Origin of the sequence: Bradyrhizobium sp. WYCCWR 12699, assembly GCF_032144035.1 — a bacterium.
In the GTDB taxonomy this organism is placed as follows: domain Bacteria; phylum Pseudomonadota; class Alphaproteobacteria; order Rhizobiales; family Xanthobacteraceae; genus Bradyrhizobium.
This window is the reverse complement of sequence record NZ_JAVTJN010000039.1, coordinates 1-56,976: the sequence shown is the minus strand read 5'-3', so window position 1 is coordinate 56,976 and position 56,976 is coordinate 1. Positions and strand designations below refer to the sequence as shown.

Below are 56,976 nucleotides of genomic sequence, written 5' to 3'. Positions count from 1 at the left end.
TCTGCTGTCGGAATTCGTCTCGGCGTTCTTCCTCGCCATGCGCTATTTCTTCCAGCCGAAGCCGACACTGAACTATCCGTTCGAGAAAGGCCCGATCTCGCCGCGCTTCCGCGGCGAGCATGCGCTGCGCCGCTATCCGAACGGCGAAGAGCGCTGCATCGCCTGCAAGCTGTGCGAGGCGATCTGCCCGGCGCAGGCCATCACCATCGAGGCCGGCCCGCGCCGCAACGACGGTACCCGCCGCACCGTGCGCTACGACATCGACATGGTGAAGTGCATCTATTGCGGCCTCTGCCAGGAGGCCTGTCCTGTGGACGCCATCGTCGAAGGCCCGAACTTCGAGTTCGCGACCGAGACCCGCGAGGAACTGTTCTATGACAAGGCCAAGCTGCTCGCCAACGGCGACCGCTGGGAACGCGAGATCGCGAAAGCGATCGAGCTCGACGCGCCGTACCGGTGAGGTGAGGGCATGATCCTTCCCGCGCTGTTCTTCTATCTCTTCGCCGGCGTCTGCGTCGCCTCGGCGGTGATGGTGATTGTCTCGCGCAATCCCGTGCACTCCGTGCTGTACCTGATCCTGGCCTTCGTCAACGCATCGGGCCTGTTCGTGCTGATGGGCGCCGAGTTCCTCGGCATGATGCTGATCGTCGTCTATGTCGGCGCGGTCGCAGTGCTGTTCCTGTTCGTGATCATGATGCTCGACGTGGACTTCGTCGAGCTGCGCGAAGGTTTCATCCAGTATCTGCCGGTGGGCCTCGTGATCGGCGGCATCTTCCTGTTCGAATTGCTGCTGACCGTCGGTGCCTGGATCATCAACCCGACCCTGAGCAAGACCATCACGGCGCCGATCCCGACCAACGTCTCCAACACCGAGGCGCTGGGCTTGGTCCTCTATACGAAGTACATCCACTACTTCCAGCTTTCGGGCATGGTGCTGCTGGTCGCCATGATCGGCGCCATCGTGCTGACGCTGCGCCACAAGGCGAGCGTGAAGCGGCAGGACATCAACGTTCAGAACGCGCGCACGCCCGAGATGGCGATGGCGATGCGCAAGGTGGCGCCGGGGCAGGGGCTCTCGGATGCCGATGCGGCGGAGTGGGTGAAATGACGATCGGGCTTGGACATTACCTGGCGGTCGGCGCGATCCTGTTCACGCTCGGGATCCTCGGCATCTTCCTGAACCGCAAGAACATCATCGTCATCCTGATGTCGATCGAGCTGATCCTGCTCTCGGTCAACATCAACCTCGTGGCATTCTCGACCTTCCTCGGCGACATCGTCGGCCAGGTCTTCGCGCTGCTGGTGCTCACCGTCGCAGCCGCTGAAGCCGCGATCGGTCTCGCCATCCTGGTGGTCTATTTCCGCAACCGCGGCTCGATCGCGGTTGAGGACGTCAATCTGATGAAGGGCTGAGCTCTCAAATGGTTCAGGCAATCGTTTTCCTGCCTCTGCTGGGCGCCATTCTGGCAGGGCTCATCGCCCTGGCCGGCGCGCATGCCCGCAATCCCTCGGGCGACGAGCTCGATCATCATGGCGACCATGGTCACGGCGATGCGCACGCTTCGGCCGCCCATGATTCACACGGACACGACGATCACGGCCATGACGACCACGGCCACGGCCCGGCCGAGCCGGCCGCGGCCGGCTCGCGCGCTGCCGAGCTGATCACCACCGGGCTGCTGTTCGTCTCGGCCGCGCTGTCATGGATGACGCTGGTCGATGTCGGCTTCATGCACCACGACGCCCGCATCCAGCTGCTGCCCTGGATCTTCTCCGGCGACCTCCAGGTCTGGTGGACGCTACGGGTCGACACGCTCACCGCCGTGATGCTGGTGGTGGTCACGACCGTGTCCTCGCTCGTGCACCTCTATTCCATCGGCTACATGGACGAGGATCCGAACCGGCCGCGCTTCTTCGGCTATCTCAGCCTGTTCACCTTCGCCATGCTGATGCTGGTGACCGCGGACAACCTCGTGCAGCTGTTCTTCGGCTGGGAAGGCGTGGGTCTCGCCAGCTACCTCCTGATCGGCTTCTGGTACCAGAAGCCGTCGGCGAATGCCGCGGCGATCAAGGCTTTCGTCGTCAACCGAGTCGGCGACTTCGGTTTTGCGCTCGGCATCTTCGCGGTCTTCATGCTGGTCGGCTCGACCGATTTCGAGACGATCTTCCATGCCGCGCCCGGCCTCACCGGCAAGACCATCGACTTCCTCGGCTGGCACGTTGACGCGCTGACCCTGACCTGCCTCCTGCTGTTCATGGGCGCGATGGGCAAGTCGGCGCAGTTCCTGCTGCACACCTGGTTGCCGGACGCGATGGAAGGCCCGACCCCTGTGTCGGCGCTGATCCACGCCGCGACCATGGTCACCGCCGGCGTCTTCATGGTGGCGCGCCTGTCGCCGCTGTTCGAACTCGCCCCGACCGCCCAGGCCGTGGTGATGTTCTTCGGCGCGACCACGGCGTTCTTCGCGGCGACCATCGGCCTCGTCCAGAACGACATCAAGCGCATCGTGGCGTACTCGACCTGTTCGCAGCTCGGCTACATGTTTGTGGCGATGGGAGCAGGGGCCTATTCGGTCGGCATGTTCCATCTGTTCACGCACGCCTTCTTCAAGGCGCTGCTGTTCCTGGGTTCCGGCTCGGTGATCTACGCGATGCACCACGAGCAGGACATCCGCAACATGGGCGGCCTCTGGAAGAAAATCCCCTACACCTATGCGGTGATGGTGGTCGGCACGCTGGCGCTGACCGGCTTCCCGCTCACGGCCGGTTATTTCTCCAAGGACGCCATCATCGAAGCGGCCTACGCCTCGCATAATCCGTTCGGGGTGTACGGCTTCTTGATGACGATCGTCGCCGCCGGCCTGACCTCGTTCTACTCCTGGCGCCTGATCTTCAAGACCTTCCACGGCGAGCCGCATGACGAGCATCACTACGAGGCCGCGCACGAGGCCCCGCTCTGGATCCTGATCCCGATCGGCGTGCTCGCCGTCGGCTCGTTCGTTGCCGGCTTGCCGTTCAAGGAGCTGTTCGCCGGTCACGGCGTCGAGGAATTCTTCCGCGAGTCCGTGAAGATGAACCCGCATATCATCGAGGAGATGCACCACATCCCCGAGACCATCGCGTTCCTGCCGACGGTGATGATGGTGCTGGGCTTCCTCGTCTCGTACCTGTTCTACATCCGGCGGCCCTATCTGCCGGTCGAGCTCGCGAACACGCAGCCGATGCTGTACCAGTTCCTGCTCAACAAATGGTACTTCGACGAGCTCTACGACATCATCTTCGTCCGTCCGGCGAAGTGGATCGGCTATCAGCTCTGGAAGAAGGGCGACGGCTTCATCATCGACGGCTTCGGCCCCGACGGCGTCTCGGCCCGCGTGCTGGACGTCACCCGCAACGTCGTGAAGATCCAGACCGGTTATCTCTATCACTACGCATTCGCCATGCTGATCGGTGCCGCCGGCCTGATCACCTGGTTCATGTTCGGCTTTGGAGGCCAGTAAATGACGACCTGGCCCATCCTATCGGTCACCACGTTCCTGCCGCTGGTCGGCGCGCTGATCGTCTACTTGAGCCGCGGCGATGACGAGGCGGCCAAGCGCAACTCGCGCTGGATCGCGCTCTGGACCACGCTGATCACCTTCGCGGTGTCGGTGATCCTGGTCATGCGCTTCGACCCCGGCAATCCCGACTTCCAGTTCGTCGAGAAGGCGAACTGGCTCGCGACCGGGATCACCTACCACATGGGCGTCGACGGCATCTCGCTGCCGCTGGTGATCCTCACCACCGCCGTGATGCCGTTCTGCATCATCGCGAGCTGGAAGGCGATCAGCATCCGCGTCCGCGAATACATGATGGCGTTCCTGATCCTGGAAACGCTGATGATCGGCACCTTCTCGGCGCTCGATCTCGTGCTGTTCTACCTGTTCTTCGAAGGCGGCCTGATCCCGATGTTCCTGATCATCGGCGTCTGGGGCGGCCCGCGCCGGGTCTATGCATCGTTCAAGTTCTTCCTCTACACGCTGCTCGGCTCGGTCCTGATGCTGCTCGCCATCATGGCGCTGTACTGGAACGGCGGCACCACTGATATCCCGACCCTGATGCACACCGCCGTGCCGCGGTCGTTGCAGACCTGGGCTTGGCTCGCGTTCTTCGCCTCCTTCGCGGTGAAGATGCCGATGTGGCCGGTGCACACCTGGCTGCCGGACGCGCACGTCGAAGCGCCGACGGCGGGCTCGGTGGTCCTGGCCGCGATCCTCTTGAAGATGGGCGGCTACGGCTTCCTGCGCTTCTCGCTGCCGATGTTCCCGCTGGCCTCGCACGATTTCGCGCCGTTCGTGTTCACGCTCTCGGCTATCGCCATCATCTACACCTCGCTGGTGGCATTGATGCAGGAGGACATGAAGAAGCTGATCGCGTACTCCTCGGTCGCGCATATGGGCTTCGTCACCATGGGCATCTTCGCCGGCACCATGCAGGGCGTCGCCGGCGGCGTGTTCCAGATGATCTCGCACGGCATCGTGTCCGGCGCGCTGTTCCTCTGCGTCGGCGTCGTCTACGACCGTCTGCACACCCGCGAGATCGCGGCCTATGGCGGCCTCGTCAACCGGATGCCGCTCTACGCGATGACCTTCATGGTCTTCACCATGGCCAATGTCGGTCTGCCCGGCACCAGCGGCTTCGTCGGCGAGTTCATGACGCTGCTCGGCACCTTCAAGGTCTCGATCCCGACAGCGTTCTTCGCCAGCTTCGGCGTGATCCTGTCGGCGGCCTATGCGCTGTGGCTCTATCGCAAGGTCGTGTTCGGCGCGATGGTCAAGCCGTCGCTGGCGAGCATGAAGGATCTCACCTTGCGGGAGTGCGTGATTCTGTTCCCGATGATCGCGCTGACGATCCTGTTCGGCGTCTATCCGAAGCCGGTGCTCGACATGTCGGCCGCCTCGGTCCAGCAACTCGTCAACAATTACAACACCGCTGTGACGGCCGTGAAGGCCGCCGCACTGCTCCAGTGATCGGGCAGGTCAGGATATCGCCATGAGCTTTGAGACTGCAGGTTATCAACTGGCGCCGGTGCTGCCCGAGATCGTGCTGGCGATCGGCGCCATGGCTCTGCTGATGCTGGGCGCCTATCGCGGGCAGGGGACGACCGGTGCGATCACCTCGCTGGCGGTCGTGCTCCTGGTCGTGGTCGGCGTGCTCGAATACATGCTGCCCGCGGGCAAGCAGGTGACCTTCGGCGGCAGCTTCATCGTCGACGATTTCGCGCGTTTCATGAAGATCCTGGCCCTGATCGGCTCGGCGGTGACGCTGGTGCTGTCGACCGAGTTCCTGTCCGACCCGTCGCGCCGCATCTTCGAATATTCCATCCTGGTGCTTCTCTCGACGCTCGGCATGATGGTGCTGATCTCGGCCGGCGATCTGATCTCGCTCTATCTCGGCCTCGAGCTGATGTCGCTGGCGCTCTACGTCGTCGCCGCCTCCAACCGCGACAACGCCAAGTCCACCGAAGCCGGCTTGAAGTATTTCGTCCTCGGCGCGCTGTCCTCGGGCATGCTGCTCTACGGCGCTTCGCTGATCTACGGCTTCACCGGCACGGTCAGCTTCACCGGCATCGCCGCGGCGGCGACGGTCTCGAATGTCGGCCTGGTGTTTGGCCTGGTCTTCCTGCTCGTCGGCCTGTGCTTCAAGGTTTCGGCGGTGCCGTTCCACATGTGGACGCCCGACGTCTACGAGGGCGCGCCGACCCCGGTCACCGCCTTCTTCGCCTCGGCGCCGAAGGTCGCCGCGCTCGCCGTGTTCACCCGCGTCACGCTGACCGCTTTCCCGGGCATCGTCTCGCAATGGCAGCAGATCCTGGTGTTCGTGTCGATCGCCTCGATGGCGCTCGGCTCCTTCGCCGCGATCGGCCAGACCAACATCAAGCGCCTGATGGCCTATTCCTCGATCGGCCACATGGGTTTTGCCTTGGTCGGCCTCGCTTCGGGCACGGTCGAGGGCGCGCAGGGTGTCCTGATGTACATCGTGATCTACGTCGCGATGACGCTGGGCTCGTTCTCGATCATCCTCGCCATGCGCCGCAACGGCCAGGCCGTCGAAGAGATCCGCGATTTCGCGGGTCTGTCGCGAACCAATCCGCTGCTCGCCTTCATGTTCGCGATGCTGCTGTTCTCGCTCGCCGGCATTCCGCCGCTCGCCGGCTTCTTCGCCAAATGGTACGTGTTCGTCGCGGCCATCAAGGCGAATTTGTTCACGCTCGCCGTCGTCGGCGTGCTGACCAGCGTGGTCGGCGCCTACTACTATCTCGCCATCGTCAAGACGATGTATTTCGACGAGCCGGCCGGCCAGGTCGATCCGGTGCGCGTCGAGGTGAAGACGGTGCTGGCGGTTTTCGGCCTGTTCAACATCCTGTTCGCGCTGTTCGCAGGTCCCGTGGTGAGCGTCGCCTCCGCCGCGGCAAAGTCGCTGTTCTAGGATGGCTTTCGCGCTCGGTCCTCGCGCATTGTCGGCGGGCTACAGGCTCGCAGCTTTCGAGCGGACCGGCTCGACCAATACCGAGGCGATCGAGCGCGCCAGGGCCGGGGAGCGCGGCCCGATGTGGTTCGTCACGTCGGAGCAGACCGCCGGCCGCGGCCGCCGTCAGCGCCCCTGGATCGCGCCGCGCGGCAATCTCGCCGCCAGCGTCCTCGAAGTCCTGGACGTGGCGCCGGCAATTGCCGCCACCATCGGCTTTGCCGCCGGTCTCGCCGAAGAAGCCGCGCTCGAGAAGGTCAGCCTCGAGGCTGCGCTCCGCCTCGGCGAGGGCCGCCCCCGCTATGCCCTGAAATGGCCCAATGACGTCCTGGCCAACGGCAAGAAGCTGGTCGGCATCGGCCTGGAGGCGGAGGCCATCGGCGATCGCCTTGCCATCGTCGTCGGCATCGGCACCAATGTCGTCGCCGCGCCCGAGGGTACCCCGACGCCCGCGGTATCGCTCGCCGCGCTCGGCGTCCAGATCAGCGCGGAAGAGCTGTTCGCGGCGCTGTCCGACGCCTGGGTCGAGTTCCGCGGCATCTGGGACAACGGCCGCGGCTTTGCCGAGATACGCAAGCTGTGGCTGGCGCGCGCCGCCGGCCTCGGCGAGAAGGTCGCAATCCATACGGGGACGATGACGCTGGAAGGCATTTTTGACAGCATCGACGACACCGGCTGCCTGATCGTCCGCACCCCGGAGGGCCGCCGCGTGCCGGTGGCCGCAGGCGAGGTGTTCTTCGGTCCGGTCCGCTCGGTGGGAGCTGCGTGATGGCGAAGCCCGAGGAACTGGTATTTGCGCCGCTCGGCGGCGTCGGCGAGATCGGCATGAACCTGTCGATCTACGGCCTCGGCAACCGCCAGCAGCGCGCGTGGATGGCGGTCGATCTCGGCGTCTCCTTCGGCGACGAGGAGCATCTGCCGGGCATCGACCTGATCATGCCCGACATCTCCTTCCTGGAGAAGGAGCGCAAGAACCTGATGGGCCTCGTGCTGACCCACGCCCATGAGGACCATTTCGGCGCCATCATCGATCTCTGGCCGAAGCTGAAATGCCCGATCTATGCGACGCAGTTCAGCGCCGCCTTGTTCGAGGCCAAATGCGCCGCCGAGCGCAACGCGCCGAAGATCCCGGTGACGGTGGTGCCGTCGGGCGGCCGCATCGACGTCGGCCCGTTCAACGTCGAGTTCATCCCCGTCGCGCATTCCATTCCGGAAGCGCACGCGCTGGCGATCCACACCTCGGCCGGCACGGTGCTGCACACCGGCGACTGGAAGATCGACCCGACCCCGACTTTGGGGCGTCCGACCGACGAGAAGCGGCTGCGCGAGCTCGGCGACGAGGGCCTGCTCGCCCTGATCGGCGATTCCACCAATGCGGTGCGCGACGGCCGCTCGCCCTCGGAAGCCGAGGTCGCCCGGACCATCATCGACCTCGTCAAATCGGCCAAGGGCCGCGTTGCCGTGACCACGTTCGCCTCCAACGTCGCGCGCATCAAGGCCGTCGCCGCCGCTGCGAAAGCCGCCGACCGCGAGGTCGTCGTGGTCGGCCGCGCCATGGAGCGCGTGGTGCAGGTCGCGCGCGAGACCGGCTATCTCGACGGCGTGCAGAATTTCCGCTCGCCCGAGGTCTACGGCCATCTGCCGCAGGACAAGGTGCTGGCGCTGTGCACCGGCAGCCAGGGCGAGCCGCGCGCCGCGCTCGCGCGCATCGCCAATGACGACCATCCCGAGATCACGCTCAACCGCGGCGACAGCGTGATCTTCTCCTCGCGCACCATTCCCGGCAACGAGAAGGCCGTCGGCTCGATCATCAACAACCTCGTGCTGCAGGGCGTCGAGATCATCACCGACCGCGACGCGCTGGTCCACGTTTCCGGCCATCCCCGCCGCGACGAATTGCGCGACCTGATCGGCTGGACCAGGCCGCAGCTGCTGATCCCCGTCCATGGCGAGGCCCTGCATCTGCACGAGCACGCCAAGCTCGCGCGCGCCGCCGGCGTGCCGCGGGTGCTGGTCTGCCGCAACGGCGACCTCGTCAAGCTCGGCCCGGGCGATCCCGGTATCGTCGGCGAGGTCCCGTCGGGCCGTCTCTACAAGGACGGCACGATTCTGGAGGATTCCAAGTCCCGCGCCGTGGTCGAGCGGCGCCGCATGGCGTTTTCCGGCTGCGCCTTCGTCGCCATCGCCATGACCGAGCAGGGCGAGCTCGCCGACGATCCCGAGGTCGATCTGGTCGGCATCCCCGAGAAGAACCGGGCCGGCGAGCCCTTCGACGACATCGTCTTCGATGCCGTGGTCTCCACAGTCGAGGGCCTGCCGAAGGCGCGCCGCCGCGATGCGGACGCACTGGCTGAATCGGTGCGACGCGCTGTCCGGGCCGTCATCAACGAACATTGGGGCAAAAAGCCCCCCTGTCTGGTACACGTACTGACAGTCTAACGGGAGAGAACCATGCTGGGCCGGCTCAATCATGTCGCGATCGCGACCAAGGATGCCGTCAAGGCCGCGAAGATCTACGGCGCCGCGTTCGGCGCGCAGATCTCCGATGCCGTGCCGTTGCCCGAGCACGGCGTCATCACGGTGTTCGCCACGCTCCCCAACACCAAGATCGAGTTCATCGAGCCGCTTGGCGAGGCCTCGCCGATCGCAAAATTCGTCGAGCGCAACCCGGACGGCGGCATCCACCATGTCTGCTACGAGGTCGTCGACATCATTGCCTCGCGCGACACGCTGGTGAAGGAGGGGGCAAGGGTGCTCGGCGACGGCACGCCGAAGATCGGCGCGCATGGCAAGCCGGTGCTGTTCTTGCACCCGAAGGACTTTTCCGGTGCGCTGGTCGAAATCGAGCAGGCGTAAGGCCGTCCCATGGCGATCCAGATATCAACCGCGATCGCGATCTACTTCGTCATCTGGTGGGTCGCGCTGTTCGTGACGCTGCCGTTCGGCGTGCGCAGCCAGCACGAGGACGGCGTCGGCGCGCCCGGCACCGACCCCGGTGCGCCGATCCTGACCCGGATGGGCGGCAAGCTGATCTGGACCACGATCATCTCGGCAATCATCTATGGGATCGCCATGGTCGCCTATCACGCGGGCTATCTCTCCATCGAGCGCCTGTCGAAGCTGATGGGCATGCCGTTCTAGATTTTTTCATTTATATTGTTTCGAGGGGGAACGAATGACTTTTCAGAGGATCGTCATCGCGCTTCTGGTGCTGATCGTCGCCGGCCTCGGCGCCATCGGCTATGTCGAGTGGAAGATGGCGGTGCAGGTGCGAACGCTGAAAGCGTTCGTCGAGGGCTATGTCTTCAACGAGGCCGTGATGGCCTGCGAGCAGGCCAAGAGCTCGACGCCGTTCAAATGGAACGGCGGCAAGAGCACCTCGGTGATCGGGCTGAACTCGGTCAAAACAGACAAATACAATGTCAGCGCCAGCTACACGCTGGTGGCGGATCTCGTTTATTGTGATTACGATCCCATCAAAAGAAAGGCCGAGATCGGCTCGAGCTTCTTGGAGCGGGAGTAACGGTCCGGCCCATAGAGCATGATCCGGAAAGGTGTGACGGGCCTTTTCCGAGGAGATCATGCTCAAATAGGAGTGGGATGGGATCGTCATGGCGCAGGGGCAGGGGGACTACCGGATTCTGCATGAGGCGGCCTTGCGGGACTATCTCGCGGGCCTGCCGGACCTCAAGGCGCTCCTCGGCGGCGATCCCGCCGGCTGGACAATCGCCGAGGTCGGCGACGGCAATCTCAATCTCGTCTTCATCGTCAAGGGCGCGCGGGGCGGCGTCGCCGTGAAGCAGGCGCTGCCTTACGTCCGCCTCGTCGGCGAAAGCTGGCCGCTGCCGTTGTCGCGGGCTCATTACGAATATCTGGCGCTATCGAAGCAGGCCCAGCTCGCACCCGGCCTCGTGCCGGCTTTGCTGCATCACAACGAGAATCTGGCGCTGACGGTGATGGAGCTGCTCGAGCCCCACATCATCATGCGCAAGGGGCTGGTTGCGGGAACGCAATATCCCGGCTTCGTCGGTGACATCACCACGTTCATGGCGCGGACGCTGTTCTTCACCTCCGACCTCGCGCTGTCCGCAGCCGAAAAGAAAGAGGGCATCGCGGCTTTCGCCGGCAACCACGCGCTCTGCAAGATCACCGAGGATCTGATCTTCACCGATCCGTACCGTATCGCCGAGCAAAACCGCTGGACCGCGCCGTATCTCGATGCGCACGCGGCAAGCCTGCGCGAGGACATGGAGCTGCACGTCGCGATCTCCCGGCTCAAGCTGAAGTTCATGGCAAGCCCTGAGGCGCTGCTGCACGGCGATCTCCACACCGGGTCGATCATGGTCACGGAGAGCCAGACGCGGGTGATCGATCCCGAATTCGCGTTCTACGGCCCGATGGGGTTCGACGTCGGCGCCGTGCTCGCCAACCTCCTGATGGCCTATTTCGCCTCTGCCGGCCACGAGCGCACGCCGGGCGAGCGGGCCGCGTTCGAGGCCTGGGTTCTGAAGACGGTGGAAGCGGTGTGGAGCGAGTTTGCGCGCAAATTCCTCGAGCTTTGGCGCGCCGGCGCCGCAGGCGATGCCTATCCCGCCTCGCTCTTCGCCGGCGAGAAGGGCGCCGCGCGGCTGGAGGCCGAGCGGCAATCCTACATGCAGCGCCTGTTCGCTGACACCATCGGCTTCGCCGCGGCGAAGATCATCCGCCGCATCTTCGGCCTCGCCCACAATATCGACTTCGAGCTGATCGAGGATGCGAAGAAGCGGGCGGAGAGCGAGGCGCGCGCCGTGCGGCTCGCGCGCGGGATGATGGTGGAGGCGGCGGCGTTTCGGACGATCGCCGATGTTACGGGTGCTGCGCGAAAGCTGAGGGACTGGCAGCCGGAATTGTCCGGCTGAAGACGTCGCGCGAGGAGCGCGCTCCACGCTCCGTCATTGCGAACGCAGCGAAGCAATTCGGAATCGCTGGGGGGGAAGGGGGTCCATCGGCTGCTCGTCCGATGACGCACCGCGTCAATCAGCGGCTTGCATCGCTGGGTGGATGCAACCTGACCCTCCGGAGTTCTCTCGAAGGGCCGGCCTCCCGGAACAGACATTGGTCTCCAGCAAAAACGAAGCTTGCATTCGATGGGCTGCGAATGATCAAATCTCTGATCGGGATGCACCTGCGTTGTTGGGGGACACATGATGTTCAGGATGATTGCGATCGTCGCGGGGTTGGGGCTGGCGCTCGCCGGCGCGGCGGAGGCCCAGACGCCGCGCAAGGGCGGAACCATCCGCATGACGGCGCCCTACGGATCGAGCTTCACCAGCCTCGACATTCACACCACGCAGCGCGCCCAGGACGAGATCTACGCCAAGGCGCTGCATCGCTCGCTCTACATCTGGAATTCCGCGGAAGGCAAACCGGTTCTGGAACTCGCCAAGGAGGACGTGGTCTCCGGCGGCGGTCTCGTTCACACCTTCAAGCTGCGCGACGACGCCTATTTCCACAACGGCCGCAAGATGACGGCCGACGATATCATCTGGTCCTACAACCGCATCATGGACGGCACCAAGGCGTTTCCCGGCGCGCGATACGTCCGCGTGATCGAGGGCGCGGCCGCGGTCGAAAAGGGCCAGGCCAAGGAGATCTCCGGCCTGAAGAAGATCGACGATTTCACCATCGAGATGAAGCTGACCGAGAAGGTTGACCCCGGCTTCTACTTCTTCACCGCGTTGACCTCGATCTATCCGGCCGACGAGGGCGCCAAGGAGAGCTTCATCCAGAAGCCGATCGGCCTCGGACCGTTCAAGTTCGTCGAGCATGTGCCGGGATCGCGCATCGTGCTGGAGCGGTGGGACCGGTTCTACAAGCCCGGCAAGCCCTACGCCGACAAGATCATCGTGGCGGTCATGGGCGAGGCCGCGGCCCGCGACGTCGCTTTCCGCAACAAGGAGATCGACACCTCGGTTCTGGGACCTGCGCAATACGTCGCCTATCAGTCCGATGCCGCCCTCAAGGGCACCATCGTCGAGGTCGCCGAGGTCTTCACGCGCTATATGGGCATGAATCCCACGTTCAAGCCGTTTGCCGACAAGCGCGTCCGGCAAGCGATCAACTACGCGATCGATACCGATTTGATCATCAACAAGCTGGTCAAGGGCAAAGCCTACCGCGCCACCAGCTGGCTGCCGCTGACCGCTCCGGCCTACGACAAGGCCATGAAGCCGTACCCCTACGATCCCGCCAAGGCCAAGCAGCTGCTCACTGAAGCCGGCTATCCCCAAGGCTTCGAATTCGAATGGACCACCAGCCAGAACGAGAGCTGGGGCCTGCCGATCGTCTCGGCCATCATCCCGATGCTGGACAAGGTCGGCATCAAGGCGAAGGTCAAGCAGGTCGAGACCGCGGTGCTGGCGGAGGTGGTTCGCACCGGCGACTACCAGGCCTTCATCTATTCCCAGGCGAGCGGCCCGGATCCGCTGGCTGCCCTCAAATGCTTCCACTCGTCGACGCCGCAGCCGGCGTGCAACTACATGAGCTTCAAGAACGCCGATTTCGACAAGATCATCGACGAAGCCGGGCAGGCCGACGATCCCGCCAAGCGCATCCAGCTGCTGCAGAAGGCCAACGCGCTGCTCTATGAAGAGGCCCCGGTCTGGTTCTTCAACTACAACAAGGCGGTCATGGCGGTGCAGCCGTGGCTCAAGGGGATTCAGCTGAACGCGACGGAGCTGACCCATCAGAACGTCGAAGACCTCTGGGTCGACGAGACCTCGCCCGCGAAGTGACCTGCGCTCTCGCGCTCCCTCCATCGCCTCGCACGATGGAGGGAGAGAGGAATGGTGCCGATGCTCTCCTTCCTGATCCGTCGCTTGCTGCAGACCATCCCGACCGTGCTGGCCGTCGTGCTGCTGGTTTTCGTGCTGTTCAGCGTCGTTCCCGGCAGCATCGTTTCCTCCATGAGCGACGACAGCGATCCGCAGGTCGAGCTGCGCATGAAGAAGCAGCTCGGTCTTGACCAGCCCGTCTATGTGCGTTTCGGAACCTACATCGCCCAGCTCGCGATCGGCGATTTCGGCACCTCGTTCCGGACGCGGGAACAAGTCACGACCATGATCGCCAAGCGGGCATGGCCGACGCTGCAGCTGATCTTCGCGGCCATGGCGTTTGCGATTGTGATCGGCGTTCCCCTGGGGTTCATCGCGGCGCTGAAGCCCGGCGGCATCGTCGATACGGTCGCGATGGTCGTGGCGGTATCGGGCCTGTCCATCGCCAAATTCTGGCTTGGCCTCGTCCTGATGTACCTGTTCGCGTTGAAGCTCGGCTGGCTGCCGAGCTTCGGCTATGGCGACGGCGGATTGAAATATCTGCTGCTGCCGGCCATCACCCTCGGCGTCTCGCCGATGGCGCTGTTTGCCCGGACGACGCGGGCCGCGGTTCTGGAGATCATGACGGCTGATTTCGTCCGCACGGCGCGCTCCAAGGGTATGAGCGAAATCAGGGTCGTGAAGTGGCACGTGATGCGCAATGCGCTCGTCATCATCCTCACGACCGTCGGCCTGCAATTCGGCGGGTTGATGGGGCAGGCGGTCGTGGTCGAGAAGCTGTTCTCTTGGCCGGGCATCGGCTCGCTGCTGGTCGACAGCGTCCTGCAGCGCGACATTCCGGCCGTTCAGGGCTCCATTCTTGTGGTGGTGCTAGCCTTTCTCGCGATCAATCTGCTGATCGACGTGCTCTACGGCGTGATCGATCCCAGGATCAGATACGCATGAAGCTCCGCGCCAATCTCGTCATCGGTGGCGTTTTGTTCGCGCTGGCGATCGTGGTCGGCCTGCTGGCGCCGTGGATCGCGCACACCGATCCCGTCATGGACGCTAACCTGATGAATGCGGAAGAGCCGCCGAGCTGGACCTGGTGGTTCGGCACTGACGACCAGGGCCGCGACATCTATTCCCGCGTCGTGTACGGCGCGCGGGTCTCGCTGACGGTCGGCATCATCTCGCAGCTCATCAACAGCGTGATCGGCGTGGCCTTGGGGCTCAGCGCCGGCTATTTCGGCGGCTGGTGGGACGATGTCGTCAACGCCCTGACCAATCTCATGCTCGCGATCCCGTCGCTGATCTTCGCGCTGGCCATCATGGCGGTGCTCGGCCCCGGCCTGACCAGCCTGTTGATCGCGCTCGGGCTGACCAACTGGTCCTTCACCTGCCGGATCGCGCGGGCCTCGGCGCTGTCGCTGCGGAGCCAGGGCTATGTGCAGGCGGCGACCGTGCTCGGCTATGGCGATCTGCGCATCATGATCACCCAGCTCCTGCCGAACATGCTCGGACCGCTCATCGTGATCGGCACGCTCGGCATGGGCAGCGCGGTGTTGTCCGAAGCCGCCTTGTCGTTCCTCGGCCTCGGCGTCCGGCCGCCCTTTCCAAGCTGGGGCAGCATGCTGTCGGACGCGCGTGACCAGATCACGACGGCGCCGTGGCTCTCGGTATTTCCGGGCCTTGCCATCTTCCTGACGGTGCTCGGCCTCAATTTGCTCGGTGACGGCCTGCGTGACATTCTCGATCCGCAATCGCGGAGCCGGCGCACATGACCGGCGCGCCGCTGATCGAAGTCGAGGACCTGCGTATCGATCTCGATGACGGATCCAGCAGGATGCCCGCGGCGGAGGGCGTCTCGTTCCGCATCGACCGCGGCGAGACCTTCGGCCTCGTCGGCGAATCCGGCTGCGGCAAGAGCATCACGGCGCTCGCTTTGATCGGCCTGCTGCGGCATCCCCTGTCGATCGGTGGCGGTGTGATCCGGTTCGACGGAAAAGAGATCCAGCATCTTTCGGCAGCCAGACAGCGCGAGTTGCGCGGCAACCGGATCTCGATGATCTTCCAGGAGCCAATGACGGCGCTGAACCCGGTCTCGCCCGTGGGCCGCCAGATCGCCGAGATGTTCGTGCTGCACAAGGGCAAGAGCTGGCGGGAAGCCAACCGGCTGGCGGTCGAGGCACTGGCAAGCGTCCGCGTGCCCGCGCCGGAGCGGCGGGTGAAGGACTATCCGCACCAGCTGTCCGGCGGCATGCGCCAGCGCGTGATGATCGCCATCGCGCTGGCCTGCGGCCCGGATCTGTTGATCGCCGACGAGCCGACCACCGCGCTCGACGTGACCGTGCAGGCCGAGATCATCGAGCTGATGCGCAATCTATGCGCCGAGCGGGGAACGGCGATCCTGATGATCAGCCACGATCTCGGCCTCGTCGCCAATGTCTGCCGCCGCGTCGCGGTGATGTATGCCGGCCGCATCGTCGAGGAGCGCGGTTCGGCCGATATTTTCCGCGCGCCCTCGCATCCCTATACGCAAGGTCTGGTGGCCTCGCTGCCGCGGCTCGGCAGCCGCGCCGCGCTCGGGCGTGCCAGGCTCCGGGAGATCGCGGGCGTCGTGCCCGCCATCACGAATTTCCCCGATGGCTGCCGGTTCAATCCGCGCTGCACGCAGGCGACGGAGATTTGCCGGACGGTCGTACCGGAGACCGATGTGCTGGAGGCGGGCGGTCTGGTGAGGTGTCATCACCATGCATGAGCCGCAAAACATGCCGGGTGAGCACGGGGCCGGCGACGATCTCATTCTCAGCGTCGAGGATCTCGCGGTTCATTTTCCGCTCGGCGGCGGCCTGCTGGGCCGCGGCCGGCGGCTGCTGCGTGCCGTGGACGGCGTCGACCTCAAGCTGAAGCGAGGCGAATGCCTCGGCCTCGTCGGCGAATCCGGCTCAGGCAAGTCGACGGTCGCCTTGTCGATCCTTGGCCTGCTGACGCCGACGCGCGGCCGCATCGTGCTGGACGGGGAGGTCGTGAGGACCAGGCAATCCGGCGACCGCAAGGCGTTGGCGCGCACCGTGCAAATGGTGTTTCAGGACCCCTACGCCTCGCTCAATCCCCGCCAAACGGTTCGCCGCACGTTGGAGGACCCCCTGCGGGTGCACGGGGTGACGGCGAAGAGCGAGATCGAGGACCGCGTCGCCGCCATGCTGCGGCATGTCGGCCTGCGGCCCGAACAGGCGGGCCGCTATCCGCACGAATTCTCCGGCGGCCAGCGCCAGCGCATCGGCATTGCCCGGGCCCTGATCCTCAATCCCAAGATCGTCATCTGCGACGAGCCAGTGTCGGCGCTCGACGTCTCGATCCGCGCCCAGATCATCAATCTGCTGCTGGAATTGAAGGAGACGCTTGGGCTCTCCTACATCATGATCAGCCACGACCTCGGCGTGGTCGAGCACATGAGCGACCGTGTCGCCGTGATGTATCTCGGCCGTATCGTCGAGAACGGCCACTGGCGCGAGATCTTCGAACGGCCCGCGCACCCCTACACGCAGGCCCTGATCGCCGCCATCCCCGATCCCTTGCACCACGCCCCGCTGGCGACCACAGGCGGTGACCTTCCCAACCCGCTCAATCCACCCAACGGCTGCGCCTTCAGCCCGCGCTGTCGTCACGCGGAAGCAGTGTGCCGGCACGAGCCGGGGCCGGTGCTGGAGACGCGCCCCGACGGGCACGCGGTGCGGTGCTGGCGGAGCGAGGAGATTGCGGGTCAGGGAGTACCGGTCTCCAGCGAAAGCCGGCACCCGGGGTACGGGCCGTCCGCTGGGTGAATCTGTCCTCTGCTACTGGCTTGATCGAGCGATCGCTCCCTCGGCCTGCAGGTCCGGGATATCAGATGCTGCGTACCCGATTTCGCGAAGTATTTCTTCGGTGTGTTCGCCGATGAGAGGCGACCGGCTGCGGCCGCTGGGTTGGCTGGAAAGGGACGGAGTGCCAGGTAGCTGGGCGATGGCGATTGTGCCGACGCCGGGATGTTCGACGTAATTCACCGCATTCGCGGCCTTGGTCTGGGCGTGATCGAGAAAATCTCCATAGGTCTGCACCGGCGCATTCATGACGCCTGCCGCCGTCAATCTCTCGGTCCAATAGGCGGTCGGTTGTTTGGCGAATTCCTCTCGCAGGATCGGGAGCAGGGAAGCTTCGTTCTCGATCCTGAGTTCGCGGCCTTGGTAGATCGGATCGGCCGCCAGTTCGGGTCGACCAATGACCTCGCACAGGGCGACAAAGTGTTGTTCGCGCATGGCCGTGATATTGAGGTAGCCGTCAGTGGTGCGCATGGTCGCCACAGGAGAGTAAAGAGGCTGTGGCTCGCCAGCTTCCAGATGATATTCCATGATCTTTGCCGCCTGGAATGCCGCTGCCGCCTGCATCAGGCTCACTTCGATATGGCAGCCGGCACCAAACCTGAATTTTCGAACCAGAGCGGTCGCTGCCGACTGGAAAGCGTAGAGACCGGTCACGACATCGACAGGGATCATGGTGAGGCGGTTGGGCACGCCGTCGCTTGACCGAGCGACGGTCATCAGTCCCGAATACGCCTGAATCACCGCGTCGGTCACCGGCAGCATCGCGTTAGGACCCTGGCTGCCAAATCCGTTGATCGACAAGTATACGACGTCCGGATTGACGGACATCGCTTCCTCATAGCCGAGACCATATTTCGCCATCACGCCTGGCCGAAAGGCTTCGATGACGACATCGCTCGTCTTCATGAGCATCCGGGCGACTTCAAGCCCGCGTGGCTTGGTCAGATCGAGAGCGATCGATCGCTTGCCCCGATTGAAGGCGATCGAATGTGCCGTGTTCTGGCCATAGGGCCGGCCAAGGGTGCGTCCCCAATCTCCGCCGATGGGTTCGACCTTGATAACGTCGGCGCCATGCTGAGCCAGCAGCATGGCGCTGTGAGGTCCGGCGATGCCTTGGCTGAAATCCAGAACACGAATTCCGCTGAAAGCTTCCTGGTCGGTCATGCTGATCATGCTCTGGCGCATCTATTCGAGAGGAACATTGGCGGTCTTGACGACAGCCGACCATTTTTTGATCTCAGCCTCGACGAAGCGGGTGAAGTCAGCGCCCGACAATTTGCCGGGGGCGACGCCCTGTGTCGCGAACTTTTCGGCAATAGCTTGAGAGGCCAGAATTTCATTCATCACCTCGACCATTCGTGCATAGGCAGCATTGCCATTGGCTGCGGGCATGTACATGCCAAACCACGCGGTGGCCTCAAAACCCCTAACGCCGGCTTCGTCGAGCGTCGGAACGCCGGGAAGTGACGCCGCACGCGTCATGCTGGTGACGGCGAGCACGCGGATGTTGCCGGCCGAAGCGGCCGGGAGCACGGTCGGGAGCGTGTCGAACATGATCGGGATATGGCCGCCAAGCAGATCGTTCATTGCGGGGGCGGCGCCCTTGTAGGGAATGTGAACGATGTCGATGCCAGCCATTTGCTTGAAGAGCTCGCCGGACAGATGGTTGGCGCCGCCGATACCCGAGGAGCCAAAAGACAACTTGCCCGGATATTTCTTCGCCATGGCGATAAGCTCGCCGACGCTTTTCGCGGGAAAGTCCTTGGAAACCACGAGCGCATTGGGTGCACTGGCGACCACGGCCACGGGTGCAAACGCTACCTCGGTGTCATATGGCAGCTTGCGGAAAAGGCTGGGATTGATGACGTGATGAGTTGCGGTGATCAGCAGGACGCTGCCGTCGGCCGGAGATTTCGCGACCATCTCGGAGCCGATAGTGCCCGACGCGCCGGCGCGGTTTTCTACGATAATCGAGACGCCGAGTTTTTCGCTGAGCTGTTGTGCAATCAAGCGGGCCAGAATGTCGGTCGTGCCGCCCGCCGGGAACGGAACCACGATCTTGATCTGGCTCGGTGGAAATTGCTGGGCGAATACCGGGCTCGGCGGGATCGTGAGCGACAGCAGCGCCAATCCGGCCAGCCAGAGCATTCTGGCCCTTGCAATCCAGTTCATGTCGTCCTCCCTTCGAACGCTTGGAGCGCGCTCTTTTTGGTATGATTGACGCAAGCGTCTTGCGCGTTCGATGCCGGATCAGGCCGCGACTGGACCCGCTACGGGAAATTCGACCATGGCTTCGCCGGCTGCGACGTGTTCGCCCTTTTGATTGCGAACCAATACGTCGATCAGCACCCAACGGGATTTTTGCGTCAGCTGCTTGGATTTCACCACGCCCACGGGCTGAATCGTGTCGCCGGGCTTGACCGGTTTGAGCCAGCGCGTTTCGAGGCGACGCTGAATGGCGCCGGCAGGATAGGCCCAATCGGTCAGCATCCGGGTGATCAGCCCGAAATTGTTCATGCCGTGCATGATGATGCCGCCAAAATTGGTCTTGCCGAAGCTGTTCTTCATATAGTCGTCGTCGAGATGCAGCGGATTGTAGTCAAGCGAGCCGTCGCAGAACAAACGAATGGATTCCCGCGAGACGTCGAACGTCGGGCCCTTGATCGTGTCGCCGACGGAGAGGCTTTCGAAGCTGGTGCTCATGGCTGAGGTGTCCTTGTCTATCGCTGCGATCAAGCGGGGCGGATGGTCTGGCCGCGGCCGGAACAGATGACGTCGCCGTGCTGGTTGAAGAAGACGTTGTCGTGGACCACGAAGAGGCGTTCGCGCTTGATGAACTTATCCAATGCGCGGGCCTGGAGCGTGATCGTGTCACCGGGGCGTGCCGGCTTGTTGTAACTCCAGGACTGGCCGGCATTGATGGTTCCGGGAGTGCGCATCCAATCGTCGGTGGGAGTGCAGGCGAACATCAGCAGGATGTGGATCGACGGCGGTGCGATCAGCCCGCCATAGGGCGTCTGCTTGGCATAGGCCTCGTCGAAATAGAGCGGGTGGTCTTCCCCGACGGAGCGGCAGTAAAGCTGGATGGCGTCCAGCGTCAGCTCGTAGGGAATCGTCTTTCGAGGCTCTCCGGGGACGATCTCGTCCCATACCTTGCGCAAATTGGCATCTTTCCAGAAATCCGTCTCGAATGCGGGCGCTTGCGTCATCGGGTGTCCTCCCATAAAGTTCGTCAGGCGAACGGAATGTTCGTTTTATGAAACACTATGCGCGGAGCTTTCCTGACTCCGCAAGAGGCTTGTGACATGCCGAAAGAGAGCGACGGATACGTTCGCGCGATCGAGCGAGGTTTCGCTCTGATCGAAGCGCTTGGCCGATCACCAGGGCGGCACACGCTTTCGGAAGCGGCGGTTCACGCGGGCCTGAACCGGGCCACCGCGCGACGCATGCTCGCCACGCTCGTTACCCTGAAATACTGCGAAGCCGACGGCCGTTACTTCCGTTTGCGACCTCGCGCGCTTGGCCTTGGTTTGTCCTATCTGAACGCGTTGCCGTTCTGGGGGTATGCCCAACGAGCGCTCGAGGACCTTCGCAACGACATCGGCGAATCCTGCGCGCTCGCCGTGCTCGACGAGACCGATATCGTTTATGCGCTACGGCTTCCGGCGCGGCGCATTCTGTCCGCCAATCTCGGAATCGGCAGCCGGCTGCCGGCGCATCTCGTCTCATTGGGACGGGTGCTTCTGGCCAATCTGCTCCCGGACCAACGAGACCAATATGTTGCAAACACGCCGCTCAAGCCGGTTACACCCCGCACCATCGTCGATGGCGCGCGCCTCGCCCAGGAACTGCGGCTGACGCAGGAGCGGGGATACGCCTGGGTTGACGGCGAACTCGATCCGGCAATCTGCGGCATTGCCGTCCCCATTCGTGATCAGGGCGGCAACGTGGTCGCAGCGATCAGCATCAACTTGATCTCCGGCACGCTGACAGAGGCCGCTGCAAAGAAGCGATACCTGGTGCGCCTTCAGAAGACCGCCCAGGACATTCGGACGCAATCAGTCGCGCTTCCGTGATTGAAACGCTGGAACGATCGAGCAGTCCTGCTCCTGTTTTGGCCGACGCGTCAAATTTCGGTGCGGCCGCGCTTGTGCCGTTTTCCGGTCCGGCAACAAGCTGAATTCCCTCACAGTTTCTACTGTGCATGGGGTTGTTTTCGCGTTTCTTGTTTTGGCGGCCGTCTACTCCGCCGTTTTTTCCCTCAAGCGCTGCGCATAGACGTTGATGACCAGCGCCGCCAGCAGGATCAGGCCGCGGATCAGGATCTTCAGGAAGCTGTCGATGTTGACGTGGTCGAGGCCGTTGTTGAGAACACCGAGCACGAACAGCCCGACGATGGTGTTGCCGATGCCGCCGCGGCCGCCGAACAGGCTGGTGCCGCCGACGACGACGGCGGCGATGGAGTCGAGCAGATAGGTGTCGAACTCGTTCTGCTGCGCGCTGCCGAAATGGGCGACGCCGAGCATGCCGCCGATACCGGAGCACACCGCCGAGATCACCATGACGGCGCCGAGGATGAGCTTGACGTTGAGGCCGGAATATTCGGCCGCCTCGCGGTTGCCGCCGACCATGTAGACGTAGCGGCCGAAGCGCGTGTAGGTCAGCACGAGGTGGCCGCCGAGCAGCATGATGGCGGCGACGATGACGATCCAGGGAATGCCACTGACCGAACCGGAGCCGAGCGTCGTGATCAGGCTCGGCACCTTGTAGGCGATCTGGCCACGCACCAGCAGCGCCGAGATGCCGGCGGCGATCTGCATCATCGCCAGGGTCATGATGAAGGAGGGGATGCCGATCACGGTCAGCCCCAGCGCATTGACGAGGCCGAGCAGGGCGCAGAGCAGGATCGACAGCAGGATCGCGACGGCGCCGGGCAGGGGAATGTTGGCGATGTTGACGTAGGAGTCCTGCAGCGTGAAATAGGCGACCGCGATGCCGGTGACGTTGGCGATGCTGGCGATCGACAGGTCGATCTCGGCGCAGAGGATCACGAAGGTGAGGCCGACCGCGATGATGCCGGTCACCGACACCTGGGTCAGGATGTTGCCGAGATTGTCGAGCGTCGCGAAAGAGGGGCTGGCGAAGGCGAAGAAGGCGGACAGGAAGATCAGGGTGAGGAACGGCGCGATGTTGCGCATCTGCGAGCGCAGGAAGGGCGCAAGGCCCCGCGCTCGCTGCCCCGCCGCCAAAGCCGTGTCACTGCTCATGTGCTTCTCCGTCACGCCGCTTCCAGCAGGCGGTCCTTGCTGACCGGCTCGTTCTTGAATTCCCGCACCAACGCGCCGCGCTTGAGCACGAGGATACGGTCGGCCAGCGACAGCACCGTTTCCGGCTCGGTCGACAGCACGATGATCGCAAGCCCCTTGGTGCGGAGGTCGCGGACGATGTTGATGACGTCGTTCTTGGCGCCGACATCCATGCCGCGGGTCGGCTCGCACAGCACCAGAAGCTTGGGCGGATAGGTCAGCCATTTCGCCAGCGCAACCTTCTGCTGGTTGCCGCCGGAGAGCATGCCGAGATCGAGACCGACCACCGGCGGTCTGATCTGCAGCTGCTCGACCTGACGCTGCGCGATGTCGCGCTCCTGCGCGGGCTTGAGCAGCAGCGACGAGATGCGATCGAGGATGCTGATGGAGATGTTCTTGTAGACCGGCTCCTGGTGAAACAGCATGTCGCGCCGGCTCTCCGGCACCAGCGCCACGCCGGCGCGCCGCGCCGCCGCCGTGCTGGCGAAGGTCTTGGGCTGACCCTCGACAAGAAGCGCGCCGCTGTCCGGCTTCAGCTTGCCGAACAGGATACGCGACAGCTCCTGCTGGCCGCAGCCCATGAAGCCGTAGATGCCGAGCACCTCGCCGGCGCGCGCCTCGAAGGAGATGTCCTTCAGGCTGCGGGACAGCGAGAGCTGATCGACCTTGAGAACGACCTGGCTGTCACGCGGCTCCGGCAGCATCAGATCGTCGGTGTAGCTGTGCTCGAGCGCCTCGCCGCCGCGGCCGATCATGGCCTCGATCAACGCGCCCTTGCTGGTCGCGGCGCTGGCGGTCTCCGCGACCTTCCGCCCGTTCCGGAACACGGTGACCGTATCGGAGACCAGCAGGATGTCCTCGATGAAATGCGAGATGAAAACGATGCTGGTGCCTTGCTCGCGCAGCCGACGGAGCGTCGCGAAGAGACGCTCGACCTCGGGCGGGGAAAGTGCGGAGGTCGGCTCGTCCAGGATGACGATGCGGGCACCGGAGAACAGCACGCGCGCGATCTCGATCAGCTGCTGCAGCCCGATGGGCAGATCGCCCAGCCGCGACATCGGATCGACGTCGATGCCGAAGCGGGCGAGCTGCTCGCCGGCTTCGTGGGCCATCCGCCGCCATTGCACGAGGCCGAGCGCATTGGTCGGCTGGTTGCCCAGGAAGACGTTCTCGGCGACCGTGAGATCGGGCGCGACGCTGAGTTCCTGGTGCACCATGGCGATGCCGGCGGCGTGCGCATCGCGCGCCGAGCGGAAATGCGTCTCCGCCCCGTCGATCAGGAAGCGGCCGGAGAACTCGGTATGCACGCCGGCGATGATCTTCATCAGCGTGCTTTTTCCAGCGCCGTTCTCGCCGACGAGACCGTGGATCTCGCCGGGATGGAGCGCAAAATCGACACCACGAAGGGCTTCGACGCCGCCGAAGCTCTTCGTGATGCCCTGCAGTTCAAGGATGGGCGAACGACCCTCTGACATGAAAGTTCAGGTCTTGCAGGCTCAGATCAGGAAGTGATCCTGCATCCATTGCATCCCGGCGGCGTTGGCCTTGGTCACGACCGGACCGTCGGTGACGACGTTCTTGGGAATGCCCTGTCCGCTCTTCTCGCCGCCGACCACCGCGGAGACGCCGGCGATGACGGCGCCGCCATGGATGCGGCAGGAGGGATTGCGGACGGTTGCGAACATGCGGCCTTCGCTCACCGCCTGGATCGCCGGCGGCATGGCATCGACGCCGCCGATCAGGATGTTGGTGCGGCCGCGGGCCTTCATGATGTTGGCGGCGGCGAGCGCCATGTCGTCATTGTGGAAGAAGGCCGCGTCGATCTGGGGATACTTCGTGAGGTAGGTCTCCCAGAGCCGGGCGGTCTTCGACACGTCCCAGTCGGCGGGCTGGGTGTCGAGCACCTCGATCCCCGGGAATTGCTTCACCGTGTTGGTGAAGCCCTTGGCCCGTCCTTGCGCGCCGGTGTGGCCGAGCGCGCCCTGCGTCATGATGATCTTGCCCTTGCCGCCCATCGCGTTGCATAGCGCCTGCGTGACCGAGGCGCCCATGAACTCGTTGTCGGGAGCGAGGAAGGAGTGCACGTTGATCTGGTCGAGCGGCGCGATCAGCGTGTCCATGTCGATCACGGGCGTGCCGGCGTCGATCATCTTCTGCACGGGCTGGGTGAGGGTGCCGATGCCGAAAGCCTGGATCGCGACGAAGTCCCATTTCTGCGAAGCCATGTTATCGATCGCGGCGCGCTGCTTGACGGCGTCGAGCTGGCCGTCGAACCAGGTGACCTCGACGTTGAACAGCTTGCCCCAGAATTCGGCGGCCTGCTTTCCTTGCGCGCACCAGGTGGCCTGCAGGCCCGCATTGGAGAATGCCGCCTTCAGCGGCTTCTCGCTGCGCCCGACCTCGGCGGCCAATGCGGGGTTTATCCCCATGCTGCCGAGCAGGGCAGCACCGGCGCCGGCGGTCGCGGCCGCCTGAAGAAGATCGCGCCTCGTCGTCGAGAAATCTTTCGTCCCGGACATCGCTCGCTCCCATAAAATTTTATCGTCGGCGCGTCATTGGTTGCGCGACCGATGGCGAAAGTGTCTCACAAGAGTTGGCGCCACTCAATCTGCAATCACTCGCTGTGATGGCAGCAAGCCGCGTTGGTGCAGCGCGAAGTGTCAGACCGCTGCGCCGGCGAATGCATCGATTTCGACGAGCAACTGGTCCCAGGCGTTTGCGATCTCGATTGACCATTGATCGCCGAGCAGGTCGCGCAGGCAATCCCTGATGATGGCGAAGAACGCGATGAACAGCTCGCGCGGAGTGCCGTAGCCATCGTGCGAGACGACTTCGCAAGCGATCAGCCGGAAATGTCCGCGGCGCTGACCGGCGAAATCGAGGATGGCCTCGATCGCGAGCGCGAGCATCGAGCCCTTCACGAGGTCGCGGCCATCCGAGCGGAACATCGCTTGCGTTTCGGGATGCGCATCGAACAGGCGTTGGTAGACGAGAGGCGTCAGATCCGCGCAACGTGAGGCGGCGAGCTCGAAGCTGATTTCGATCGGATTGGACGACGCATTCATCGGTGCTTCAGCCGCCTGCCGACGAAGCTTGCAGACAAAAAAAGAGCGGGGCCCTGGCCCCGCTCAAAAATTGTGTCGACCCTATTATCCCCGATTCTAAGATTTGCTCTTGATTGGCGGGGCGACGCTGCATTTTGCGCGTCAGGGGCTCCTCCCGAGACTTGGACCACCAGACTTCGACCTCGCGGCCAGTCTGAGCGAGGCGGATGCTAGATCAACTTTTCTCACTTGTCATCATTTTCGGCAACGAATGTTCAAAATTCGATCAGTAGACGAAATGATTGGGCGTCGTTGCTTGCAAGTGTATGACAAATATCAGAAATTTTTGGATGGCCGGGCCGTTTGAGATGCCTCAAATGCCCCATCCCGGTCCCGTGCTGAGTTACCGTCGCCACGGTTTTCGTCAAATTTGCGCTGGGCCAAGAAGGCGGCGGAACTGATCTCGACTTGGGGCGTGGCACGGTGTTTAGTTAGTGGACGAACGAACGGTTCGGTGGATGCGCGCACGGCTACAAAAATTCCTGCCTCTGGTCCTGCTCGCTTTGGCGATGCAGGTGCTGGCGCCGATTGCCGCCTGCTGGGCGACGGGCCTTGCAGTTTCCGATCCGTTGTCTGCCGGCGTCATCTGCCACAGTCCAAGCGAGCCGGGCGGCAATGACCAGACTGGCGTGCCGATCGCGCATGCGGGCGCCTGCGCCATGTGCTGCCTGGCCCAGGCCAACGCATCGCTCGATTCGCCGACGCCCGCCGCACTCCCGAGTCCCTTCCGCCATGCCGAGCGGGTGGTCTGGCATCCGGCGGATGAGGCCGCCATTGCCGTTCACACGGGCTCGAGCGCCCGGGCGCGCGCCCCGCCTCAATTTTCCTGACGTCACGACGAACCGAACCGTCGGCGCGCGCTGTTGTCGTGCTGACGGCGTGCTCAATGACCGGCCGACGTGCCGGATGTCAGGAATCTAGGAAATGTTACGCATTCGTGCGATGGGGCGCGCGGGCTTGCCCGTGCTCCTCGGACTGGTGTCCCCGATCGGTTCAGACGCGCTCGCCCAGACTGCCTCGGAAGCGATCCCCGCGGTCACGGTCGAAGCGCCGCAGAGGTCCCGTCCCAAACCCGTCACACGGTCCTCGCGACTGCGCGCCGCCTCGACGGCCAGCGCGGCGCGGCCGGTCGCGCCGAACGCGACCGACGGCGCTGGGGGACAAAACAACACGAGAAGCGCCGGCGAAGTGCGGGCCGGCCTCAACCAGTCGCCGGCCGGCCAGACCGCCACCACCATCGATCGCAGCCAGTTCGACAATCGCCCGTCGTTCTCGGTCAGCGACGTCCTGCGCGACAGCCCGGGCATTTCGATCAAGCAGGGCAATGGTCCCCGGGATTTCGGCATCTCGATTCGTGGCTCCAACGCGAGGAACGGCTTCGCCATCCGCAATCTCGTGATCTTCGAGGACGGCTTCCCGGTGACGCAGCCGGACGGCCTGTCGCGCAGCGACCTGATCGATCCCCACGCCTATGGGGCGATCGACGTGATCCGCGGTCCCTCGTCGGCGCTGTACGGGAACTACGCGACCGGCGGCGCGCTCAATTTCCGGACACGGCCCGGCGGAACGATCGACGGCGTCGAATATGGCGTCGACGGCGGCAGTTACGGCTATCTCAACAATTACCTGGCGGCCGGCAAGAAGGTCGGGAATTTCGAGGCCTCGCTGTTCGCCAGCGACACGAGGGGCGACGGCTATATCGGCAACAGCTGGTTCAACACCCAGACCGTCAACTTCCTTGGTACGCTCCAGGCGACGCCGGACGATCGCTTCACGGTCAAGATCATCAACAATGACCTCAGCGCGCGGCTGCCGCTCCGGCAGTCGCTGAACCAGTTCTACACCAATCCCGTCCAGCAGGGGTGCACGACGGGCGCGGCGCTTGCTGCCGGATGTCCCACTGTGTCGCTTTTCAGGAACGGCTTTAACGGTGGCAAGGATACCGAGACGGCGACGCAAGCAGGTCTTGGGCGAACCGATCGGCGAACCATTGTCGGAGGACGATGGGAGCACGACTTCGACAACACGATGACATGGCGGAACCAGTTCGTCTTCGACGACAGGAACATCAGCCAGCCGACCGGTGCGACCAGCGCGATCGGCGATTTCCCCTCGTACAACTATATGAGCGACATCACCAAGCGCGGCGAAATCTTCGGCATGGAGACGACCACGTTTGTCGGCGCCTGGTACAATACGCTGGCGGCGTCGAGCGATACGCGCAACGTCATGCCGGGCGGCAACGCGACGCTGGGATTGATCTCGGCCAACACTTACAGCGATACGTCCAATTACGGGATACGGGCGAGGGAGGAACTGAAGCTCACGCCTGACCTGACCGCGATCGCCGGAATTGGGTGGGAAACCACTATTCTGAAGGGCGTCAATACCCGCTACACTTACAATACGATCAACGTTCCGGTCGCCACGATACCTACGCCCACCACCGTCAACCGCAGGATCGAGAACACGGCTCCCGAATTGGCGCTGCTCTACAGGCTCAATCAAGAATGGCAGTTTCGCGGACGGGTTGCGACCGGATACGGAACGCCGCAGGTGTCGAACCTGTTCGTTCTTCCGAATGGCGATTTCGGCAACAACACCCAGCTCCAGACGCAGACCAATGTCGGCTACGATCTCGGGTTCGATTGGACGCCGAGCAATGCGGTCAAGTTGAGTGCCATCGCGTTCTATGAGTTCTTCCGGAATGAGCTGGTCAGTCAGGCCGCGAGCAATCCGAACGCCAGCAACGCGACCTATATGTTCAACGCGCCGCGGTCGGAGCATCGTGGCATTGAGCTTGCCGCGGACTGGAAGTTCTATCCGGGCTGGCGGTTCATGATCGCCTACACCTATCTCGACGAGGTCTATACCGAATATGTCGAGAACATCACCAAGGGGGCTGTGTTCAGTTTCAACCGTGCCGGCAACAAAATTCCCGGTATCTCGCCCAATGAGCTGACAGCCCGAATTGGTTACGACGAGTTCGCTGGGCCACTGGCGGGCCTGGGAGGCTTCGTCGAGGTCCAATGGAAGGATTCCTTCTACATGGACAATGCCAATCTGCTGAAGGCTCCGGGCTACGAGCTGGTCAACGTCAACGTTCACTACAAGACTGACCTCGTGTCCGACACCTTCAGATCCCTGAACCTGTTCCTCGAGGTGAGAAACGTGTTCGATCGCACCTACGTCGCGTCGGCAAACAACGTCGGAAATTCGGTTTCGGCGACTGGCACGCCAGATGCTGCGAGCACGCTCGCAAACACGACAGGGTCGATCTACGCCGGCTCGCCACGCACGTTCGTTGCAGGTATGAAGGTGGCATTCAAATGATCCGGACTCCCGAGGGGAGTGGGACCATGATCCGAACTGGCGTGCTCGCGATCGTCGCGCTCGCATTCGCGCATGGTCCGGCGCTCGCGCAGATGCGCGCCCCACCTGCATCTGAAGCAGCCTGCGACGAGCCGACGCTACGTTGTGCGACTAAGGCGACGCCTGCGTTCGGTCCTGACGGGACGCTGTGGCTGGTGTGGATGGCGGGAGGGCAGGTCTCGGTCGCAAGTTCGCAGGATGAGGGGCGCCATTTTTCGGCACCGACGGAGGTCACGACGAAGAAGCTTAACCTCGATTGGGGGCCGGATGCGAGGCCCAAGATCGTGGTCGACCGCAAGGGCGGCATCGCGCTCGCGTTCTCAACCTTCAGGGACGAGGCCTTCAATGGCCAGGTGCTCACTACGCGCTCGGCCGACGGAGGGAAGAGCTTTGCCGAGCTGAAGCCGATCACCGCCAGCAACGAGAGCCAACGCTTCGAGGCGCTGGCGCTTGATCAGGATGGAACTGTCTTTGCGGCGTGGCTGGACAAGCGCAATCGCATTTTTGCGAAGGAGGCGGGACAGAAGTACGAGGGAGCCGGGCTGTTTTTCACCTCGTCCAGCGACGGTGGCACCACCTACGCAGAAGCGAAGCTGGCGCGCGAGGGCACCTGCGAATGCTGCCGGTTGGGGCTGGCCTTCGCTGCGCCCGGGCGGCCAGTCGCGATCTTCAGGAACATATTTGCGGGCGGCGTGCGCGACCACGCGGTCATGACGTTCACTGATGTCGCGACGCCGGGTGAGGTCCGCCGGGTCAGCAATGACGACTGGCAGATCAATGCGTGTCCGCATCACGGCCCGAGCATCATCGTTGCGCCGAACGGGACCTATCACGTCGCCTGGTACACGAACGGGAAGGCGCGAAAGGGATTGTTCTACGCGCACTCCCGCGACGAAGGCCGCACCTTCTCCGCACCCCTGGCGCTGGGGCAGCCGGGCCGTAACCCGACGCGCCCCTTCGTGCTTGCCGGCCCTGCGGGGACCGTGATGGTCTGGAAGGAGTTCGACGGCGAGAAGACCTCGGTCCAGATGGCGATCTCCCGTGATGATGGCGAAACCTGGTCGCCGCCGAAGACCATATCGAGCACGAGCGACACCTCCGATCATCCATTGCTGGTCTCCAGCGGCAAGCGGACCTATTTGTCATGGATGACGAAGGCGGACGGCTATCGGCTCACACCTATCGAGGACCAGCCATGAGATTTCGATTTGCAGGCATCGCCGCTCTCATCGTTCTGATCGTTTCGGTGGCTGCGCTCGGCGCGTCTCCCGCGCTGAAGCCATTCGAACGCGGCACCTGGCAAGGCGTCCTCAAAGGGCACGCCGGCCGCCCCGTGCTCGTGCATTTCTGGGGCGTGACCTGCGGACCCTGCAAGGTCGAGCTGCCGTTGCTCGGACAGTTTGCCAAGGATCATCCCGACGTCGACATCGTCACGGTCAGCGCCGATCTCGTGCCGAACCTGCCGGGCGCAACGCAGGCGATGCTCGACAAGGCGGGCCTGTCGTCGACCGAGAACTTCATCTTCAACGACGGCTTCGTCGAGCGTTTGCGGTTCGAGATCGACCCGGCTTGGCAGGGCGACATCCCGAGGACCATGCTCATTTCCCGGGAAGGGACCGTCACGACGATCGAAGGCTCGGCCGAAATGGCCGATCTCGAAAAATGGTCGGAGCAACAGCGCTCCAAACACTGAAGTTCAGTCTGCAAAGGGAATACCGATATGAAGACCATCTCGAAAAACGTGCTGCTGGCTGCGTTCGCTCTTGCGGTCTGCGCGGCGCCGGCGCTCGCCGACGATATCAAGGCCGGCGATCTCGTCATCTCGCAGGCGTGGAGCCGTGCGACACCGGGCGGCGCAAAGGTTGCCGGCGGCTACCTCGTCATCGAGAACAAGGGAACAGCGCCGGACAGGCTGGTCGGTGCGTCCGCCGATATCGCCGGCAAGACCGAGATTCACGAGATGGCGATGGACAATGGCGTCATGAAGATGCGCCCGCTCGACAAGGGGCTCGCCGTCGATCCCGGCAAGACGGTGAAGCTCGCGCCCGGCGGCAATCATCTGATGCTGCAGGAGCTGAAGGGCCCGTTCAAGCAGGGCGACAAGGTGCCGGTGACGCTGCAATTCGAGAAGGCCGGCAAGGTCGCCGTCTCCCTCGACGTCCAGGGAGTCGGCGCGCAGGCCCCCGGCGATGCCGGGCATTCCGGTCACATGGACATGAAGAAGATGCCGGACCATTCGGGAATGAAGATGAAATGAGACCGATCCGGGCTTTCGGGAGACCGCACATGAAACGATCCTGTCTGTTCCTGATTGCCGCGCTCGCGGCCTCGCCGGCCGCGGCGCATGTCTCGCTCGAGACCAAGCAAGCCACGGTCGGGGCGTCCTACAAGGCCGTGTTCACCGTGCCGCATGGCTGCGCGGGCTCGCCGACGGTGAAGATCCGCGTTCAGGTCCCGGAAGGGGTGATCGCGGTGAAGCCGATGCCGAAGGCGGGCTGGACTGTCGATGTCGTCGAGGGCAAATATGCCGGGGAATACGACTATCACGGCAACAAGCTCTCCTCCGGCGTCAAGGAGGTGGCGTGGTCCGGCGGCAAGCTGCCGGACAAGAACTATGACGAGTTCGTCATGCAGACGTTCCTGACCGACAAGCTCAAGCCCAACACCATGCTGTACTTCCCGGTCGTTCAGGAATGCGAGACCGGCGTCAGCCGCTGGATCGAAATTCCCGCCGAGGGGGCAGGGCATTCGCATGGCGGTAAATCTGGAGGCAAGTCTGAGGGCAATTCGCCAGCGCCGGGTGTGAAGTTGTTGCCAAAACCCTGATGCGCCTCTTCGCCGCGCTCGCGACGCTGCTCTTCGCGATCGGCTTCGCCAGCACGGCGTGGGCACATGCCGCGCTGGTGTCGGTCGAGCCGGCGAGCGGGAGCCTGCTCGCGGCTGCGCCCAAGGCGGTGCAACTGCGCTTCAACGAACCGGTGACACCGGGCGCGATCCGGCTGATCGACGGTGCGGGCAGGGCGCGGGACGATGCACGCATCAGTTCATCCGGGGAGACGATCTCTGTCGCGATGCCGATGGATCTGCCCGAGGGAACCGCGGTCATCAGCTATCGCGTGATCTCGCAAGACGGCCATCCAGTCACGGGATCTGTGGTCTTCTCGATCGGCGCGCCGACGGCGACGAAGGCTCCGGCCGCCGTGGACCGCGGGTTGAACGCGTTGATCTGGTTGGCGCGCGTCGGCCTCTATATCGGGCTGTTCGTGGGCGTCGGCGGCGTGTTCTTCGCGCGCTGGATTGCGTGGTCGGCGGTCGGCATGGCCGTCCCGCGCATGGCGCTCGCCCTCGGCCTTCCGAGCGCAGTGGCGTCCGTTGGCGCCTTGGGCCTCGATCTGCTCGGGCTGCCCTTGGCTGCTCTTGCGACGTCTGATCCCTGGAAAGTCGCATTTGCGACCAGTACCGGCCCTGCGTTGCTGGTTGCCTCCGCAGCAATGCTGTTCGCATGGATGGCGCTGCGTAGCGCGTGGTACGCGCGCGCTCTCGCGGTCATCGCGTTGGTCGGCGTCGGTCTGTCGCTCGCCATGACCGGGCACGCTGCAACGGCACCGCCGGAGGCGCTGACGCGTCCGGCGATCTTCCTTCATGGCGTCGGGGTCACCATCTGGATCGGCGCTCTCGCGCCGCTCGTCGCGCTGCTGTCGCGGCCGACGTTTGCGACGCTGCCGATTGTGAACCGCTTTTCCCGTATCGCTGCGCTCGCCGTCGGCGTGTTGGCCTTGACCGGCCTTGCACTTGCGATCGTGCAGCTCGAAAAGCCGGGAGCGCTGGTCGAGACCCGCTACGGGCTGATCCTCTCGGTCAAGCTCGTCCTAGTCACGGGCTTGCTGGCGCTGGCCGCGCTCAATCGGTTCCGGCTGACCCCGGCTCTGGCCCGGAGCGAGACAGGGACGCCCGCGCTCAAGCGCTCGATCCTGCTGGAAGGTGCGATCGCACTCGCGATCCTCGCCGTGGTCGCCGGCTGGCGCTTCACGCCGCCGCCGCGGACCATCGGTCCCGAGACGCCGCTGGCGATCCACATCCACAGTGACAAGGCGATGTTCCAGGTCCTGGTCTCGCCCGGCAGGCCCGGGGCCAATGATGTCGTGCTGCAGCTCATGACCGGCGAGGGCACGCCGCTGGCCGCCAAGGAGGCAACGTTGGCGTTGAGCCTGCCGGAACGCGGCATCGAGCCGATGGAGCGCAAGGCCTCGCTGGGGCCAGACGGCTACTGGCATTTGCGCAAGGTCGAGCTTCCCTTTGCCGGCCGCTGGCACGTGCGGATCGATGCGTTGGTGACCGACTTCGAGCAAATCACGCTCGAAGATGAACTCGACGTCACGCCGCCGTAACGTGCAGCTCAAGCTGAACCTGAAGTCCGAAGGAAAAATGACAGGAATTCCGCTGCTTAGCGGCTTTTCCTCATTCCCGGTCTTGTATTTTCGCTCCCAATCCGGTTTCACTGCACCCGGTCACTGATTCCACGAGTATTGCCATGCGGTTGTCGCGGTTCTTTCTGCCCATCCTGAAGGAAAATCCGAAAGAGGCGGAGATCGTCTCGCATCGGCTGATGCTGCGCGCCGGCATGATCCGGCAGGAGGCGGCCGGCATCTATGCCTGGCTGCCGCTCGGCTTCCGTGTGCTGAAGAAGATCGAGCAGATCGTGCGCGAGGAGCAGGACCGCTCCGGCGCGCTGGAACTGTTGATGCCGACGCTGCAGCTCGCCGACCTCTGGCGCGAGAGCGGCCGTTATGACGCCTATGGCCCGGAGATGCTGCGCATCGCCGATCGCCACAAGCGCGAGCTCCTGTACGGGCCGACCAACGAGGAAATGATCACCGAGATCTTCCGCGCCTATGTGAAGTCCTACAAGAACCTGCCGCTGAATCTCTATCATATCCAATGGAAATTCCGCGACGAGCAGCGCCCGCGTTTTGGCGTGATGCGCGGCCGCGAGTTCCTGATGAAGGACGCCTATTCCTTCGACCTCAACGAGGCCGCGGCGCGCGTCGCCTACAACAAGATGTTCGTGGCCTATTTGCGCACCTTTGCGCGGATGGGGCTGAAGGCGATCCCGATGCGCGCCGAGACCGGCCCGATCGGCGGCGACCTCAGCCATGAGTTCATCGTGCTCGCCGAAACCGGCGAATCCGGCGTCTTCATCAATCGCGACGTGCTGGACCTGCCGGTGCCCGGCGAGGACGTGAATTATGAGAGCGACCTGACGCCGATCATCAGGCAGTGGACCTCGCTCTACGCCGCGACAGAGGACGTCCACGATGCCGCGCGCTTCGAGCAGGAAGTGCCCGCGGAGAAGCGGGTCAACACCCGCGGCATCGAGGTCGGGCAGATCTTCTATTTCGGCACCAAATATTCCGACGCGATGAAGGCGCTGGTGGCAGGGCCCGATGGCGTCGACGTGCCGATCCATGGCGGTTCCTACGGCGTCGGCGTCTCGCGCCTGTTGGGGGCCATCATCGAGGCCTGCCATGACGATGCCGGCATCAAATGGCCGGAGGCGGTGGCGCCGTTCCGTGTTTCGATCCTGAACCTCAAGCAGGGCGATGCGGCCGTCGATGCCGCCTGCGAGAAGCTCTATACCGAGCTGGCGGCCAAGGGCGTCGATGTGCTCTATGACGACACCGACCAGCGCGCCGGCGCCAAATTCGCCGCGGCCGACCTGATCGGTATTCCCTGGCAGATCATGATCGGCCCGAAGGGGCTCGCCGACGGCAAGGTCGAGATCAAGCGGCGAAGTGACGGCTCCCGCGAGACCATGTCGCCTGCGGACGCGGTCGCAAGGCTTGTGGGCTGAGCGGCTGAATATTGTTCATCGCGCGATATCGCGGCCGCCAATCCGGCCACAATTGACCCCGAATCATGGGATTATCGAGCGATGGATGAGACCATGACCGAAACCGTGCAAACCGCGCCTTTTGCGCCATTCGAATGGATGCTGTCGGCGCGCTACCTGCGGGCGCGCCGCAAGGAGGGATTCATCTCGGTCATCGCCGGGTTCTCCTTTCTCGGCATCATGCTGGGCGTGGCGACGCTGATCATCGTCATGGCCGTGATGAACGGCTTCCGCAAAGAGCTGCTCGACAAGATCCTAGGCCTCAACGGCCACATCCTGGTGCAGCCACTGGAATCGCCGCTGACCGACTGGAAGGACGTCGCCGACCGCCTCAGCCAGGTCGGGGGCATCCGGCTCGCCGCGCCCGTGGTGGACGGCCAGGCGCTGGCGTCATCGCCATGGAACGCCTCGGGCGTCCTGGTGCGCGGCATCCGCTCCGACGACCTCAACAACCTCACCTCGATCGCCAAGAACATCAAGCAGGGCTCGCTCGAAGGGTTTGACGAGGGGCAGGGCGTCGCGATCGGCCGGCGCCTCGCCGACCAGCTCTCGCTGCATGCCGGCGACAGCATCACGCTGGTGGCGCCGAAGGGGGCCGTGACCCCAATGGGCACGACGCCGCGCATCAAGCCGTACAAGATCGTCGCGGTGTTCGAGATCGGCATGTCCGAATACGATCTCGGCTTCGTGTTCATGCCGCTCGCCGAAGCGCAGGCCTATTTCAACCGCAGCAACGACGTCACCTCGATCGAGGTGTTCACCACCAATCCCGACAAGATCGATGCCTTCCGCAAGGCGGTGACGGAGGCCGCGGGACGTCCGGTGTTCCTGGTCGACTGGCGGCAGCGCAACTCGACCTTCTTCAATGCGCTCCAGGTCGAGCGCAATGTGATGTTCTTGATCCTGACCATGATCGTGCTGGTCGCGGCGCTGAACATCGTGTCCGGCCTGATCATGCTGGTGAAGGACAAGGGCAGCGACATCGCGATCCTGCGCACCATGGGCGCCTCGCAGGGATCGATCATGCGGGTCTTCCTGATCACGGGCGCCTCGATCGGTGTGGTCGGCACGATGGTCGGCTTCTTCGTCGGCCTCGTGATCTGCCTCAACATCGAATCGATCAGGCAATTCCTGTCCTGGCTGACCTCGACCGAGCTGTTCTCGCCGGAGCTTTACTTCCTGTCGAAGCTGCCCGCCGAGATCGACATCGGCGAGACCACGGCGGTCGTCATCATGGCGCTGACACTGTCGTTCCTGGCGACGTTGTATCCGTCGTGGCGCGCCGCGCGCCTCGATCCCGTCGAAGCGCTCCGGTACGAGTGAGGGGTTGATGGAGAGCCAAGGGGCTGAGCAGGGGGCTGACGATGTACCGGTCATTTATCTCCACGAGATAAAGCGGCAGTACTTGCAGGGCGAGGTGCCGCTGACGATTTTGGACGGCGCCAAGCTGGCGCTGTGGGCCGGCCAGTCGGTCGCGCTGGTCGCACCATCAGGCTCCGGCAAGTCGACGCTGCTGCACATCGCGGGGCTGCTCGAGGCGCCGGATTCCGGTGAGGTCTATGTCAACGGCGCGCCGACCTCGCAGCTGCCGGACATCGAGCGCACCCAGCTGCGCCGCACCGATATCGGTTTCGTCTACCAGTCGCACCGGCTATTGCCGGAGTTCTCCGCGCTGGAGAACGTGATGATGCCGCAGATGATCCGCGGCCTGAAGAAGTCCGAGAGCGTCACGCGCGCGAAAGAGATTTTGGGCTATCTCGGCCTCGGTGACCGCATCACGCATCGTCCCGCCGAGTTGTCAGGCGGCGAGCAGCAGCGCGTCGCGATCGCCCGCGCGGTCGCCAACGCGCCGCGGGTGCTGTTCGCGGACGAGCCGACCGGCAACCTCGATCCCCACACCGCCGACCACGTGTTCCAGGCTTTGATGCAGCTGGTCAAGGCGACCAAGGTGTCGATGCTGATCGCGACCCACAACATGGAGCTCGCCGGCCGCATGGACCGGCGGGTCTCGCTGTCGAACGGCCAGGTGATCGAGCTCGACTAGCTAATTTTGCGAAAACAACCCCATGCACAGTAGCCAAGTGCCTGGCGGGACTTGCGAAAAAAAGTGGGCGGCGCTGCCCCGCGCCCTTGGACGTCAGGGCCGGATCACGGTCAGCTTGAACGGCCCGCCATTGGCGGCGGCATGCGCCACGGCCTCGTTGGCATGGTCGAGGTCGAAGGCCGTCGCGTCGTACTCGTCCAGCCTGAGCAGTCCCGCGCGCACCAGCGCGATCAGACGGCTCGCGGCATCCGGCGGGTACATCCAGACGCCGTGGATGCTGATGCAATTGCGCATGATCCAGGGGTAGGGCAGTTCGAGCCCCGCGCCGCCGGCCATGCCGACGCCGCCCATCAGCGCGACGCGCCCATAGGGGCGCACCGTCATGATCGCGGCCCGCACGACGGTCGGGCTGACCGAGGGCGGCATGATGTCGAGCACGCAATCGATCGGCGAGGGCGCCGCGCGCTTCATCGCTTCGCGGTCGTGATCTTCGTTGCCTGTGAGCCTGACCGGTAGCACGCGGCTGCCGAAGCGGCGGACGAGGTCGGCAAGGATCTTTTCGTTGCGGCCCGGCGTGACCACGCAGGCCGCGCCCATCGCCAATGCGACCGAGACGGCTGCGCTGCCGAAATTGCCGGTGGCCCCGCTGACCAGTACGGTTTCGCCTGGTTGGAGATTGGCGGCGAGGAAGCCGCCATAGGGCACCAGCAGTGTCCCCAGCGCGCACCATCGCGTCGCATCCTCCGACGTGATCGCGCCGAGCCGTTTCACATTTTCGGTCGGCACGCGCATCTGCTCGGCAAACGAGCCGTGGCGAAAGTGCTGTTGCAGGCGCATCCCGCCGGGGCCGGCGGCAGTCAGTCCTTGCAAGGCGATGTCGGGCGCCACGACGTCGTCGCGCGAGCGCACCGTGGGATCGCAGAACACCCAGTCGCCGACGCTGAGCTTGGTTGCGTCCGGCCCGATCGCGCGCACCCGGCCGATGCCGCCGGGGCCCGGGATGATCGGCAGGTCGAGGGCGTAGTTGCGCGTCCCATCGAAGACCTCGTTCATGTAGGACAGGACGCGTGTGGCGACGACGTCGACGATGACCTCGCCGGTGCCGAGCACCGGATCCGGGGCATTTTCGATCGCCAGCGGCGAGCCGAAGGATTTGAGCACGGCAGCTTTCATGTTGTTTCACCTCAAAGTTGGGTGAAGCCGATATGCGCCGCCTTGGCGGGGACAGGAAGGCCTGGTATTATCCTAGTATTATCGAGACCCTCCATCCGCGGGAGCGACGACAATGGCCGACCCACGCCGCGTCGAGTTCGGCGATTTTCTGAGGTCACGCCGCGAGAAGCTGTCGCCGAAGACCGTCGGGCTTCCGATCGGCAGGCGCCGGCGCACTGCGGGGCTGCGGCGCGAGGAGGTCGCGCAGCTCGCCGGCATCGGCGTCGACTGGTACATCCGCCTCGAGCAGGGCCGCACCGTCAGCCCGTCCGTCACCACCATCGACGCGCTGGCCCGCGCGCTGCGCCTCAGCAAGACCGAGCACGCACATCTGAAGGCGCTGGCGCGCGACGGTGCCAGGAGCGCGTTCACGCGCGAGATCGTGCCCCCGCCAATCCGGCGGATGATCGCGAGTCTGAAGCAGCCGGCCTATGTCACGGGGCGGCGCTGGGACGTGCTGGCCTGGAACGATGCGGCCGAAGACGTCTTTGCGTTCGGGCAATTGCCGGAGCAGGACCGCAACACGCTGCTGCTGGTGCTGACGAACAAGCAGACGCGAAAAATCTATGGCGCGGGCTGGGCCGACGTCGCCAAGAGCATGGTTGCGATGTTTCGCGCCACCCACGACGTCTGGGCCGGCGATCCCGCCTTTACGGAGCTGCTGACGCGGCTGCGCGAGGGGAGTCCGGAATTCGTCAAATGGTGGGAAGCCCACGACATCCGCAGCACGATGTCCGGCCTCAAGACCATGAACCATCCGACCAGGGGCCTGCTCCGCTTCGAGCACACCAGTTTCCAGGCCAACGACGATCCCGCGCTGAAGCTGGTGATTTACACGCCGGTCGAGGGCTGACGGACGGGACAGGCGACAGCGGCTGAAGACCGATTGGCAAGCTTGCGCTATGGCGCGGCCGTGGCCGCAGGCGTTGCGCTGACGTTCGGCAGTGCGCCACTTGCCGTCCATGGCGTGTCCGTCCAGGGCGTCGGTCGCAGAGCATTTGCCGGCCACGATTTTGCCGGGCCTGCCGCCGCCGAAGTGCAGGAGGTCCCGAGCTGGGTCCACACCGACGTCAAACCCGTCATGTCGATGTTGAAGCTGGTGATGTCAGCCTTTCCCTCCGGCTCCGGCGTGGTCTCGCGGACCTGCAGCGAGTGCGAGGCCAGCACCGCCTTGACCATGTCGGGGTCGACGGCGCCGCTCCAGACCTCGTACTTTCCGAGTCGCACCGGAGGCCCTCCAGCCTCCTTGCTCAAATCGGCGCTGGCGGCCATCAGGATCGTCTTCTTGGCCGTGGCGGCGGCATCGATCTCGCTTGCGACCATCAGCGGCACGCGCTTCTTGTTTTCGCAATACAGGCGCCATTCCATGGTCCGGAACGAGGCGTCGCTGTCCTTCTTCACCGCGGCGACCTTGCTGATGAACGGCCGCGTGCCTTTTTCCAGCCGCCACGTCGTCTCGGCCAGCGGCCGTGTGTCGATCCCGAACCGGTAGAGCTCGGGCCGCGTCAGCACGTGCAGGCTTTCAAATTTCACGGTGCGGATCAGCGCATCGAGCTCGCGGCTGATGCCCATCGACGCAATGAACGCGGCGCGGTCGCGGTCGGCGCTGGCGATCCGGCGCCGCCGCGCCTCCGCAACCATCTCCGGAGGTGGATTGCCTCGAAACGTGAGGATCAGCCTGGAATTATGCACCGCCAGCGCGGCATCGGGGGCAACCTCGCGCGAGGTCGCGCCGATAAACAGGTAACCGCAGGCCGAGTTGCACATCGCGTGATAGGTGGTGAGCTCGGACTCGACCTCGCCGGTGGTGTTCTTGATCTTGAGGCAGGCGGCATCCACCTGCGTGCCGGCGGCGCACGCCGTCGCGATCGTCCGGCCGACCCGCGCGATCGCCTTGCGGCCGCGCAGCAGCCGGCCGATCACATAGGACTGCTCGACGTTGCCGCCGGGCGAATGCAGGTAGATCGGCCGCTGCGTATCCTTGACGCCGGCGAGGAAGCGGCGAATACGCGATGCCGCATCCTGGTCGATCTGGCCCTCGATCGCGATCCAGCGGTCGCAGCCCGGCCCGCACGCGTCGGGTGCGCCTCTTGCGAGATAGATCGTCAGCCTGGAGACAAATCCGGTTTTCTCGGCCGGGGCTTCTTCGGCGCGCAAGGTACCGGGAATCGACAGGCAGCACAGGAGAAGCAGGACTCGGACGAGCATCAAGTATGAAACCACCAAGTGAATATCGACACCGAGGCTACAGGACGATCGGCGCTTTCACAACTTTCGGTGGCGCGCCGATTCACGTTTATTTGGTCACGACGTGGAGCTGGCCGCACTTCAATTCGCGATGTGCTCACCGGCTTTGGCCTCCGCTAATTTGCCTGCAATGTCAGCCGGGGCGGAGCCGCGACCCACCGCGCGACCTCGCGGAACCTTAACGCCTTCATGAGGTTATCAGGGCGCGCGGGATGCAAGCCTCTCGCTGGCGTCGCCGCCGGCTGGACGCGGATGCTGCAGGATTGCTGTGAAACGGTATTCGGCGAAACGAGCAAAGCATCGGGGGGAGTCAGATGACAACGGCGGCCGGGGAGACCTCGACCGATCGCAATGCCGTCCTGGCTGCACTTGGCGACTACATCCGAGAGATCAATAACCCAGACGATCTCGCCTACGCCGCGGCTGAGCTGCTTGGCCGGAGCCTGAGGGTCAGCAGGGCCGGCTACGGCACCGTCGACACGTCGGCCGAGACCATCACCATCGCCCGCGACTGGAACGCTCCGGGCATCAAGAGCCTCGCAGGGGTGCTGCGCTTCCGCGACTACGGCAGCTACATCGAAGACCTGAAGCGCGGCGAGACGGTGGTCTGTGCCGATGCGGAAAAGGACCCTCGCGTCGGCGACCGCGCTCAAGCGCTCGAGGCCATCTCTGCGCGCGCGTTGGTCAACATGCCGATCTCCGAGCCCGACGGGGTCGTGGCGCTGCTTTATCTGAACAACGCGGCGCCGCGCGACTGGAGCCCCGACGAACTGGAGCTGATCCGCGATGTTGCCGAGCGCACGCGCACCGCGGTCGAGCGCCGACGCGCGGAGACGGCCGTGCGGGAGAACGAGGCCCGGCTGCTCTTCCTGGACGCGCTCAACAAGGAGACCGCGAGGACTCGTGATGCCGACGGGGTGATGGCGGTGACGACCAGGATGCTGGGTGAGCATCTCGGCGTCTCCAATTGCGCCTATGCCGACATGGATCCCGATCAGGACGGCTTCACCATTCGCGGTGACTGGGCTGCCCCAGGCGCGATGCATATCCTCGGGCACTACAGCCTGGCAGATTTCGGCAAGAAGGCGGTGCGAGAACTCGGCGCCGGCAGGCCCCTCATCATCAACGACAATCTGAAGGAGATCGCGCCCGAGGAGGCCGCAACCTTCCAGAATATCGGCATAGGCTCGACGATCTGCATGCCCCTGGTCAAGGAAGGGCAGCTCACTGCCCTGATGGCCATTCATCACCGCGGCCCGCATCGCTGGACGGCGCGCGAACTCGCCTTGCTCACCGAGGTCACCGAGCGATCATGGGCGCATATCGAGCGCGTCCGCTCGGAGCAGGCAGCCCGGGAAGCTGCCGAACGGCTGGTTCTGGCGAACAAGGCAGCCGGCATCGGCACCTGGGATTACGATCCGGTCAACGACGTCTTGCGATGGGACAGTCGCTGCAAGGAGGTCTTCGGTCTCTCGCCGGATGCCGAGGTCAGCTACGAAGGGGCGTTCCTGAGAGGCATTCATCCCGACGACAGGCAGCGCGCCCACGAAGCCGTATCCGCGGCCCTCAATCCCCATGCGCCGTCGAGTTACAACATCGAGTATCGAACCGTCGGGATCGAGGATGGCATCGAACGCTGGATTGCAGCGACGGGACAGGCCATTTTCTCCAGCGACCAGGCTGTTCGTTTCATCGGAACGGTGCTGGACATCACCGCGCAGAAGAAAACCGAGCGTCATCTCAGGATACTGAACGACACGGGTGCATCGGTCGCCCGCGAGCGCAATCTCGAGAAGATCGTGCAGATCGTCACGGACGCCGGCGTCGAGCTGACGGGCGCCCAGTTCGGCGCCTTCTTCTACAATGTTCTGACCTCGGATGGCGGCAGCTACATGCTTTATTCGCTGTCCGGCGTGCCGCGATCGGCCTTCGAGAACTTCCCGATGCCTCGCAACACGGCCGTGTTCGAGCCGACCTTCAAAGGCACGAGCGTGGTGAGGTCTGACGACATCCTGCAAGACCCGCGCTATGGCAAGAACACACCGCGGAAGGGCATGCCCGAGGGGCATCTTCCGGTTCGATCCTATCTCGCGGTCCCCGTGATCTCGCGGACGGGTGAGGTGCTTGGAGGGCTTTTCTTCGGTCATGCCGAGACGGCCATGTTCCAGCCCGAGCATGAAGCGGCGTTGCTCGGGATCGCCGGCCACGCCGCCACGGCCATCGACAACGCCCGGCTTCTGACCCGGCTCGAGACGCTCAACGCCGGGCTGGAGCAACGTGTCGCCGACGAGATCGCAGAGCGCATGAAGGCCGAGGAGCAGTTGCGGCAATCCCAGAAGATGGAGGCCGTTGGGCAGTTGACCGGCGGGATCGCGCACGACTTCAACAACATGCTGGCCGTTATTCTCGGCAGCTTGAATCTCGCCAAGCGGCGGCTCGGCAAGGGAGAGGTCAACATCGACCGCTTCATCGAGGGCGCGATCGATGGCGCAAATCGCGCGGCAACCTTGACGCAAAGGCTGCTCGCGTTCTCGCGCCAACAGCCTCTGGCGCCCGAGGTCGTGGACCTCAACAAGATGGTCGGCGGGATGAGCGAGCTGCTGGAGCGCTCGCTCGGAGAGCTGGTTCGCCTCGAGGCCGTCCTGGCGGCCGGGCTTTGGCGCGTCAAGGCGGACCCGGCCCAGCTGGAGAGCGCCGTCATCAACCTTGCGGTCAATGCGCGCGACGCCATGCCGAAGGGCGGCCGGCTGACGATCGAGACCAGCAATGCCTCGATCGACCGGAAATATGCCCGCGAATACGCCCTGTCGCCCGGACAGTACGTTCTCATCGCCGTCACGGATAACGGCACCGGAATTCCGGCCGATGTGCTGGGGAAGGTGTTCGATCCGTTCTTTACGACCAAGGTCGTGGGCAAGGGCACCGGCCTCGGCCTCAGTCAGGTCTACGGCTTCGTGCGGCAGTCGGGCGGCCACGTCAAAGTCTATTCGGAAGTCGACGTTGGCACGACGGTGAAAATCTATCTTCCACGCTTTGCGGGCGAGGAGGCGCCTTCAACGTCGTCGCAGGGCGTTACACATCCTGGTGCAAGCCTTCAGAGCGAGACCATCCTCGTTGTCGAGGACGACGAGCGGGTCCGCAGCATCTCATCCGAAAGCCTGCGCGAGCTTGGCTATACGGTCATCGAAGCCGCGACTGCCAGGGAAGCGATCAGGACCATTGAAAATGGTCTCATTCCGGACCTGCTGTTTACCGACGTCGTCATGCCCGACATGACCGGCGCTGAACTTGCTACCGAGCTGTCGAAACGATACCCGGATTTGAAGGTGCTGTTCACGACCGGGTATACGCGCAACGCGATCGTTCACAACGGCATGCTCGATGCCGGCAAGCATCTGCTCTCCAAGCCCTTTGCGATCGAAGACCTGGCGACGAAGGTTCGCAATCTACTCGACGAGGGATGAGGACATATCGGGCGAAGAATCCGTCTGATTTGCAAGCCGCCCTCGCAAGCGCTATGTCCCGGCTTTCGTAGAGAGCCCCGACATGACGATCTCCGATGACAACGACCTGACGCGCCTGAAAGAGATCGGGCGCATCGTCGCCAATACGCTGGAGGCGATGGGGAAGGCGATCGAGCCGGGCATGACCACGTCCGAGCTCGACCGGATCGGGCGAAAGCTGTTGGAAGCCGCCGGCGCGCGTTCGGCCCCGGAGCTGTCTTACGATTTTCCCGGCGCGACCTGCATCAGCGTGAACGAGGAGATCGCGCACGGCATCCCGGGCGAGCGGCGGATCGCGCGCGGCGACCTCGTGAACATCGACGTGTCAGCCGAGAAGAACGGCTTGTTCGCCGATACGGGCGCCTCCTTCGCCGTTCCGCCCGTCGCCCGCGCGATTGAACGGCTTTGCCGGGACGGCCGGCGGGCGATGTGGACAGGCCTGCAGCAGGTTGGCGCCGGCAAGCCGATTGCCGGGATCGGCCAGGCCATCGGGACCTTTGCGCGGAAGAACGGCTACAGCCTGGTCAGGAATCTCGCCAGTCACGGTGTCGGCTTGTCGCTCCATGAGGAGCCGACGGAGATCGCGACATGGCCCGACCGCTCCGAACGCCGCATCATGAACGATGGCCTGGTGTTCACCGTCGAGCCGTTCCTTTCCATGGGCGCCGCGTGGGCAGAGAATGGCGATGACCCCTGGACTCTCTACAGCAGTCCCGAGGCGCCGACCGTGCAGTACGAACACACCGTGATCGCCACGCGCAACGGACCGTTGATCGTGACTATGGCCGGTTGAGGCCGCCGAGGCCTAAGTCCGATCACGTCAGGCGGTCGATGATCTGAAGGAGCCGGTCGGAGGAGGCCGCGATACGCCTGAGCGGGGACGTTGCGATGCCCAGCAGCAGTCCTGGGCGCGCCGAAGCCTTTGACGCGTACCAGAGCGACAGCGGCGTCGGCGCCAGTCCAAGCGCTGCTGCTTCCCTGGCGATGGCAAGGTCGGGGGCTCGGTCCGGCAATCGCAGCACCGCGGCCAATCCGGCCATCGCAACGTTTACGGTCCGCGGCCGGAGGTATTTGAGCAATGCCTCGCCTTGCGCGGCGTAGGCGCGCTTGGTGCGTCGCAGATGCCGGAGATAATGGCCCTCGCGGATGAAATCGGCGGTGGCGAGCTGCACCGCGCGCCCAGGCGCCGGAGCAAGGCACGCCGCAGTCTCGGCAAATCGCGACGCCAGAGCGGCGGGTGCCACGACAAAGCCGAGCCGCAAGGCAGGGCTAATGGTCTTGCTGAACGAGCCGATGTGAACGACGCGGCCGGAGCGATCGAGCGAGGCGAGCGCCGGCGTGGCCCGGCCCTTGAGTTGAAGTTCGCTGAGATAATCGTCCTCGATCACCCACGCCTTGTTTTGGGTCGCCCAGTCCAGCAGGCGCGCGCGTCGTGCCAGTGACAGCGTGGATCCGAGCGGCGCTTGCTGCCCGGGCGTCACGACAGCCAGCGCCGCGTCGGGTGCATGGCGCAGGCCGTCGTCGACGTCGATGCCATCCGCGTCAACCGGGATCGGCACGATCGACAATACCGCGAGCGCGAGCCCATGCCGGGTGAAAGGAAAGCCGGGATCCTCCATCCAGACCTTTTTCTTCTGCTCGAGGCCGAGGGCTCGGAGCGCCAGGCCGAGGCCGCCGGCGAAGCCGCTGGTCATGATGATCTGGGACGGCATGCATTCGATCCCGCGCGCCAGCGCAAGATAGGCCGCGATCTCGCGTCGCAAGTCCGGCTCGCCGCGCGGATCGGGGTAGATCGCGGGAGCGCTCATTTCGACACGAGCCGCCCGTGCGTGCATGCGCGCGAGCAGCGTCGCGGGAAAGGTCTCTCGCGAAGGCACGCCCATTTGGAAGATCGCCGGGCCCGCAATGAGCTCCTGGTACATTTCCATGAACGAGCCCGGTGCCGGGGCCTTGTCCCGCCGCACGGGGAAGCGCGGTCGGTCGGCGACATGCGTGCCGGTCGCGCGGGCCGCGACGATCAGTTGGGCGGATGCGAGCTTTTCATAGGCTGAGCGCACGGTGCCGCGCGCGACGCCGAGCTGGGCCGCCAGATCCTGCCATGAGGGCAGGCGCGCGCCCGGTGCGAGCACGCCGTTTTCGATGGCGGCCCGGATCCCTTTGTGGATCTGCTCGGCCAGCGGTGTCTTCGCGGACCGATCGAGCACCAGCCGCAGCGGTTTGGTCATGGTTCTTGGTACACGATTTTCGTGCGTTCTTGGTCCTTTTTTATGAACCATGGCAGGGGCATCTGAGGGAGGAAAGGAAGGGAGTGCTTGCTCCCTCGGTTATCAAGGAGAATGCAGCTGGGTGAGCGTCTCAACTACAACCACATTGCACCGGCCGGCGCGAAGGCACTGGGCGGCGTCTATGGCTACGTCATGCAGAGCGGGCTTCCTGCGACACTGGTGACCCTCGTTTACCTGCGCGTCTCGCAGATCAACAATTGCGCCTATTGCCTCGACATGCACACGCGCGACCTGCTCAAGAACGGCGTGAAGATCGAAAAACTCGCATTGGTCCAGGCCTGGGCCGAGGCCGGTCATCTCTTCGACGAACGTGAACGCGCCGCACTCGCATGGGCCGAGACGGTGACCCGCGTCGCGGAGACGGGCGTTCCGGACGAGGCGTATCAGGCCGTTCGCGCGGTCTTCGGCGAGCGCGAGCTCGTCGATCTCACGATCGCCATCAGCATGATGAACGCCTACAACCGCATGTCGATCAGCTTCAGAAACACCCCGCAGGCCGCGCTCGAGAAGGCGGCCTGACGGATCGCGCGGCATCAATCGAATGAAAGGCAGGAGTCTGAAGATGACGAGCGTGATTTCCGGCGTCAGAATTCCCGACAGCCAACTGGCGCGCGAAGCCACCGACCTCGTGCGCAGCTATCAAGACGAGATGCTGTTCAATCATTCCGTCCGCGTCTACGTGTTCGGTGCGATGAAGGGGCTGCGTCAGAAGCTGAAATTCGATTCCGAATTGCTCTATGTCGCGGCGCTGTTTCACGATCTCGGCCTGGTCGATCACTACCACACGCCGACAAAACGGTTTGAGGTCGACGGGGCCGATGCTGCGCGGGAGTTTCTTCGGGCACGCGGGATCGCCGAGCCGCAGGCCGATCTGGTCTGGGAAGCCATCGCGCTCCACACCACGCCCGGCATTCCTCAATATATGAGGCCGGAGATCGCTCTCACCAACGCAGGCGTTCTGGTGGACGTCGTCGGCGTTGGATACGACGACTACACCCCGGAGCAGCGCGACCAGGTGATATCGGCGTTTCCGCGCGGTGACTTCAAGAACGAGTTCCTGAAGGTACAGACCTGCTCGGCACTGAAGAAGCCGCAGACGACGTTCGGGACCGTGAATTTCGATTACATCGAGGATCACGACCCCAGCTTCCGCAAGCCGAACGCGTGCACACGCATCCGCAACACCCCTTGGCAAAGCTGAGCCGGCGCAACTGCTTGGCTTATCCGGCGCCAGCGGCGCCTCTGGAGCGGCGAGGGGCCGGCGACTTCTTCCGCGCAGAGAAATAAGGGTTCACCACGCAACTCGCCGAGCGTCCGACGGCGAGATATTTGCACTGCGCGAGCGAGCCGTAACGGCAGTCGAAATAGCCGACGGGGCCGTAGATCTGCATGCAGACGGGATAGCTGGGGTCATAGGTCTGCGCGCATGCGGATCCGCCCGCGAGGAGCAGGCCGATTGCAACGAGCGCGAGGCCGGAGCTGCGCATCTCAGCGCGGCAGGTAGTAGCCGGGTGAATAGCCCGGCGTCTGTGCGCGCGGACGATTCTGATAGGCGTAGGGATCATCGCTCTGTCCGGCGAAATATGGATTCGCGATGCAGGTCAGGGCGCGTCCCGAAGCGCTTGCCTGACACTGCGCGTAGGTGTCGAACCTGCAATTGCTGAGCCCCGGCCATTCATCGCCGGTCAGGCAGAACGCGTGATGCGTGCCGAACGCGCGCGCGGGTGTGCTCGCGCTCGACACGAGTGCAAATGTGGCGAAAGCGAGCGAAAATGTGGCGGCAATGGGGAGCGTAGTTCGTCTTCGCATCTCAATTCTCCATCACGCGAATGTGCGCGCGACGTTGTAACGCGCGCATGCAATTTATCTTGTGCCGCCGACAATGGAACTACAGAAAACACTTGTTTCAAAGGGTTTCGGACGCGCTCTGATAAATCTTCATTAATGAAGCGCGGGCCTTTGGCGCGAACTGTGGCGTCGAGGTTACAGCAATTCCGTCGATCGCTGTTATGACCAGCGCACGGCCAGGGGGCCTAACGACGAAACTGGAACGGGACTCAAATGAAGAAGAATTTGTTGCTTGCTGCTGTGAGCCTTGTCGCGCTGAGCGCGACTGCGCCGGCGCTGGCTGCTGACCTCGCAGCGCGGCCCTACACGAAGGCGCCTGCGATGGTCGCCGCGATCTATGACTGGAGCGGCTTCTACATCGGCATCAACGGCGGCGGCGGTTCGGCGCACTCGACCTGGGATCTCGTCGGCGGCGGCCGTGAAGGTTCGCACGATGCGACCGGCGGCACGGTCGGTGGCCAGATCGGCTATCGCTGGCAGTCCGGCCAGTTCGTGTTCGGCGTGGAAGGCCAGGGCAACTGGGCCGACTTCTCGGGCGACAATGTCAGCGCGCTGTTCGCAACGCGCAACCGCTCGAAGATCGACTCGTTCGGTCTGATCACCGGTCAGGTCGGCTACGCCTGGAACAACGTCCTGCTCTACGTCAAGGGCGGTGCGGCTGTGGTCGGCGTCAAGTACGACGTGTTCAGCACCGCCTCGGGCGCGCTGCTGTCCTCGAACGACCAGACCCGCTGGGGCGGTACGGTCGGTGCCGGCCTCGAATACGGTTTCGCACCGAACTGGTCGGTTGGCGTCGAGTACAACCACATCTTCCTGTCGGACAAGGACGTCACGTTCGCTGGCCTGGCGGGTACCGACCGCATCAAGCAGGACGTCGACATGGGTCTCGTCCGCCTGAACTACAAGTTCGGCGGCCCGGTGCTCGGCCGTTACTGATCCTGATCGCTCGCCTTCGGGCGGTCGTCGAAAAGCCCCGGCCTTGGCCGGGGCTTTTTTATTGCGCGAATTCAGCGAGTTAACCATTGCCCCTGGAGATCGTCCGTCGCGCTTGACTCCTGAGAACGAAATGAGAACAATGTTCTTCATACGTTCTAGCAAGGGAGCGAGACATGTTCAGGGTTTTCGTCGAAGAAGCGGCCGCACTGGCGTCGATCACGCTGTTCGTCGGGATGATCGCGATCTGGGCCCAGGTCATACCGCAGCTCTGATTCCCCGGCTTGACGCGGGAGGCGCCGGTCGGCCTTGGGGAAAAGAGGGACGATGTGGCCAATCGGCCGCTCCGGCGTGGACTCTGAAGCTGCGACACCTCACCATTGCGAGGCGAGTCGGCAGGACAGGGCAGATGCGGGTGCATGATGCCCCAGGGAGCCGGCGACCGCTCCATCCCCATCTGCAAGAGGCCGTCACGCGACCATGCCGAGCGCCGGATTTGTCCACCTTCACGTTCACTCGGCCTATTCGCTGCTCAAGGGCTCGATCAAGATCGCCAAGCTCGCCGAGCTTGCGAAGAAAGACCACCAGCCGGCGCTGGCGCTCACCGACACCGACAACATGTTCGGTGCGCTGGAGTTCTCCGACAAGATGGCGGGCTCCGGCATCCAGCCGATCGTCGGCTGCGAGCTGGCGATCGATTTCGGCGATCAGGATCCGAATGCGCGCAACGCGATCGGGCCGTCGCGCGTGGTGCTGCTGGCAGCACAGGAGCGCGGCTATCGCAGCCTGATGCGGCTGAACTCGCGCGCATTCCTGGAGACGCCCGATACCCACGCCTGCCACATCAAGTTCGACTGGCTCGAGGGCGAGACCGAGGGCCTGATCGCCCTGACGGGCGGACCGGACGGGCCGATCTCGCTGGCGCTGGCCGGCGGTCATGCCGAGCTCGCGGCCTTGCGCTGCGAGCGTCTGGCCGGCCTGTTCGGCGATCGCCTCTACGTCGAATTGCAGCGTCACAACACCGAGAAGGAGCGGCGCGTCGAAAGCGGCCTGATCGACATCGCCTATGCCAAGGGCCTGCCGCTGGTCGCAACCAACGAGCCGTATTTCGCGACAACGGACGATTACGAAGCGCATGACGCGCTGCTCTGCATCGCCGGCGGGCGGCTGATCGCAGAGACCGAACGCGAGCAGCTCACGCCCGATCATCGCTTCAAGACGCGCGCCGAGATGGCGGTGCTGTTCGCCGATATTCCGGAGGCGCTGGCCTCGACGGTGGAGATCGCCGAGCGCTGCTCGTTCCGCCCGATGACGCGCAAGCCGATCCTGCCGTTCTTCACCGTCGGCGCCGCGCAGAGCTCGGACGCAGCCTCGGTCGAGGCCGCCGAGTTGAAGCGCCAGGCGGAGGAGGGGCTCGCCAAGCGCCTCAGCGTCCACGGCCTGTCGCAAGGCACGACCGAGGAGGACTACAACAAGCGCCTGGCGTTCGAGCTCGACGTCATTATGCGCATGAAATACGCGGGCTACTTCCTGATCGTGTCCGACTTCATCAAATGGGCGAAGAGCCAGGGCATTCCGGTCGGGCCGGGCCGCGGCTCGGGCGCGGGCTCGCTGGTGGCGTGGGCGCTGACCATCACCGACCTCGACCCGATCAAGTTCGGCCTGCTGTTCGAACGCTTCCTCAATCCCGAACGCGTCTCGATGCCGGACTTCGACATCGATTTCTGCCAGGACCGCCGCGGCGAGGTGATCAAGTACGTTCAGGAGCGCTATGGCCGCGACCAGGTCGCGCAGATCATCACCTTCGGTACGCTGCAGGCGCGCGGCGTGCTGCGCGACGTCGGTCGCGTGCTGCAGATGCCCTATGGGCAGGTCGACAAGCTGACCAAGCTGGTGCCGCAGAATCCGGCCGCGCCCGTGACGCTGGCGGCCGCGATCGAGAGCGAGCCAAAGCTGCAGGCGTTCCGCGACGAAGATCCGGTCGTGGCGCGCGCCTTCGACATCGCCCAGCGCCTCGAAGGCCTGACCCGCCACGCCTCGACGCACGCGGCCGGCATCGTGATCGGCGATCGCCCCTTGAGCGAACTCGTGCCGATGTACCGCGATCCGAAGTCGGACATGCCGGTGACCCAGTTCAACATGAAATGGGTCGAGCCGGCCGGCCTCGTCAAGTTCGACTTCCTCGGCCTGAAGACGCTGACCGTGCTCGACGTCGCCTGCAAGCTGCTCAAGCCGCGCGACATCCACGTCGATCTCGCCACGCTGCCGATCGACGACGCCGAGAGCTACCAGATGCTGGCCCGCGGCGAGGTGGTCGGCGTGTTCCAGGTTGAAAGCCAGGGCATGCGGCGCGCGCTGGTCGACATGCGCCCGGACCGTTTCGAGGACATCATCGCGCTGGTGGCGCTGTATCGGCCGGGCCCGATGGCAAACATCCCGACCTATTGCGCGCGCAAGCACGGCGACGAGGAGCCGGAATATCTGCATCCCGTGCTGGAGCCGATCCTGAAGGAAACCTTCGGCGTCATCATCTACCAGGAACAGGTGATGCAGATCGCGCAGGTGATGTCGGGCTATTCGCTCGGCGACGCCGACCTCCTGCGCCGCGCCATGGGCAAGAAGATCCGCGCCGAGATGGACAAGCAGCGCGACATCTTCGTCGCGGGAGCGGTGAAGAACGGCGTGCCGAAGGGCCAGGCCGAGACCATCTTCGAGCTGCTGGCGAAGTTCGCCGATTACGGCTTCAACAAGAGCCATGCGGCAGCCTATGCGCTGGTGTCCTACCACACCGCCTACATGAAGGCGCATTATCCGGTCGAGTTCATCGCGGCGTCGATGACGCTCGATCTCAACAATACCGACAAGCTCTCCGAATTCCGCTCGGAGGCGCAGCGCCTCGGCATCAAGGTCGAACCGCCGAACATCAACCGCTCCGGCGCGACCTTCGAGGTCGGCGAGAAGACGATCTACTACGCGCTCGCAGCGCTCAAGGGCGTCGGCATCCAGGCGATCGAGCAGATCATCGAGGAGCGCACCAAGCGGGGATTGTTCACCTCGCTCGCCGACTTCGCAGCACGGGTCAATCCGCGTGCGATCAACAAGCGCATCATCGAAAGTCTCGCCGCCGCCGGCGCCTTCGACACGCTGGAGCCGAACCGCGCCCGCGTCTTCGCCGGCGCGGATTCGATCCTCGCCGCCTGCCAGCGCGCGCATCAGGCCGAGACCATCGGCCAGAACGACATGTTCGGCATGTCGGCAGATGCGCCGACCATCATGCTGCCGCAGATCGAGCCGTGGCTGCCGGCCGAAAAACTCCGCCGCGAATACGACGCCGTAGGCTTCTTCCTGTCGGGCCATCCGCTCGACGATTACGCCACCGTGCTGAAGCGGCTGCGGGTGCAGAGCTGGGCGGAATTCTCGCGCGCGGTGAAGACGGGCGCCACCGCCGGCAAGGTCGCGGCCACCGTGGTCTCGCGCATGGAGCGGCGCACCAAGACCGGCAACAAGATGGGCATCATGGGGCTCTCCGATCCCACGGGCCATTTCGAGGCGGTGCTGTTCTCCGAAGGCCTTGCGCAATATCGCGACGTGCTGGAGCCGGGCGCCGCCGTGCTGCTGCAACTGGGCGCCGAGCTGCAGGGCGAGGACGTCCGCGCCCGCGTGCTGCATGCCGAGCCGCTCGACGATGCCGCCGCCAAGACGCAGAAGGGTCTGCGCATCTTCGTGCGCGACACCAAGCCGCTGGAGTCGATCGCCAAGCGTTTGGCCGGTCCCGACATGGCGGCATCGAACGGCGCGGCGCCGAAGATCGGCAGTCCGGGCATCGCGCCGCGTTCGAACGGCGACGGCGAGGTCTCGCTGGTGATGATGCTCGACCTCGAGACCGAGGTCGAGATGAAGCTGCCCGGCCGCTTCAAGGTCTCGCCGCAGATCGCCGGCGCGATCAAGGCGGTCGCGGGCGTGGTGGACGTGCAGCAGATCTGACGCTTGCGCGCATTGCCGCAAACCAAAGCTTAACTAACAAGCTCATGCATGGTTTCGAAGTGTGCCGGGCACAGCTATCAGTTGTGGCCCGGCGCGCAATCAAGGAAGAACAACCATGTGTGACAAATGCTCTGAAAATCTGCATCAATCGGTGGCTTCCTCCCGCCGCTCGATGATGCTCTTCGCCGCCTCCGCGCTCGGGGTGGCCGCGTTTGGCGGGCCTGCATTGGCCAAGGAGGCGAAGGCGCCGCCGAAGCCGCAAAACGTGCTGTCGCCCGATGCCGCGCTGAAGCGGCTGATGGACGGCAATTCGCGCTACGTCTCGGGTGTGTCGCGCCGCCACGACTTCACGCATGAGCGCGAGGCTCTGGTCGGCGGCCAGAATCCCTACGCAGCCGTCCTGAGCTGCGCCGATTCACGCATCGCACCCGAATATGCCTTCGACAGCGGACGCGGCGATCTGTTCGTGTGCCGCGTTGCTGGAAATTTCGCCGGCGACGAGACGGTCGCGAGCATGGAATACACCGTCGCGGTGCTCGGCACGCCTCTGATCCTGGTGCTCGGCCACGACAATTGCGGCGCCGTCGATGCGACCATCAAGTCGCTGAAGGACGACAAGCCGCTGCCCGGGCACATCCCGACGCTGGTCTCCGCGATCGCGCCGTCGGTGAAGACCGCGGCCGGGCAGAGCGGCAACGCGCTCGACAACGCCATCCGCCAGAACGTCATCGACAACGTCGCCAAGCTGAAATCGGCCGCCCCGCTCCTCAATGCAGCGGTCGAGCAGGGCAAGCTCAAGGTGGTCGGCGGTATCTATCGGCTGAGCACGGGGGCCGTCGAGTTGCTTGCCCTGAGCTGAGCCTCAGGGCTGAGACCCAGGGCTGAGCGCATCGGATGCCGGATGGCCGCGCCTCTTTCCCGCAGAGGCCGGCCGCACGGCTTCGGCATAGGGCAGCGATGCTGCGCGTGTTGCAATCAGAAGCTGTCTTGCGCTAGCCTCACGCCGGGACAGGCGGGGGCGTGGATGATTTTGCGTGGGGCTGTGCTGCTGATTGCGGCGGCAATGCTGGTTGGCTGTCAAACAGAGCGGAGCGGACTGGATTACGCGACCGCGATGCGGAGGATCGGACCGCCGAAGGCGGGGCAGGCGCGCATCGTGGTGTTTCGCGAGAAGGGGTTCGGTGGCGTAGCCGACGCAGGCTGGGAGTTTGCGTTGGATGGCGCGGTGCTCAAGGGGTTGAAGACCGGCACCTACCTCTATGTCGATCGGCCGGCCGGCCAGCACCAGTTTTTCGCGGCAGAGCCCGGTTTTCCCGGCGAGACGCATCAGGACATCGCAGTCCAGTCCGGCCGAACCTATTTCTATCTGGCCCGAAACAGCGATCGCAAGAATGCGGTGATCGCGAATGCCAGCACCGGGCTCCTCGGATACGGACTTACCCTGGCGATGACGTCGGCCTACAAGAATCAGGGGCCGGTGGATTTCTCGCCCGTCGATGAGGCGGCTGCGCGGACGACCGTCGCCGAACTGAAATTGGCCGAATGAGATCCGCGGCGAGACCGCCGTCGCAGCGAGACTGACGCCAGGCTGACACCGGTGACGGCGCAGCCACGCCATCGCCTCAATCCGAGCCTTTCGTTCAACGGCCATTCAGCCGGCCGCGCGCCTGATGCGTGGTGCCATCTCAACAACAAAAGCGGGCAAGAGAGCCATGCGCGGGACGTTCAAAGTCTTCATCTGCCTTCTCCTGCCGATCATGGCCCTTGCGGCCGGCGCGCCGGACGCGGCCCGCGCCCAGCAGCCGGAGAAGCGCATCGCGCTCGTGGTCGGCAATGGCGCCTATGCCAAGTCGCCGCTGGCGACGACGGCGAACGATGCCGGCCTGATCGCGCAGACGCTGCAGGCGGCCGGCTTCGACGTCGTCGGCGCGCGCGATCTCGACGGCGACACGCTGCGCAAGAGTTTTCGCGACTTCATCCAGAAGGCCCAGGCCTCGGGGCCGGGGACGGTCGCGATGATCTATCTCGCCGGCTATGGCGTGCAGATTGCCGGCGAGAACTATTTCATCCCGGTCGATTCCAACATCACCCGCGACACCGACATTCCGACCGAGGCCTTGCGCATCAGCGACTATGCGCGCCAGCTCGCCGCCATTCCGCTCAAGGCCAACATCGTCGTGCTCGACGCTGCCCGCGCGCAGCCCTTCATCGAGGGCGGTCAGCCGATCGCGAGCGGTCTGGCGCTGGTCGAGCCCGACCCGAACATGCTGATTGCGTTCAACGCGGCGCCCGGCACCGTCGCGCCGGAGGAGCCGGGGCCGTACGGTATCTATGCGCAGTCGCTGGCAGAGATGATCCGCACCGGCGGCCTGCCGCTGGCGGAGGTGTTCGACCGCGTCCGCCTGCGCGTCAACGAAGCCAGCAAGGGCGCGCAGGTGCCCTGGAACGAGCAGAAGATATCGGCGCCGTTCTCGTTCTTCGAGCGCGGGCCCGACGCGCCGCCGTCGCAGGCCGCACCCGACCAGGTCGCCGCCATCCGCAGCAAGCCGATCCGCGATCTCGGCGTGCAGGACGCCTATGCCGCCGCGCTCGAGCGCGACACCTTTGCTGCCTATGAGGAATTCCTCGCGGCCTATCCCGGCGATCCCCTAGCGAAGCGCGTGATGGCGATCGTCGCGGCGCGCCGCGAAGCGATCACCTGGCGTCGGACCTACCGGACCGACACGCCGGAAGCCTATTGGTCGTATCTGCGCCGCTATCCGCGCGGGCCGCACGCGGGCGATGCGCGCCGCCGCCTTGCGATCCTCACCGCGCCGGTCGAGCCGCCGCCGAGCTTTGCGATGATCGACTACGACGTGCCGCCACCGCCGCCGGAGGAGGTGGTCTATGTCGATCGCCCGGTGCTGTATTTCAGCGATCCCGATTTCGGCTTCGCGCCGCCACCGCCGCCACCGGTCTATTATTTGCCGCCGCCGCCGCCGGATTTCGTCGTGCTGCCGCCGCCGATGCCGGTGGTTGGCCTGTTCGTGCTGCCGCAGCCGGTGTTCGTGCCGATCCCGGTGTTTGTCCGGCCGCCGGTCTATGTCGCGCCGCCGCCGAACAACATCATCTACCAGAACATCCATAATGCGACTGTCATCAACACCGTGATCAATCGTCCGCCGGCACCAGCCGCGGGCGTGGGAGCAGGGAGCGGACCGGCCAGTCTCGCGCCGGCGATTGCCGGTCGCGCCAGTCCCGCGGGCCCGACCCTGCCGCAGGCCGCCACGCAGCGCGCTACCCTGATTCAGCAGGGCAAGGCGCCGATGCCGCCGAGCGCGACGATCCAGCCGACGGCGAGGACCGCGACGCCTCCGGCCACGCCGACCGCCGTCGCGCCGACCGCAGCGCCATCCGTCGCGCCACAGCCCAGGCTGCCACAGGCCAACTCGCTGCCGGTTCCCGGTGCCCAAGGCGGGCCGCCGACGCCGCCCGCGGGGGCAGGGAGTGTGCCGGGCAGCAGGCTCGCTCCGACGGCCACCGCCCCCACGAGCCCGCCGACCCATCCGGCAGCGTCGACCACCGCAACTCCCGGTGCGCCAGCGCAGGCTCATCCCAATGCGCCAACGGCGGCCGCCCCGGCGACTGTGGCGCCCAACGCGACAAACCCTGTCGCTGCGCCCGGCCAGCCGCCGAAGCCGCCGGTGGCGCAGACACCGCCCGGGACCGCCCCCGCGGACCGCGCCAAATCTGCCATCCGCGAGCCGGCTGGCACGCCACCATCGGCTGTGCCGGGCTCCGCTCCTGGCGCCGCGGGGAGGCCGGTCCCACCGCCGCCCTCGGCCGCGCGCCAGCCGATCAGGCCGCAGAATCAGCCGTCGGCTGCTCCGGCGCAGGCAACCCGGCCGTCTGCACCACCCGCGCACCCGCAAGCCGTGGCAAGACCGACACCCCCGCCGCCTGCGGCCGTCGTGCGTCCGACACCACCGCCTCCGCCGCGTGTCGCTTCGCCTCCACCGGCACGGGTGGCTCCGCCCGTGGCGGCAGCGCGGCCGGCGCCTCCGCCGGCCATGGCGCGGCCGGTGCCGCCTCCGCCGGTCGCCCGGCC

General features: G+C 64.5%; 51 protein-coding genes (1 of these 51 only partly in view). 38 read left to right on the top strand and 13 right to left on the bottom strand.

Features of this window, described 5'->3' with window-relative positions; translation table 11 throughout:
* From nuoI to RPS27_RS30980, 17 genes are all read left to right on the top strand, one after another.
* Positions 1-460, top strand: the 3' portion of a protein-coding gene (gene nuoI / locus RPS27_RS31060; protein ID WP_014494864.1) for an NADH-quinone oxidoreductase subunit NuoI. It extends 35 nt beyond the left edge of the window; the window shows 460 of its 495 coding nt (coding positions 36-495); its start codon lies off the left edge, out of view; its stop codon occupies positions 458-460.
* A 9-nt stretch (positions 461-469) separates the two neighbouring features.
* Entirely contained in the window at positions 470-1,108 is a 639-nt protein-coding gene (locus tag RPS27_RS31055) for an NADH-quinone oxidoreductase subunit J (protein ID WP_194407847.1), read from the top strand.
* The gene (gene nuoK / locus RPS27_RS31050; protein ID WP_008547737.1) at positions 1,105-1,413 is read left to right on the top strand and encodes an NADH-quinone oxidoreductase subunit NuoK; all 309 of its coding nucleotides are present in this window, start codon (positions 1,105-1,107) and stop codon (positions 1,411-1,413) included. The genes RPS27_RS31055 and nuoK overlap by 4 nt, the downstream gene beginning before the upstream one ends.
* 8 nt (positions 1,414-1,421) lie before the next feature.
* The gene (gene nuoL / locus RPS27_RS31045; RefSeq protein WP_212069017.1) at positions 1,422-3,500 is read left to right on the top strand and encodes an NADH-quinone oxidoreductase subunit L; all 2,079 of its coding nucleotides are present in this window, start codon (positions 1,422-1,424) and stop codon (positions 3,498-3,500) included.
* Positions 3,501-5,009 carry an NADH-quinone oxidoreductase subunit M gene (locus tag RPS27_RS31040; RefSeq protein ID WP_313754919.1) on the top strand — a complete coding sequence of 503 codons (1,509 nt, stop codon included), beginning with the start codon at positions 3,501-3,503 and terminating at the stop codon, positions 5,007-5,009.
* 22 nt (positions 5,010-5,031) lie between these two features.
* On the top strand, positions 5,032-6,468 hold the full coding sequence (gene nuoN, locus RPS27_RS31035) for an NADH-quinone oxidoreductase subunit NuoN (protein WP_194407850.1): 1,437 nt from the start codon (positions 5,032-5,034) through the stop codon (positions 6,466-6,468).
* 1 nt (position 6,469) lies between these two features.
* A complete protein-coding gene (locus tag RPS27_RS31030) occupies positions 6,470-7,276 on the top strand; it encodes a biotin--[acetyl-CoA-carboxylase] ligase (RefSeq protein WP_211416803.1) in 807 nt (268 codons plus the stop codon).
* Entirely contained in the window at positions 7,276-8,946 is a 1,671-nt protein-coding gene (locus tag RPS27_RS31025; protein WP_211416804.1) for a ribonuclease J, read from the top strand. The genes RPS27_RS31030 and RPS27_RS31025 overlap by 1 nt, the downstream gene beginning before the upstream one ends.
* A 12-nt stretch (positions 8,947-8,958) precedes the next feature.
* Positions 8,959-9,363, top strand: coding sequence for a methylmalonyl-CoA epimerase (gene mce / locus RPS27_RS31020; RefSeq protein ID WP_211416805.1), 405 nt, complete (start codon positions 8,959-8,961; stop codon positions 9,361-9,363).
* A gap of 9 nt (positions 9,364-9,372) precedes the next feature.
* Positions 9,373-9,648 carry a DUF1467 family protein gene (locus tag RPS27_RS31015; RefSeq protein WP_194407853.1) on the top strand — a complete coding sequence of 92 codons (276 nt, stop codon included), beginning with the start codon at positions 9,373-9,375 and terminating at the stop codon, positions 9,646-9,648.
* A 34-nt stretch (positions 9,649-9,682) separates the two neighbouring features.
* A complete protein-coding gene (locus tag RPS27_RS31010; protein WP_194407854.1) occupies positions 9,683-10,030 on the top strand; it encodes a hypothetical protein in 348 nt (115 codons plus the stop codon).
* Positions 10,031-10,118: 88 nt separating this feature from the next.
* Complete coding sequence (gene mtnK, locus RPS27_RS31005; protein ID WP_212069015.1) at positions 10,119-11,405, top strand: S-methyl-5-thioribose kinase; 1,287 nt, start codon at positions 10,119-10,121, stop codon at positions 11,403-11,405.
* Between the two features lie 285 nt (positions 11,406-11,690).
* Positions 11,691-13,280 carry an ABC transporter substrate-binding protein gene (locus RPS27_RS31000; RefSeq protein ID WP_212069014.1) on the top strand — a complete coding sequence of 530 codons (1,590 nt, stop codon included), beginning with the start codon at positions 11,691-11,693 and terminating at the stop codon, positions 13,278-13,280.
* A 60-nt stretch (positions 13,281-13,340) separates the two neighbouring features.
* Positions 13,341-14,264, top strand: a complete 924-nt coding sequence (locus RPS27_RS30995; protein ID WP_194408284.1) for an ABC transporter permease — start codon at positions 13,341-13,343, stop codon at positions 14,262-14,264.
* Entirely contained in the window at positions 14,261-15,082 is an 822-nt protein-coding gene (locus tag RPS27_RS30990; RefSeq protein WP_194407857.1) for an ABC transporter permease, read from the top strand. Before RPS27_RS30995 ends, RPS27_RS30990 begins: the two co-directional genes overlap by 4 nt.
* Complete coding sequence (locus RPS27_RS30985; RefSeq protein WP_212069013.1) at positions 15,079-16,059, top strand: ABC transporter ATP-binding protein; 981 nt, start codon at positions 15,079-15,081, stop codon at positions 16,057-16,059. Before RPS27_RS30990 ends, RPS27_RS30985 begins: the two co-directional genes overlap by 4 nt.
* Entirely contained in the window at positions 16,052-17,125 is a 1,074-nt protein-coding gene (locus tag RPS27_RS30980) for an ABC transporter ATP-binding protein (protein WP_212069012.1), read from the top strand. Before RPS27_RS30985 ends, RPS27_RS30980 begins: the two co-directional genes overlap by 8 nt.
* Before the next feature lie 12 nt (positions 17,126-17,137).
* Here the strand turns inward: RPS27_RS30980 and RPS27_RS30975 are convergent, their stop codons facing one another.
* The 4 genes from RPS27_RS30975 to RPS27_RS30960 form a co-directional block, all read right to left on the bottom strand.
* Positions 17,138-18,334, bottom strand: a complete 1,197-nt coding sequence (locus RPS27_RS30975) for a CaiB/BaiF CoA-transferase family protein (RefSeq protein WP_212069011.1) — start codon at positions 18,332-18,334, stop codon at positions 17,138-17,140.
* Between the two features lie 12 nt (positions 18,335-18,346).
* Positions 18,347-19,333 carry a tripartite tricarboxylate transporter substrate binding protein gene (locus RPS27_RS30970; protein WP_249132435.1) on the bottom strand — a complete coding sequence of 329 codons (987 nt, stop codon included), beginning with the start codon at positions 19,331-19,333 and terminating at the stop codon, positions 18,347-18,349.
* 78 nt (positions 19,334-19,411) lie between these two features.
* On the bottom strand, positions 19,412-19,864 hold the full coding sequence (locus RPS27_RS30965) for a MaoC family dehydratase (protein ID WP_212069010.1): 453 nt from the start codon (positions 19,862-19,864) through the stop codon (positions 19,412-19,414).
* A 29-nt stretch (positions 19,865-19,893) separates the two neighbouring features.
* Positions 19,894-20,370, bottom strand: coding sequence for a MaoC family dehydratase (locus tag RPS27_RS30960; RefSeq protein ID WP_212069009.1), 477 nt, complete (start codon positions 20,368-20,370; stop codon positions 19,894-19,896).
* 96 nt (positions 20,371-20,466) lie between these two features.
* Here RPS27_RS30960 and RPS27_RS30955 point away from each other — a divergent pair, with 96 nt between their 5' ends.
* Positions 20,467-21,237, top strand: a complete 771-nt coding sequence (locus RPS27_RS30955) for an IclR family transcriptional regulator C-terminal domain-containing protein (protein WP_259207364.1) — start codon at positions 20,467-20,469, stop codon at positions 21,235-21,237.
* 165 nt (positions 21,238-21,402) lie between these two features.
* Here the strand turns inward: RPS27_RS30955 and RPS27_RS30950 are convergent, their stop codons facing one another.
* The 4 genes from RPS27_RS30950 to RPS27_RS30935 form a co-directional block, all read right to left on the bottom strand.
* A complete protein-coding gene (locus RPS27_RS30950; RefSeq protein ID WP_212069007.1) occupies positions 21,403-22,428 on the bottom strand; it encodes an ABC transporter permease in 1,026 nt (341 codons plus the stop codon).
* A gap of 11 nt (positions 22,429-22,439) precedes the next feature.
* Entirely contained in the window at positions 22,440-23,942 is a 1,503-nt protein-coding gene (locus tag RPS27_RS30945; protein WP_212069006.1) for a sugar ABC transporter ATP-binding protein, read from the bottom strand.
* Positions 23,943-23,963: 21 nt separating this feature from the next.
* Positions 23,964-24,986, bottom strand: coding sequence for a sugar ABC transporter substrate-binding protein (locus RPS27_RS30940; RefSeq protein WP_194407862.1), 1,023 nt, complete (start codon positions 24,984-24,986; stop codon positions 23,964-23,966).
* A gap of 141 nt (positions 24,987-25,127) precedes the next feature.
* Positions 25,128-25,532, bottom strand: coding sequence for a globin (locus RPS27_RS30935; RefSeq protein ID WP_211416814.1), 405 nt, complete (start codon positions 25,530-25,532; stop codon positions 25,128-25,130).
* 497 nt (positions 25,533-26,029) lie between these two features.
* Here RPS27_RS30935 and RPS27_RS30930 point away from each other — a divergent pair, with 497 nt between their 5' ends.
* The 10 genes from RPS27_RS30930 to RPS27_RS30885 all read left to right on the top strand — a co-directional run bounded on the left by RPS27_RS30930 (position 26,030) and on the right by RPS27_RS30885 (position 36,877).
* Complete coding sequence (locus RPS27_RS30930; protein ID WP_211416815.1) at positions 26,030-26,401, top strand: DUF2946 domain-containing protein; 372 nt, start codon at positions 26,030-26,032, stop codon at positions 26,399-26,401.
* A gap of 94 nt (positions 26,402-26,495) precedes the next feature.
* Positions 26,496-28,904 (top strand): TonB-dependent receptor, encoded by a 2,409-nt coding sequence (locus tag RPS27_RS30925; protein WP_212069005.1) that lies wholly within the window; start codon positions 26,496-26,498, stop codon positions 28,902-28,904.
* A gap of 26 nt (positions 28,905-28,930) precedes the next feature.
* The gene (locus RPS27_RS30920) at positions 28,931-30,142 is read left to right on the top strand and encodes a sialidase family protein (RefSeq protein ID WP_212069004.1); all 1,212 of its coding nucleotides are present in this window, start codon (positions 28,931-28,933) and stop codon (positions 30,140-30,142) included.
* The gene (locus RPS27_RS30915) at positions 30,139-30,636 is read left to right on the top strand and encodes a TlpA family protein disulfide reductase (protein ID WP_212069003.1); all 498 of its coding nucleotides are present in this window, start codon (positions 30,139-30,141) and stop codon (positions 30,634-30,636) included. The genes RPS27_RS30920 and RPS27_RS30915 overlap by 4 nt, the downstream gene beginning before the upstream one ends.
* 27 nt (positions 30,637-30,663) lie before the next feature.
* Positions 30,664-31,200 (top strand): copper chaperone PCu(A)C, encoded by a 537-nt coding sequence (locus RPS27_RS30910; protein ID WP_212069002.1) that lies wholly within the window; start codon positions 30,664-30,666, stop codon positions 31,198-31,200.
* 29 nt (positions 31,201-31,229) lie between these two features.
* Positions 31,230-31,769 carry a YcnI family protein gene (locus RPS27_RS30905; protein ID WP_211416820.1) on the top strand — a complete coding sequence of 180 codons (540 nt, stop codon included), beginning with the start codon at positions 31,230-31,232 and terminating at the stop codon, positions 31,767-31,769.
* A complete protein-coding gene (locus RPS27_RS30900; protein ID WP_313754918.1) occupies positions 31,769-33,331 on the top strand; it encodes a copper resistance CopC/CopD family protein in 1,563 nt (520 codons plus the stop codon). Before RPS27_RS30905 ends, RPS27_RS30900 begins: the two co-directional genes overlap by 1 nt.
* A 143-nt stretch (positions 33,332-33,474) precedes the next feature.
* On the top strand, positions 33,475-34,794 hold the full coding sequence (gene proS / locus RPS27_RS30895; protein ID WP_212069000.1) for a proline--tRNA ligase: 1,320 nt from the start codon (positions 33,475-33,477) through the stop codon (positions 34,792-34,794).
* An 81-nt stretch (positions 34,795-34,875) separates the two neighbouring features.
* Positions 34,876-36,156 carry a lipoprotein-releasing ABC transporter permease subunit gene (locus RPS27_RS30890; protein WP_211416823.1) on the top strand — a complete coding sequence of 427 codons (1,281 nt, stop codon included), beginning with the start codon at positions 34,876-34,878 and terminating at the stop codon, positions 36,154-36,156.
* 7 nt (positions 36,157-36,163) lie between these two features.
* Complete coding sequence (locus RPS27_RS30885) at positions 36,164-36,877, top strand: ABC transporter ATP-binding protein (RefSeq protein ID WP_194407873.1); 714 nt, start codon at positions 36,164-36,166, stop codon at positions 36,875-36,877.
* 93 nt (positions 36,878-36,970) lie between these two features.
* On the opposite strand, the gene RPS27_RS30880 is transcribed toward RPS27_RS30885, so the two are convergent.
* On the bottom strand, positions 36,971-38,050 hold the full coding sequence (locus RPS27_RS30880; protein ID WP_212068999.1) for a zinc-binding alcohol dehydrogenase family protein: 1,080 nt from the start codon (positions 38,048-38,050) through the stop codon (positions 36,971-36,973).
* A gap of 112 nt (positions 38,051-38,162) precedes the next feature.
* On the opposite strand from RPS27_RS30880, the gene RPS27_RS30875 reads away from it, so the two are divergent.
* Positions 38,163-38,942 carry a helix-turn-helix transcriptional regulator gene (locus RPS27_RS30875; protein WP_212068998.1) on the top strand — a complete coding sequence of 260 codons (780 nt, stop codon included), beginning with the start codon at positions 38,163-38,165 and terminating at the stop codon, positions 38,940-38,942.
* Between the two features lie 47 nt (positions 38,943-38,989).
* Here RPS27_RS30875 and RPS27_RS30870 read toward each other — a convergent pair whose 3' ends face one another.
* Positions 38,990-40,297, bottom strand: coding sequence for a hypothetical protein (locus tag RPS27_RS30870; protein WP_212068997.1), 1,308 nt, complete (start codon positions 40,295-40,297; stop codon positions 38,990-38,992).
* Between the two features lie 353 nt (positions 40,298-40,650).
* On the opposite strand from RPS27_RS30870, the gene RPS27_RS30865 reads away from it, so the two are divergent.
* Together RPS27_RS30865 and map are read left to right on the top strand one after the other, a co-directional pair.
* A complete protein-coding gene (locus RPS27_RS30865; protein WP_211416827.1) occupies positions 40,651-43,800 on the top strand; it encodes a GAF domain-containing protein in 3,150 nt (1,049 codons plus the stop codon).
* 82 nt (positions 43,801-43,882) lie between these two features.
* Positions 43,883-44,632 (top strand): type I methionyl aminopeptidase, encoded by a 750-nt coding sequence (map, locus tag RPS27_RS30860; protein WP_212068996.1) that lies wholly within the window; start codon positions 43,883-43,885, stop codon positions 44,630-44,632.
* A 22-nt stretch (positions 44,633-44,654) separates the two neighbouring features.
* Here the strand turns inward: map and RPS27_RS30855 are convergent, their stop codons facing one another.
* A complete protein-coding gene (locus RPS27_RS30855) occupies positions 44,655-46,064 on the bottom strand; it encodes a PLP-dependent aminotransferase family protein (protein ID WP_212068995.1) in 1,410 nt (469 codons plus the stop codon).
* 117 nt (positions 46,065-46,181) lie between these two features.
* Here RPS27_RS30855 and RPS27_RS30850 point away from each other — a divergent pair, with 117 nt between their 5' ends.
* Both RPS27_RS30850 and RPS27_RS30845 read left to right on the top strand, forming a co-directional pair.
* On the top strand, positions 46,182-46,643 hold the full coding sequence (locus RPS27_RS30850; protein ID WP_211416830.1) for a carboxymuconolactone decarboxylase family protein: 462 nt from the start codon (positions 46,182-46,184) through the stop codon (positions 46,641-46,643).
* A 43-nt stretch (positions 46,644-46,686) separates the two neighbouring features.
* Complete coding sequence (locus RPS27_RS30845; protein ID WP_212068994.1) at positions 46,687-47,325, top strand: HD domain-containing protein; 639 nt, start codon at positions 46,687-46,689, stop codon at positions 47,323-47,325.
* 19 nt (positions 47,326-47,344) lie between these two features.
* Here the strand turns inward: RPS27_RS30845 and RPS27_RS30840 are convergent, their stop codons facing one another.
* Both RPS27_RS30840 and RPS27_RS30835 read right to left on the bottom strand, forming a co-directional pair.
* Positions 47,345-47,611 (bottom strand): DUF3551 domain-containing protein, encoded by a 267-nt coding sequence (locus tag RPS27_RS30840; protein ID WP_211416831.1) that lies wholly within the window; start codon positions 47,609-47,611, stop codon positions 47,345-47,347.
* A 1-nt stretch (position 47,612) separates the two neighbouring features.
* Positions 47,613-47,933, bottom strand: a complete 321-nt coding sequence (locus RPS27_RS30835; RefSeq protein ID WP_212068993.1) for a DUF3551 domain-containing protein — start codon at positions 47,931-47,933, stop codon at positions 47,613-47,615.
* 252 nt (positions 47,934-48,185) lie between these two features.
* Here RPS27_RS30835 and RPS27_RS30830 point away from each other — a divergent pair, with 252 nt between their 5' ends.
* The 5 genes from RPS27_RS30830 to RPS27_RS30810 form a co-directional block, all read left to right on the top strand.
* Complete coding sequence (locus RPS27_RS30830) at positions 48,186-48,908, top strand: outer membrane protein (protein WP_194407883.1); 723 nt, start codon at positions 48,186-48,188, stop codon at positions 48,906-48,908.
* Positions 48,909-49,385: 477 nt separating this feature from the next.
* On the top strand, positions 49,386-52,889 hold the full coding sequence (gene dnaE, locus RPS27_RS30825; RefSeq protein WP_212068992.1) for a DNA polymerase III subunit alpha: 3,504 nt from the start codon (positions 49,386-49,388) through the stop codon (positions 52,887-52,889).
* Between the two features lie 115 nt (positions 52,890-53,004).
* Entirely contained in the window at positions 53,005-53,748 is a 744-nt protein-coding gene (locus RPS27_RS30820; RefSeq protein WP_212068991.1) for a carbonic anhydrase, read from the top strand.
* Positions 53,749-53,913: 165 nt separating this feature from the next.
* Entirely contained in the window at positions 53,914-54,435 is a 522-nt protein-coding gene (locus RPS27_RS30815; protein WP_212068990.1) for a hypothetical protein, read from the top strand.
* Positions 54,436-54,601: 166 nt separating this feature from the next.
* Positions 54,602-56,976 (top strand): caspase family protein (locus RPS27_RS30810; protein WP_313754917.1); only part of this gene is annotated, 2,375 nt, incomplete at its 3' end.

What these genes read in the sequence shown, in the direction of transcription:
- RPS27_RS31055 (WP_194407847.1), top strand. Translation starts at nt 470, where the DNA reads ATGATCCTTCCCGCGCTGTTCTTCTATCTCTTCGCCGGCGTCTGCGTC.
- nuoK (WP_008547737.1), top strand. Translation starts at nt 1,105, where the DNA reads ATGACGATCGGGCTTGGACATTACCTGGCGGTCGGCGCGATCCTGTTC.
- nuoL (WP_212069017.1), top strand. Translation starts at nt 1,422, where the DNA reads ATGGTTCAGGCAATCGTTTTCCTGCCTCTGCTGGGCGCCATTCTGGCA.
- RPS27_RS31040 (WP_313754919.1), top strand. Translation starts at nt 3,501, where the DNA reads ATGACGACCTGGCCCATCCTATCGGTCACCACGTTCCTGCCGCTGGTC.
- nuoN (WP_194407850.1), top strand. Translation starts at nt 5,032, where the DNA reads ATGAGCTTTGAGACTGCAGGTTATCAACTGGCGCCGGTGCTGCCCGAG.
- RPS27_RS31030 (WP_211416803.1), top strand. Translation starts at nt 6,470, where the DNA reads ATGGCTTTCGCGCTCGGTCCTCGCGCATTGTCGGCGGGCTACAGGCTC.
- RPS27_RS31025 (WP_211416804.1), top strand. Translation starts at nt 7,276, where the DNA reads ATGGCGAAGCCCGAGGAACTGGTATTTGCGCCGCTCGGCGGCGTCGGC.
- mce (WP_211416805.1), top strand. Translation starts at nt 8,959, where the DNA reads ATGCTGGGCCGGCTCAATCATGTCGCGATCGCGACCAAGGATGCCGTC.
- RPS27_RS31015 (WP_194407853.1), top strand. Translation starts at nt 9,373, where the DNA reads ATGGCGATCCAGATATCAACCGCGATCGCGATCTACTTCGTCATCTGG.
- RPS27_RS31010 (WP_194407854.1), top strand. Translation starts at nt 9,683, where the DNA reads ATGACTTTTCAGAGGATCGTCATCGCGCTTCTGGTGCTGATCGTCGCC.
- mtnK (WP_212069015.1), top strand. Translation starts at nt 10,119, where the DNA reads ATGGCGCAGGGGCAGGGGGACTACCGGATTCTGCATGAGGCGGCCTTG.
- RPS27_RS31000 (WP_212069014.1), top strand. Translation starts at nt 11,691, where the DNA reads ATGATGTTCAGGATGATTGCGATCGTCGCGGGGTTGGGGCTGGCGCTC.
- RPS27_RS30995 (WP_194408284.1), top strand. Translation starts at nt 13,341, where the DNA reads ATGCTCTCCTTCCTGATCCGTCGCTTGCTGCAGACCATCCCGACCGTG.
- RPS27_RS30990 (WP_194407857.1), top strand. Translation starts at nt 14,261, where the DNA reads ATGAAGCTCCGCGCCAATCTCGTCATCGGTGGCGTTTTGTTCGCGCTG.
- RPS27_RS30985 (WP_212069013.1), top strand. Translation starts at nt 15,079, where the DNA reads ATGACCGGCGCGCCGCTGATCGAAGTCGAGGACCTGCGTATCGATCTC.
- RPS27_RS30980 (WP_212069012.1), top strand. Translation starts at nt 16,052, where the DNA reads ATGCATGAGCCGCAAAACATGCCGGGTGAGCACGGGGCCGGCGACGAT.
- RPS27_RS30975 (WP_212069011.1), bottom strand. Translation starts at nt 18,334, where the DNA reads ATGATCAGCATGACCGACCAGGAAGCTTTCAGCGGAATTCGTGTTCTG.
- RPS27_RS30970 (WP_249132435.1), bottom strand. Translation starts at nt 19,333, where the DNA reads ATGAACTGGATTGCAAGGGCCAGAATGCTCTGGCTGGCCGGATTGGCG.
- RPS27_RS30965 (WP_212069010.1), bottom strand. Translation starts at nt 19,864, where the DNA reads ATGAGCACCAGCTTCGAAAGCCTCTCCGTCGGCGACACGATCAAGGGC.
- RPS27_RS30960 (WP_212069009.1), bottom strand. Translation starts at nt 20,370, where the DNA reads ATGACGCAAGCGCCCGCATTCGAGACGGATTTCTGGAAAGATGCCAAT.
- RPS27_RS30955 (WP_259207364.1), top strand. Translation starts at nt 20,467, where the DNA reads ATGCCGAAAGAGAGCGACGGATACGTTCGCGCGATCGAGCGAGGTTTC.
- RPS27_RS30950 (WP_212069007.1), bottom strand. Translation starts at nt 22,428, where the DNA reads ATGAGCAGTGACACGGCTTTGGCGGCGGGGCAGCGAGCGCGGGGCCTT.
- RPS27_RS30945 (WP_212069006.1), bottom strand. Translation starts at nt 23,942, where the DNA reads ATGTCAGAGGGTCGTTCGCCCATCCTTGAACTGCAGGGCATCACGAAG.
- RPS27_RS30940 (WP_194407862.1), bottom strand. Translation starts at nt 24,986, where the DNA reads ATGTCCGGGACGAAAGATTTCTCGACGACGAGGCGCGATCTTCTTCAG.
- RPS27_RS30935 (WP_211416814.1), bottom strand. Translation starts at nt 25,532, where the DNA reads ATGAATGCGTCGTCCAATCCGATCGAAATCAGCTTCGAGCTCGCCGCC.
- RPS27_RS30930 (WP_211416815.1), top strand. Translation starts at nt 26,030, where the DNA reads ATGCGCGCACGGCTACAAAAATTCCTGCCTCTGGTCCTGCTCGCTTTG.
- RPS27_RS30925 (WP_212069005.1), top strand. Translation starts at nt 26,496, where the DNA reads ATGTTACGCATTCGTGCGATGGGGCGCGCGGGCTTGCCCGTGCTCCTC.
- RPS27_RS30920 (WP_212069004.1), top strand. Translation starts at nt 28,931, where the DNA reads ATGATCCGAACTGGCGTGCTCGCGATCGTCGCGCTCGCATTCGCGCAT.
- RPS27_RS30915 (WP_212069003.1), top strand. Translation starts at nt 30,139, where the DNA reads ATGAGATTTCGATTTGCAGGCATCGCCGCTCTCATCGTTCTGATCGTT.
- RPS27_RS30910 (WP_212069002.1), top strand. Translation starts at nt 30,664, where the DNA reads ATGAAGACCATCTCGAAAAACGTGCTGCTGGCTGCGTTCGCTCTTGCG.
- RPS27_RS30905 (WP_211416820.1), top strand. Translation starts at nt 31,230, where the DNA reads ATGAAACGATCCTGTCTGTTCCTGATTGCCGCGCTCGCGGCCTCGCCG.
- RPS27_RS30900 (WP_313754918.1), top strand. Translation starts at nt 31,769, where the DNA reads ATGCGCCTCTTCGCCGCGCTCGCGACGCTGCTCTTCGCGATCGGCTTC.
- proS (WP_212069000.1), top strand. Translation starts at nt 33,475, where the DNA reads ATGCGGTTGTCGCGGTTCTTTCTGCCCATCCTGAAGGAAAATCCGAAA.
- RPS27_RS30890 (WP_211416823.1), top strand. Translation starts at nt 34,876, where the DNA reads ATGGATGAGACCATGACCGAAACCGTGCAAACCGCGCCTTTTGCGCCA.
- RPS27_RS30885 (WP_194407873.1), top strand. Translation starts at nt 36,164, where the DNA reads ATGGAGAGCCAAGGGGCTGAGCAGGGGGCTGACGATGTACCGGTCATT.
- RPS27_RS30880 (WP_212068999.1), bottom strand. Translation starts at nt 38,050, where the DNA reads ATGAAAGCTGCCGTGCTCAAATCCTTCGGCTCGCCGCTGGCGATCGAA.
- RPS27_RS30875 (WP_212068998.1), top strand. Translation starts at nt 38,163, where the DNA reads ATGGCCGACCCACGCCGCGTCGAGTTCGGCGATTTTCTGAGGTCACGC.
- RPS27_RS30870 (WP_212068997.1), bottom strand. Translation starts at nt 40,297, where the DNA reads ATGCTCGTCCGAGTCCTGCTTCTCCTGTGCTGCCTGTCGATTCCCGGT.
- RPS27_RS30865 (WP_211416827.1), top strand. Translation starts at nt 40,651, where the DNA reads ATGACAACGGCGGCCGGGGAGACCTCGACCGATCGCAATGCCGTCCTG.
- map (WP_212068996.1), top strand. Translation starts at nt 43,883, where the DNA reads ATGACGATCTCCGATGACAACGACCTGACGCGCCTGAAAGAGATCGGG.
- RPS27_RS30855 (WP_212068995.1), bottom strand. Translation starts at nt 46,064, where the DNA reads ATGACCAAACCGCTGCGGCTGGTGCTCGATCGGTCCGCGAAGACACCG.
- RPS27_RS30845 (WP_212068994.1), top strand. Translation starts at nt 46,687, where the DNA reads ATGACGAGCGTGATTTCCGGCGTCAGAATTCCCGACAGCCAACTGGCG.
- RPS27_RS30840 (WP_211416831.1), bottom strand. Translation starts at nt 47,611, where the DNA reads ATGCGCAGCTCCGGCCTCGCGCTCGTTGCAATCGGCCTGCTCCTCGCG.
- RPS27_RS30835 (WP_212068993.1), bottom strand. Translation starts at nt 47,933, where the DNA reads ATGCGAAGACGAACTACGCTCCCCATTGCCGCCACATTTTCGCTCGCT.
- RPS27_RS30830 (WP_194407883.1), top strand. Translation starts at nt 48,186, where the DNA reads ATGAAGAAGAATTTGTTGCTTGCTGCTGTGAGCCTTGTCGCGCTGAGC.
- dnaE (WP_212068992.1), top strand. Translation starts at nt 49,386, where the DNA reads ATGCCGAGCGCCGGATTTGTCCACCTTCACGTTCACTCGGCCTATTCG.
- RPS27_RS30820 (WP_212068991.1), top strand. Translation starts at nt 53,005, where the DNA reads ATGTGTGACAAATGCTCTGAAAATCTGCATCAATCGGTGGCTTCCTCC.
- RPS27_RS30815 (WP_212068990.1), top strand. Translation starts at nt 53,914, where the DNA reads ATGATTTTGCGTGGGGCTGTGCTGCTGATTGCGGCGGCAATGCTGGTT.